The organism is Enterococcus sp. HMSC061C05 (assembly GCF_001814765.1).
Taxonomy (GTDB): domain Bacteria; phylum Bacillota; class Bacilli; order Lactobacillales; family Enterococcaceae; genus Enterococcus_B; species Enterococcus_B lactis.
Genome location: NZ_KV817729.1, coordinates 1 through 57,671, shown reverse-complemented (window position 1 = coordinate 57,671; position 57,671 = coordinate 1). Strand labels below are relative to the sequence as shown.

Below are 57,671 nucleotides of genomic sequence, written 5' to 3'. Positions count from 1 at the left end.
CCTCTGTTGAGAATTGGATAAACGAAGTACCTGAATCTTTTCGCTTTGTAGTCAAAGTCTATCAAGGGATCAGCGGTCAAGGAGATTGGAATCCTTATTATCAGACCGAAGAAGAGATGATTACGCATTTTTTAGATGTCATGTCGCCAATGGTAGAAGCTGGAAAGCTTTTTTGCTTTTTAATTCAATTCCCCTCTTCATTCAAATGTACAAAAGAAAATGTCCAATACTTGCGCAAACTTAGAAAGTGGTTTGAGAGTTATCCTGTTGCCGTAGAATTGCGGGATTATTCTTGGTACAGCGATGAATTCCTTGAACGTACGAGAAACTTTATGTCTCGAGCCGCTTTTTCTTTAGCCATCATCGATGAGCCGCAGCTGCTGAATACAACGATCCCTTTTGATCCATTTGTAACCAATCCGAACTTTGCTCTCTTTCGATTCCATGGCAGGAATGCTCAGGGATGGCAAGCAAATGATAAAGATTGGCGCAAAAAAAGAACATTGTATCGTTATTCAGAAAAAGAACTACAAGAACTAGCACGTGAAGTCAAAGCAGTTGATTCTAAGACAAAAGAGATAGGTGTGATTTTTAATAACAATTCTGGTGGGGATGCGGCTGAAAATGCATTAGCACTGCAAAAAATATTAAATATCAAGCCGGATGGACTTAATCCAACTCAAATGGATCTGTTTTAAGGGCTTATTTTATTCATGAAAGGGGCGAAGTCTATGATCAAAGCTATTTTTTTTGATATTGACGGAACATTGGTCACCAATCGTTCAAAAGCATTGGAATCAACAAAACAAGCAATTGATTATGCTCGGAAAAACGGCATTTTATGCGGTGTAGCAACGGGTCGCAGCCCAATAAAGATCAAAGAAATCATTGATGAATTGGAATTAGATATGTATGTCGTGTATAATGGCCAACTGGTTTTTACTGCAGATCGAACGATTATCGACCACCCTTTTGAACAAAAAGTATTGGAACATATTGTTGAATTTGCAGATGAGAACCATCGACAAATCGTTTTTGGTGCGAGAAATCGGCTAGATGGATCAACGACGATGCTATTAGGACAATCGATTTTTATCAAGCGGCTAGTCAGCTTTTTACCGCGTAAATTCCCGGTACGTCTGATGAAAAAAATCCTCCAGCTTTTTAGCCCTCACCGGCAAAAGGACCGTTATGAAACATTAGAGATATTAAAAGAACCAATTTACCAATGTATACTGCTTAGTCCGGAGTCAGAACAGAAAAAGTTAGAACATCTATTTCCTGAGTGTACCTTCCAACGTTCAAATACGTATACTGTAGATATTATCCCAAAAGGTGGTTCAAAATTGCTAGGCATCCAAGCTTTCGCAAATGCCGTCGGAATCGAGATGGAAGAAATCATGGCATTCGGCGACCATTACAATGATATCGAGATGCTGAAAGGTGTAGGAATTGGAGTGGCCATGGGAAATGCTCAGAACGAAGTAAAACATGCCGCAGATTTTGTGACCCAATCAAATGAAGAAGATGGCATATACGAAGGACTGAAACACTTTGGTCTGATTTATTAGTCAATGAAAGAAGGAAAACATTAGTATGGAATCAGAGACACCTTTTCAAAAAGTAGAAGCATTTCACAAAATTTTTGATCCAAGAAGACCAGAAATCCCCACAGCTTTTACTGCGATGGAGGCTCATACACGTGCTGCATTCAAAATAGAAGAACTTGTTGAATTTGTTGCAGCTACCTCACCAAGTAAAGAACAACTACATGAAGCTGTTACTCTGCTACACGAAGCATTAGATAAAGCAGAAGAAAAAATACTTGATAAAACAGAGTGGGGAAGTGATCCACTGATTGAACAAGTAGATGCACTGACAGATATCCTTTACTTTACTTATGGTTCTTTTTCATTATTGGGAATAGCGCCTGATCGAATATTTGATATCGTCCATCAGGCAAATATGGGAAAATTGTTTCCAGATGGAAAACCTCATTATGATCCTGTAACAAATAAAGTATTGAAACCTGAGAACTGGCAGATGGAGTACGCGCCAGAGCCTAAAATCGCGGCAGAAATCCAACGACAGATTCAAGAAGCTCTTGCTGGGAAAAGCTCTGCTGATAGGAGTGCACGCACAAACGAAAGAGAGTGATCAGTACTTCACTATTTTTGTTATCTTTATACGATGAAAAACAAAAGATTTTCGTTTAAGTTAGTGAATGCATGAAAATAGTATGCTATAATCTAGAATAGATGTCTTTTGCACGAGAGACGTATTATTTGGATTTATGCCAAGCAGAACGCCATCTGTTGCATAAAAAGATGCATACTGAAAACGGAGGAACCATAAATGGGAAATAATGTTATCATCGGAATCGTCATTGCAATCATTATAGTCGCCATTGTCGTCTTTTTGGTTAGTTACTTGATGAAGAAAAAAAACCAAGATCGATTGGATGCCTTAGAAAAACGCAAGGAAGAATTATTTGACTTGCCAGTGATTGAAGAAGTCGATGATGTAAAAAAAATGCATCTGGTTGGGCAAAGCCAAAATACCTTTCGTGAATGGAGTCAAAAGTGGAATGACATATCTACTTCCTCATTCGCTGAATTAGAAAGTCAAATTTTTGAAGTGGAAAACCTCAATGAAAGTTTTCGGTTCTTAAAAGGAAAAAAAGCAGTTGTTGAAGCAGAAGCAACAATGGACCAAATGGAGAAACAAGTAACGGAAATCCGTGAAGGTCTGAAGGAATTGCGAGAAACAGAAGAACGCAACTCATTAGCTGTCCAGCAGGCGCTTGATGTCTATGAAGAACTGAAAGAAAAAGTCAGAGAAGACGAGCATGAATATGGACCAGCTCTTTTTGAATTGCAAAAACAGATTAAGATGATCGAAAAAGAATTTACGCAATTCGTGACTTTAAATACTTCCGGCGATCCTGTAGAGGCCCGCGAGGTTTTAGATAAAGCAGAAAAACATACGTATGAAGTGGAAGCTCTGATGAAAAAAATTCCACCACTGTATGAAGATCTCCATACGACTTTCCCTGAACAACTTGAAGAAATCAGTGATACTTATGAGAAATTAATGGAAGAACAATATGTATTCCCTGAAGAAGATCTTGCTGAAGATATCACAAAAGTAAGTCGAAGAATTGAAAATTCATTAGCCAATCTTGAAAAAACAGAAGTTGAAACGGTCGAATTCGAAAACCGAGAAACAGCTGATTTGATTGATTCGCTATATGACATCTTAGAACGGGAAATGGAAGCTCAGAGATATGTAAAAACTAACCAATCAACGATTGCAGAGTATATCAAACATACAACGAAGAATAACCGTCAATTATTGATTGAGTTGGATCACACCGCTCAAAGCTATACATTGAATCACAATGAAATTGGTCGTGTACGAGGTTTCCAAACTGAAGTGGAAGAAATGGAACGTCAAAATGAACAGATGATTCCACAGATTCGCCAACATGAAATCCCTTATTCAGAAGTGCGTACGTTCTATAAAACAGTCTTCAAGGTCTTAGAAGATATCGAAACGCAACAAGTAGAGATCGACGACTCATTACATGAATTGAGAAAAGGCGAAAAAGAAGCGCAAGAAAAGATCGATACATTCGAATTTAAATTGCGTAGTTTGAAACGTTTTGTAGAAAAACAACGTTTGCCTGGCTTGCCGAATGATTACCTAGAATTCTTTTTTGTTGCTACTGATCGTATTGAAGAACTAAGTGTTGTCTTGAATAAAATTCGAGTAAACATGGAGGAAGTCAACCGTTTAGTTGCTCTATGCGAAGAAGATCTAGAATTATTAGATAAGAAGACACATGATCTAGTAGATGCAGCAGCACTAACGGAGCAAATGCTCCAATATGCAAACCGTTATCGTCATACACACGAAGAAGTGCGAGAAGCAATTGATAAAAGTTACTATTTATTCAATAAAGAATATCATTATCAAGAAGCATTAGACGAAATTGGTACAGCATTAGAGCGAGTAGAACCAGGTGCTTTCAAACGTATCGAAGATTTTTATTTTAATCATCCAGACTTAGTATAAAGCAAAAAAGCAGCAATCATGCAAGAACAAGACAACCATCCGTCTTGTTCTTGTCTTTTTTTATGTCTATCCGAAGGACGAAACAAGTGAAAATTCCACCTGCTCTTGAAAGCACCTTGGACAACCGTTATAATAGAAAAGAATTTCAAAAAAGAGGGGTTTCTTATGATATATTTTGATAACAGTGCAACGACCCCAATCTTTCCGCAAAGCTTAGATGCATATGTAAAAACCAGTCAGCGGATTATTGGGAATCCATCAAGTCTTCATGATTTGGGCAATCAAGCTAATCGGTTGTTGCAGCAAGCAAGAAAGCAGATCGCTGATTTGATCCATGCAGAACCAGAAGAAATCTTTTTTACTTCAGGAGGAACAGAAGGAGATAATTGGGTATTAAAAGGAACGATGATCGAAAAAAGAGAGTATGGGAATCATATGATCATTTCAGGAATCGAACATCCGGCAGTCAGTGAGACGGCCGAACAATTAAAAGAATTAGGAATCGAAGTAAGTATCGCCCCAGTAGATAAACGCGGATTTGTACGTGTTGACGAATTGAAAAAATTAATAAGAAAAGAGACAGTTTTGGTCTCTGTTATGGCTGTGAATAATGAAGTAGGATCGATTCAGCCCATCCAAGAAATCAGTGATCTTTTGGATGATTTCCCTAAAATTCATTTCCATGTAGATGCTGTTCAGGCAATCGGAAAAGTACCATTCTCGCAATGGTTGACAGGGAGAGTGGATTTTGCAACATTTTCAGCCCATAAATTCCATGGCCCACGGGGAACTGGTTTCATTTATTGGAAAAAGGGTCGTCGTTTAGCACCATTACTGACAGGTGGAGGACAGGAAAGAAATCAGCGAAGTGGGACAGAAAATGTTCCAGGTATTGTGGCTATGGCTAAAGCTTTACGTTTATCATTAGAGATAAAGGAACAAAAACCTGAGCAGACACAACGCTTAAAAGAAGCTTTGATCCATGCGCTGAAGTCGTATGATAAAGTGACGATCTTTTCAGAAGGAACCGACTATGCGCCGCATATTTTATGTTTTGCTCTAAAAGGAATTCGTGGTGAAGTTCTCGTCCATGCTTTAGAGGAAAAACAAATATTTGTTTCTACTACTAGTGCCTGCTCCTCACGTAAACATATGGCAAGCAGTACATTGCATGCGATGCATGTACCAAATGATTTGGCTACATCTGCTATTCGAATCAGCCTAGATGAAAATAATTCATTAGCAGAAGTGGAGCAATTTATGATTATTTTCAAGCAGCTTTATAAGAAATTTTCTGCAATCAATTAAAAGAGGAGTGTTCTTGTGAAATACAGTGAAATTATGGTCCGTTATGGAGAGCTTTCGACAAAAGGAAAGAATCGAAAAAGCTTTATCATGCAACTAGCACAAAATGTCAGACAAGCTTTGAAAGAATTTCCAGAAATCAAAATCCATGCTGATCGCGACCGGATGCATCTTTTGTTGAATGGTGCAGACAGTCAGCTAGTTATTCCAAAACTAGCAAAAATATTTGGGATCCAAAATTTTTCTCCGAGTATTCGGGTAGAAAAAGATGTCGAAGTTTTGAAACAAGCTGTTCAAGACATCATGAAAGAAATTTATACAGGGAAAGAAACATTTAAAATTATCGCTAAAAGAAGCGATCACCAATTTGAATTGACAAGTAATGAATTGAATCAAACATTAGGCAATGCTGTTTTTGATATTTTCCCTCATATCCAAGTTCAAATGCGTCAGCCCGATATTCCATTACGTGTAGAGATTCGTCGTGACGGCGCTTATCTGTCGTATGAAACGATCAAAGGAGCTGGCGGGTTGCCTGTAGGAACAAGCGGAAAAGGAATGCTCATGCTTTCTGGCGGGATTGATTCTCCTGTTGCAGGATATTTTGCAATGAAGCGGGGAGTGGAAATCGAAGCTGTTCATTTTGCTAGTCCGCCGTATACAAGTGAACAAGCACTGCAAAAAGCAAAAGACTTAACAGCGAAACTAGCACCTTATGTAGGAACAATTCATTTTATTGAAGTGCCATTTACCGAGATTCAAGAAGAAATCAAAAAATCAGTGCCACAAGGATATTGGATGACGATCACTCGTCGAATGATGTTGCGGTTGACCGATGAAATTCGCCGTATTCGTCATGGTCTAGTTATTTTGAATGGCGAATCATTAGGTCAAGTGGCTTCACAAACCTTGCAAAGTATGGTGGCTATCAATGAAGTAACGAATACGCCAATCATTCGGCCTGTAGCGACAATGGATAAACTTGAAATCATTGAAGTAGCAGAACAGATCGATACATTTAATCTTTCTATCCAGCCTTTTGAAGACTGCTGTACGATTTTTGCTCCTCCACAGCCAAAAACACGCCCTCAACTGGAAAAGGTCCATCAATATGAAGAGCGTTTAGCAATAGATGAAATGATCCAACGAGCACTAGCTGGCTTGAAGATGGAAGAGATACAAGCAGAATCTTCTAATGAAAAAACTGAAGAATTTTCAGAATTGCTATAGGTTGTGAAATCAGTGTTTTTACCTGAGTATTAGAGAAACAAAACGGAAAAATAGCTCCATATATTTTACCGTTTTTGAACTAATGTCGAAGATTAGCTGATAAATGATAAAAAAGAGAATTTTCCATGAAATAGCGACCCAAATAGTTAATTTTTGGGTCGTTTTATTTGTCTCACACCCTTTTCCTTCCTACCTGTAACCTTGCTCCCGGGTTAGAAACATGTTACACTAAATATGTGAAATTATTAACAAGGAGCGTCGTTATGCGAGAAAAAACAGATACACTGCCAAAAGCAACTGCGAAAAGGTTACCTTTATATTTACGCTATTTAAAGATGCTGGATGACTCAGGTATAAGTAGAATCAAATCAAATGAGTTCAGCGAAATCACCCAAATTCCTTCTGCAACGATCCGCAGAGACTTCTCGCAATTAGGCGAGCTAGGCAGAAGCGGATATGGCTATGATGTCCCTTTCCTTATCGATGTATTCAATAATATCCTTAATACTAAAGAAGAAAAACGAATCGCATTAGTCGGATACGGAAATCTTGGCAAAGCATTGAAACACAACAATTTTAGAAGAAATGAAAATCTAAATATCGTGTGCGTCTTTGATAATGATCCAGCACTGATCAATCAAGTAATTGATGGAGAGATGATCTATCCGATTGATCGTTTCGCGGAGATAGCCAAAGCAAAAAATGTGACAGTAGCAATCTCTACGGTACCAAGTAAATATTCACAATCTGCTATTGATGAAATTGTCAAAGGGAATGTAACCGCTATCCTTAACTTTGCACCTGACCGAGTAACTGTCCCAGCTTATGTCAATGTTCAATACATTGATTTGACAACCGAGTTACAGACGCTTATTTACTTTGATGAGAATTACTCAGAAGTTTTTTCTTAGGAAAATTTGAGTAGGCTTATTGATCTTGCGAGGATCCATTGTAATTCTTTCAAAAATTTTTTAATACTAAATGAAGTGGTTTTTTCACGACCACTTGTTGACTAAAAAAAAAAACCATTGTAGAATGAAGCATAACGCTGAACAAGAGGAGTAACTGGCACATTCATTCTTAGAGAGAGAACTATCTGCTGAAAGGTTCTCAATGACAACCAGTGAAGGTAGCTTGGGAGTTTCTGTCTTGAATGGAGTAGAGATAGACGAGTCGTGATCGTTAACTCACTGGAGAGGCAATAATGATTGATTATTGCAATTTAGGTGGTACCGCGTAAATCATACGTCCTAAAATACGAAAGTATTTTAGGACGTTTTTTAGTTTAAAGGAGGAAAACAGCATGACGGAAGAAAATAACCTATCAACAAAATATAACCCGCAAGAAGTTGAAGCTGGACGTTATCAGCATTGGTTAGAACAAGATTTGTTTAAACCGAGCGGAGATAAAAAAGCAAAACCTTATTCAATCGTGATCCCACCCCCAAATGTTACTGGAAAACTTCATTTAGGGCATGCTTGGGATACGACCTTGCAAGATATGCTGATTCGTCAAAAGAGAATGCAAGGATACGATACTTTATGGTTGCCTGGTATGGACCATGCAGGAATCGCGACACAAGCAAAGGTAGAAGCAAAGCTTAGAGAGCAAGGAATTTCTCGCTATGATCTAGGTCGTGAAAAGTTCATCGATCAAGTGTGGGAATGGAAAGAAGAGTATGCAAACCATATCCGTGAACAGTGGGCTAAAATGGGCTTATCTTTAGATTACAGCAGAGAACGTTTTACATTAGATGACGGATTATCTGAAGCAGTACGTAAAGTTTTTGTTACCTTATATGAAAAAGGGTTGATCTATCGCGGTGAATACATCATCAATTGGGACCCTCAAGCACGAACAGCTCTATCTGATATCGAAGTTATTCATAAAGACATCGAAGGCGCCTTTTACCATATGAGCTATGAACTGGCAGATGGATCAGGCGTAGTAGAAATTGCGACGACCCGGCCAGAAACGATGTTGGGAGATACGGCGATTGCTGTTCACCCAGAAGACGAGCGTTATCAAGCGCTAATCGGCAAAAAAGTGATTCTACCTTTAGTCAATAAAGAAATCCCAATCATTGCAGATGAATATGTAGATATGGAGTTTGGGACAGGTGTAGTAAAAATCACTCCAGCACATGATCCAAACGACTTTGAGGTAGGTAATCGTCATGATCTCCCACGAGTGAATGTGATGGATGATGATGGCACGATGAATGAACTAGCAGGAAAATATGCTGGAATGGATCGTTTCGCTGCTCGTAAAGCAATCGTGCAAGATCTAAAAGAAATCGGCCGATTGATCAAAATCGATACAATGGTCCATAGTGTGGGACATTCCGAGCGGACAGGTGTCGTTGTCGAACCTCGATTGTCTACTCAATGGTTTGTAAAAATGGCGCCGTTAGCAAAAAAAGCCATTGATAACCAAGAAACAGATCAAGCAGTGGAATTCTTCCCTCCAAGATTCAATCAAACATTTTTACGTTGGATGGAAAATGTCCATGACTGGGTAATTTCACGACAATTATGGTGGGGACATCAAATCCCTGCATGGTATCACAAAGAAACAGGTGAAATGTATGTAGGGATGGAAGCACCAGCTGATAGTGAAAACTGGGTCCAAGATCCGGATGTTTTAGACACTTGGTTTAGTTCAGCATTGTGGCCTTTTTCAACGATGGGCTGGCCAGACACGGAAAGCGAAGATTATAAGCGGTACTTCCCTACTAGCACCTTAGTAACTGGTTATGACATCATTTTCTTCTGGGTAAGCCGAATGATCTTCCAAAGTTTGGAATTTACTGGCGAACGACCATTTGAGAATGTCTTGATCCATGGATTGATTCGTGACGAACAAGGGCGGAAGATGAGTAAATCATTAGGTAATGGGATCGATCCGATGGAAGTAATCGAAAAGTATGGAGCAGATGCTCTTCGTTGGTTCTTATCGAATGGTTCTGCACCAGGGCAAGATGTTCGCTTCAGCTATGAAAAAATGGATGCTTCATGGAACTTTATCAATAAAATCTGGAATGCTTCACGTTTCGTTATCATGAATATCGAAGGTATGACCGTAGAAGAGATCGATTTATCTGGAGAAAAATCAGTGGCTGACCGTTGGATTCTTACACGTTTGAACGAAACAGTCGCACGTGTAACTGAATTATTTGATCGTTTTGAATTTGGTGAAGCCGGTAGACAACTGTATAACTTTATCTGGGATGATTTTTGTGACTGGTATATCGAAATGAGCAAAGAAGTACTTTATGGAGATGATGCTGTTTCAAAACAAACAACACGTAGTATCCTAGTCCATACCTTGGATCAGATTTTGCGTTTGTTGCATCCAATCATGCCATTCGTCACAGAAGAAATATGGGAACATATTCCTCATCAAGGAAATTCTCTAGTAGTAGCAGAATATCCTGTGGTACGTCCAGAGTTTGACGATGAAACTGCTTCTAAAGGAATGGAAGTATTGAAGGAATTGATTCGAGCCGTTCGAAATATTCGTTCAGAAGTGAATACACCATTGTCTAAACCAATCACATTATTAATCAAAACAAACGATGCTAAAATCGATCAATTTTTAGTTGAAAATACAAGCTACATCGAACGCTTCTGCAACCCAGAAGAGTTGACGATATCAAGTGAGATCACTGCACCAGATCTAGCGATGTCAGCTGTTCTGACAGGTGCAGAAATCTTCTTGCCGTTAGCAGGATTAATCAATATCGAAGAGGAAATCAAACGATTAGAAAAAGAACTGGAAAAATGGACAAGCGAAGTGAAACGTGTCCAAGGAAAACTTTCTAATGAACGGTTTGTTTCTAATGCACCGGAAGAAGTAGTAGAGGCAGAACGTGCAAAAGAAAAAGATTATTTAGAGAAGCAAACGGCTGTCAAAGAACGAATCGAAAGTTTGCGTACTATTCAATAAAAGCGGGGAACACCACTTATTCCGAATAAGGGGACGTGACATGATTATTGTCGCATCCTCTTTTTTAGTCTACTCTGATTACTTAGAAAAAAGAGCGATTTATCATGTATCCGGAGCAGATTTTTCTCTCTATCGTCCTTTTATTTTTCTTATGTCTTCTATTTGTTATAATAAAAGAGAAATGGGGGAATTGTTGATGACGATTGAAGAAGCAATAGAATGGATCCATAGTCGATTACCATTTGGTTCACGTCCTGGTCTTGACCGAGTCGAAGCTTTATTAGAAGTGGTAGGTCATCCGGAGAGGAAAGTAAAAACGATCCATATCGCTGGAACAAACGGAAAAGGGTCTACTGTAGCCTATTTGAGAAGCCTATTAGAAGAAGCTGGTCTGATAGTTGGAACGTTTACTTCACCTTATATCGAAACGTTCAATGAACGGATTGCAATCAATGGCAAAAGTATCCCAGACAATGACTTGATCCAGCTTGTAAAAAAATATCAGCCGCTGATCAAACAACTTGATCAATTTGAAGCAGTAGCTGGTATCACTGAATTTGAGACATTAACAGCAATGTCATTTGATTATTTTTTGATGAAGAAAGTAGACGTAGCGATTATTGAAGTGGGCTTAGGTGGCTTATTGGATTCTACCAATGTAGCTGTACCGATGCTAACTGGAATAACAACGATTGGGCTTGATCATACCGAGATACTTGGAGAGACGATTGAAGAAATCGCTGCGCAAAAAGCAGGAATCATCAAACAAGGCGTTCCAGTTGTCACAGGAAACATCGGCCCAGAAGCTTTTAATGTCATCAAACAAACAGCTAAAGAAAAAAATGCGATGCTTTATGTATACGGGGAAAATTATAAAATAAACTATCTGCATCCTGATGAGACTTGGGGAGAAGTATTTGAATTCTTTAATGAAGCAGGGAAAATCCCTCAACTAACCACGCCGCTTTTAGGGCAACATCAAGCTGAAAATGCAGGAGTAGCCATCGAATTGTATTTTGTTTACTGTCAATTGGAAAAGCTGCCTTTTCGAGAAAAAGATGTTTTGAAGGGGTTGAAGAAATCTCGATGGCCAGGAAGAATGGAGCGTTTGAGTAACGAGCCATTAGTTGTTTTAGATGGTGCCCATAATACGCATGCAATGAACCGGCTTGTTGAGAATTTGAAAAAAGAATTCAAAGGATATCAAATCAACATTTTGTTTTCCGCCTTACGAACTAAAAATGTTAGAGAAATGCTAGAACGACTGCAACAAGTACCAAATGTCCATATTTATTTGACGACCTTTGAACATCCAAAAGCCATCGAATTAAGTGAAGTATCAGATTTAGCAAGTGAGAGAGTATCAATCGTTTCATTGTGGCAATTCGGATTAGCAGATATATTGGAAAAGATGACAAATGAAGATGTATTAGTTGTGACCGGTTCGCTTTATTTCATTTCAGAAGTTCGTCATTTATTAATACAATTAGGAGGAGACCATGAAGTATAATGCAGTGATTTTTGATATGGATGGTTTATTGTTTGACACAGAGTTAGTATATTACGAGGCTTCACAAGTAGTAGCAGATAGGATGGGTTTTCCTTATGATAAAGACCTGTATTTAAAATTCTTAGGTGTTTCCGATGAAGAAGTGTGGGCGAATTATCATATGATTTTTGCGGAATTCGGTAAAACAAGCGTACAAAAATTCATAGACGATTCATACCAGGAAACGCTTGAGCGCTTTTCAAAAGGAGCCGTACAAATGAAGCCCGGTGTGTTGGAACTCCTCTCTTTTTTAGAAGAACATCAGATTCCCAAAGTTGTCGCTTCTAGTAACCAACGAGCTGTCATTGAACTTTTATTGAAGAAGAACAATCTGTTTGAACGATTTGAGACGATTGTTTCCGCAGAGAATGTCCAACGAGCAAAACCAGATCCGGAAATTTTTTTATTAGCCAATCAGAAATTAGGTACAGCTAAGAAAGAAACATTGATTTTAGAAGATTCACAAAATGGTATTTTAGCAGCTTCTGCGGCTGAGATCCCTGTAGTCATGGTTCCAGATTTGCTTCCGCCTTCCCAAGAATTGATCAAAAAAACGGCTGGGGTCGTTTCTTCTTTGCATGAAATCCCTGCATTGATAAAATAAAAATCCATCTCTTTTCGTATCTTATTTTAGAAAAGATAGAAAGGAGATGTTTTTTTGGAAAAACGATTGATCAAAGAAGTACCAACTAGCTCTTTACCAAGGGAACGTATGGAAATTTATGGAGCTGAAGCTTTATCGGATCAGGAGCTTTTAGCAATTTTACTGCGTACTGGTCAGCACCCTCATAGTGTGATGTCGATTGCCGGCAATCTGTTAAAAACGTTTGGAGGATTGGCTTCTTTACGACAGGCTACTTTGCATGAGTTAGAAGAGATTCGAGGGATAGGACGTGTGAAAGCAATCGAAATCAAAGCCTTGATCGAGTTAGGCCGCCGCATTCAGACGGACCAAGAAAGAGCATCTCCCGCCATTCGTACTAGCTATGAACTGGCACAACAATTGATTCTGGAAATGAAAGATCACAAACAGGAACATTTGATTTGTATTTATTTGGACACGAAGAATCAAGTGATCTTAAAAAAGACAGTATTCATCGGTTCGCTGAATCAGTCAGTCGCTCATCCTAGAGAAATATTCCATTATGCCGTACGTTACTGCGCGGCAAGAATCGTTTTAGCACATAATCATCCTTCTGGTAATGTTATTCCATCACAACAGGATATGAATTTTACTAAAAGGATACAAAAGTGTGGAGAAATGATGGGCATCACTGTACTGGATCATTTGATCATCGGACGTAAACGATATTTTAGTTTGAGAGAAGAAGGATTAATGGAAGAGAAGTAAGTTGCTTTCTTGCAAAAAAAATGAAGCAAGTGTACAATTATATTGTAATTTTGTTTGGGAATAGAAGTTGAAACATCTGTTGCACCTCTATCGTACACGAGCAATGTTACAATTTAAATAAGTGCTTTTGGCACGAGGAGGATATTATTATGGAAAACGGAACAGTAAAATGGTTCAACGCTGAAAAAGGATTTGGATTTATCTCACGTGAAGATGGAAGCGACGTATTCGTACACTTCTCTGCTATCCAAGGTGACGGATTCAAAACATTAGAAGAAGGTCAAGCAGTGACTTTTGACGTTGAAGAATCAGACCGTGGCCCACAAGCTGCAAACGTTGTAAAAGCTTAATTTTATCTGTAAATCAAATTGATGGTAGGCATCAATTTTTACGAGAGAACAAAGCGAGTAACAAAAATACCTGCCACAAGAGGAAATTTCTCTTGTGGCAGGTATTTTTTGTATGAAAAAGTAAATAAATTTTAAGAGGTTGTGAAAAAGCTGCCCTGTATCAAGCAATAAGAACAGCCAAATAAAAACAACTTGTCCTGTTTTCCGTTCGGTTTCTCTTATACTCAGGTCAGGGCACTAATTTCACACCCTCTTACTTATTCTTCATCTGGTGTCATGACCATCGGTAAAATCATTGGATGTCTTTCTGTACGTTCGAATAAGAATGGCTGAAGTGCGCCAGTCATCGCTTCTTTCAATTTATATTCTGAACAGTCAGGTCCATTTAAACATTCTCTTAAAGCATGGAATAAGATTCGCTGAGCTTCATTGATCATTTCTCCTGATTCTCGCATGTAGACAAATCCACGAGAGAGAATATCTGGACCAGCCAAGATTTCTTTTTTCTTGATATCTACTGTTGCAACAGCTAATACAAGACCTTCTTCTGAAAGCAAGTGACGGTCACGTAAAACGACATTACCGATATCGCCGATCCCGCTACCATCGATATACACATCTCCAGCCACAAAATGCCCAGCAGGACGTGCAGAATCGCTAGTTAACGCTAAAACATCGCCATTTTCCATGATGAAGCAGTTTTCTGCAGGAACACCTACATCTTGTGCTAGAGAAGCATGGACTTTCAGCATGCGGAATTCTCCATGGACAGGGATAAAATATTTTGGTTTCATCAAGCGAAGCATCAATTTTTGTTCTTCTTGTCCACCGTGACCGGAAGTATGGATGTTATTGATTTTTCCATGGATTACTTCTGCGCCAGCTTCAGACAGCAAGTTGATCAAATGATTGACACTTGTTGTATTACCAGGGATAGGTGAACTTGAAAAGATCACTGTATCGTCTGGCTGGATTTGGATTTGACGGTGGGTACCATTTGCAATACGGCTCAAAGCGGCCATCGCTTCCCCTTGAGAACCTGTACATAGGATCATCGTTTCGTTAGCAGGCAAGCGATTGATTTCATGTGCATCTACAAATGTGCCGTCTGGAACTTTGATATATCCTAAACGTTGGCCATTGACAATGGCATTTTCCATGCTACGTCCGAAAACAGCGATTTTACGACCAGTCGCCACAGCGGCATCTGCTGCTTGCTGCAAACGGAAGATATTAGAAGCAAAGCTGGCAAAAATAATACGACCTTCGATTTTTGAAAAGATCTTCAAGATAGAATGACCAATCGTTTTTTCTGATTTAGTAAATGTTGGAATCTCAGCATTTGTACTATCAGATAAAAGGCACAAGACACCTTCTTCCCCGATACGAGCCATTTTATGCAAGTTTGCTGGTTCGCCGACGGGAGTGAAATCAAACTTGAAGTCTCCAGTCGCTACGATATTACCAGAAGGTGTTTTTACCACGATCCCTAATGCGTCTGGGATACTATGAGTCGTTCTGAAAAAGCTGACAGAAGTTTTTCTAAAACGAATAATCGTATCTTCATTGATTTCATGAAGCTCTGCCTCTCGAAGCAAGCCATGCTCATCTAATTTGTTCGTGATCAACGCTAATGCGAGAGGACCAGCATAGATAGGAATATTTGCTTGTTTTAGCAAGTAGGGTATTCCGCCGATGTGGTCTTCATGTCCGTGAGTAATCACTAGGGCTTTTACTTTGTGCAAGTTTTGTATGATGTAGCTGTAGTCGGGAATGACATAGTCAATTCCAAGTAGATCGTCTTCCGGGAACTTGATCCCGGCATCAATCAAAATGATTTCATCTTGGAATTGTACCCCATACGTATTTTTCCCGATTTCACCTAATCCACCAATAGCAAAGACGCCTGTCTCATTATTTTTGATGGAAAGTTTCATATTAAAACTCCACTAATGAGAAATCAGCATTTTCTTTTTCGTATTCTAGATGACTTCCTTCTAGAAGTTGAACGAATTCAATATTGTATGGGGTATTTTCTTCCACACGTTGGCGAGCGTCTACATCGCTTTTTGCCTCAATGTAAAGAGATTTTGTTTCTTCCCGTTTAGGGTTACGTACTTTTGTTTCTTGATAATAAACTTTATAGATCATTGTTTTGTCTCCTTTATCTGCGTAAAGCAGTGATTTAGCTAGTTGATTTTTTTAGACAACACAAAACGAGGGGACAAGCCACCTAGTTTTTCATATGCTTTGACTAGAATACTGGATTCGAGTCAAAGAGACAAGCCTCGTTTTTGCTCATCTGTTCGGATATTTTTTCAACCGTACCTTCTGTATAAAAAATATACAACAATTAATTGTTATTCTAGCATAAAACAGCAAATAAGTATAGAAATCAACTAGATTGAAAGAAAAAATCAACGTTTATCATTTTACTATAATCATAATGACTTTTTTATGAGAGAAGTGTTCTATTAATAGGTTCGTTGTGCTATCATTTTTAGTAATGAAAATGTAACAAAAGATTAAAAGGAGATGAGAAAGTGAAACTAATGTGGCATTATACCATGCGTTATAAGAAATTCTTGTTTTTCAATTTTATATGCGTATTCGGTTTTATTTTGATTGAATTAGGACTTCCTACGATTTTAGCGCGTATGATTGATGTAGGAATCCGCAATGGTGATTTTGATTATGTGAAACAGCAAGGGATATTTATGATCGTTATTACCGTAATCGGTATTATTTTGAATATCTTGTTAGGTTATTTTGGTTCGAGGATCACGACCAATATCGTAGCAGATATTCGAGATGACTTGTTCGAAAAGATCCAAAGCTATTCGCATCAGGAGTACGAAAATTTAGGCGTATCTTCCTTGATCACTCGTACAACAAATGATGCTTATCAGATCATGTTGTTCCTGCAAAATATTTTACGTATCGGTTTCATGGCGCCGATGATGTTCGTTGTCAGTTTGTACATGGTCATGCGTACAAGTGTGACACTCAGCTTGTATGTAGTAGGCGCATTGCCTTTGCTATTATTGGCGGTCGTAGCGATTGCTAAGGTGTCTGAGCCGTTATCTAAAAAACAACAAAAAAACTTAGATAAAATCAATAGTATCTTGCGTGAAAACCTTTCAGGATTGCGTGTGATTCGTGCATTCGTCAATGAAAAGTTTGAAGAAAAACGCTTTGCTGTAGTCAATGAGAATTATGCTGCTAGTTCGAAAAGCTTGTTCCGTTTGATGGCTGTTGCACAACCAGGTTTTTATTTCTTATTTAATATCGTGATGGTATTGATCATTTGGAGCGGGGCAGTGCAAATCGATGCTGGCGAACTTCGGGTAGGAGATTTGATTGCATTTATCGAGTATATATTCCATGCCTTATTCTCATTCATGTTATTTGCCAGTGTGTTCATGATGTATCCAAGAGCAGCCGTTTCAGCTGGACGTATCCAAGAGGCACTAGATGCCAAACCTTCGATTGTAGAAGATCCAAATGGTATATCGGATACGAAGACTAAAGGGTATATCGAATTTCAAAATGTAACATTTGCTTATCCAGGCCATTCGCAAGAGCCAGTGATTCGAAATGTCAGTTTTACAGCCTCTCCAGGAGAAACCGTTGCTTTTATTGGAAGTACCGGTAGCGGAAAATCTACGTTGATTCAATTGATTCCTCGCTTTTATGATGTGAGTGAAGGAAAGATCTTGGTCGATGGAGTAGACGTGAGAGATTATCGGTTAAGCAAGTTGCGAGACAAGATTGGGTTTATTCCGCAAAAAGCGCTGCTATTTACTGGAACGATTGCCGATAATTTGCGATACGGGAAAGAAGATGCCACACAAGAAGAAATGGAACGTGCAGCTGAGATTGCTCAAGCTTCAGAATTCATTTCTCGAAAACCAGATGGATTTGACGAACATTTATCAGAAGGTGGTTCCAATTTTTCAGGCGGACAAAAACAACGATTGGCAATAGCCAGAGCCATCATACGCCGTCCGGAAATCTATATTTTTGATGACAGCTTTTCTGCATTAGATTATCAAACGGATGCGAAGTTACGTGCTCGTCTGAAAAAAGAAACAACAGAGTCTACTGTATTGATCGTAGCACAACGTGTGGGAACGATTATGCATGCAGATAAGATCATCGTATTAAATGAAGGAGAAGTCGTCGGTATGGGGACACATCGGGAGTTGTTGGAAAAATGCCCGATTTATTATGATATTGCCGCTTCTCAATTATCAAAGGAGGAACTAGCATGAAAAAAACCTTTTCTTCCTTAAAACGTTTAGCTCGATATATCAGACCGTATCGTGGGACTTTTCTTCTAGTGATCCTATTTACAGTTCTGACAGTGGCTTTCAACGTGGCTTTGCCATATGTTACAGGACTTCCTACTACAGAAATCAGTCGTAATATTGCCAATGGCGAATCAATCAATTTTTCTTATATATTCAAATGTCTCATTTGGATCACAGTGGTCGGAATAGGGTATTGTATTTCGCAATTGCTTTCTGGGGTTTTGATGACAAATGTCGTTCAAAGTGCCATGCATGATTTGCGAAGAGACATAGAAGAAAAAATCAATCGTCTTCCGGTTTCATATTTCGATAAAAACCAGCAAGGAAATATTTTGTCTCGTGTGACGAATGATGTAGATGCAGTCAGCGGTGCTTTACAACAAGCTTTTATTGGTATCGTAAATGCGATATTGGGAATTACGTTGGCTGCAGCAATGATGTTTTATATCCAGCCGATGATGGCGCTGATCTCTATGATCATGATTCCAACATCGATCTGGATCTCCAAACGAGTGATCAATGCTTCGCAGAAATATTTTCAAAGCATGCAGAATTCGCTTGGTGAGCTAAACGGCTACGTTCAAGAAAATATGACAGGTTTCAGTGTATTGAAAGTATACGGACGCGAAAAAGAAACATTGGAAGGATTCAAAAAAGTAAATCACAGCTTGAAATACTTTGGATTCCGCGCAGCGTTCATTTCTGGGTTGATGATGCCATTAGTTCAACTAACTGCCTATGCTACTTATATTGGTATGGCTGTTCTAGGAAGTTTCTATGTTATTACTGGGGCGATTGTTGTTGGTCAACTTCAGGCATTCATCCAATATATTTGGCAAATCAGCCAGCCGATGGGGAATGTGACACAATTGTCTTCTGTTTTGCAAAGTGCATCAGCGGCAACAAAACGTGTATTCGAGATTTTAGATGAGCCAGAAGAAAAAGAAAACAAAGTAGATGTTTCACTGCCAGAAACGATTTTAGGAGATGTGACATTCGATCATGTCGATTTTGCGTATGATCCGAAGAAACCATTGATTCAAGATTTGAACTTTGAAGTGAAAGCAGGTCAAACCGTGGCTGTCGTCGGTCCAACCGGTGCCGGCAAGACGACCTTGATCAATCTATTGATGCGTTTTTACGACGTAGACAAAGGAGCTATCAGGATCGACGGGATTGATACCAAATCAATGAGCCGTAGTGATGTCCGTTCCCTGTTTGGTATGGTCTTACAAGATGCATGGCTCTATCAAGGAACGATTGCCGATAATATCCGTTTTGGAAAGCTTGATGCGACAGATTATGAAGTAGTAGATGCTGCAAAAACAGCAAACGTAGACCATTTTATCCGGACAATGCCAGATGGATATGAGATGGCCATCAATGCTGAGGGAGACAATGTGTCTTTAGGACAAAAACAGTTGCTGACGATTGCCCGAGCAGTGGTTTCAGATCCTAAAATTTTGATTTTGGATGAAGCGACAAGTTCAGTAGACACTCGTTTAGAAGCGTTGATTCAAAAAGCGATGGATCGCGTGATGGAGGGGCGGACAAGTTTTGTCATTGCTCACCGTTTATCGACGATACGCGATGCAGATCTGATTCTAGTGATGGACCAAGGTCAGATCATTGAAAAAGGAACACATGAGAGTTTGTTGGCACAAGGCGGATTTTATGAAAAACTGTATAACAGCCAATTTGCTGAGGAAGCAGGATAAATCATAGAAGGATAAAACAGTTTGAAACTTATTTTTTGTTCTCCTTTCTTGATAATGGTAAAGTAAGGTTATCAAAAAAAGTGAGGGCACGGAGATGGAACAGTTTTTAAATGAAAAAATCACTGAAGCCAAAAGAGAAATTGATCGTTTAACGCACGTCTGTCAGACAAAACCATTTGATTCAGCTGATTTTTTTGAAAATGAGTTTCAAATCGAACGCTTGGCAGCACAAATCGAAGTGTACGAATTAGTTTTGAAGAAAGTAATAGAAGAAAAGATAGAGGTACAATAAACAGGTAAAACGTCAGTTTACCAGATAGCGCAAATAAGCATCTGGACTGAGCAGGTTTTACCTGTTTTTTCTTATAAAATAAATATATGCTATGATACATTTATTCAATAGGATTAGTTTCTACAAAAAAACGAAAGGAGAAAATAGAGATGGAACGGTTTATAGCATCAAATGCTACAGTGATTGGTGACGTGACATTGTCAGAAGATGTGACGATCTGGTATCAAGCAGTTTTACGCGGGGACATTAATTGGATAAAAGTAGGACAAAGAACGAATATCCAAGATGGTACAATCGTCCATGTCGATCATGATGCACCTGTAGATATTGCGGAGAATGTGACGGTAGGACATCAGTGCATGCTACACGGCTGTACAATCGAAAAAGGGGCGCTGATCGGGATGGGAACCACGATATTGAATCATGCGGTTATTGGTGAGAATAGTTTGATTGGTGCTGGATCATTAGTAACAGAAGGAAAAGTTATTCCTCCTAATGTCTTGGCTTTTGGTCGTCCAGCTAAAGTGATCCGGCCTTTGACAAAAGAAGAAATCCAAAAAAACAAAGAAAACATCCAGCATTATGTCGAAATAGGTCGGATGCATGCGCAAGGAAAATTCAAGGAGCAAAGATAGGCAGTAGCATCCATAAAAATAAAAAAAGGATGGTCAGTTTGAGCTGGCCATCCTTTTTTTGGTTTAGATAAGAGAGCTTAAAAAGCTTCCTTTGAAACAGATTAATTTAATGAAGAACTGTTTTCCATGACTTCATCGATCAATCCATATGCTTTTGCTTGTTCAGCTGTCATATAGTTGTCACGGTCTGTATCTTTTTCAATCACTTCAAGCGGTTGGCCAGTGCGTTCAGCTAGAATTTTGTTTAAGCGTTCGCGTGTTTGTAAAATATGACGTGCCGCAATTTCGATTTCAGTTGCTTGACCTTGAGCGCCGCCAAGAGGTTGATGGATCATGATCTCAGCATTTGGTAAAGCAAATCGTTTCCCTTTTGTACCAGCTGTCAGCAAGAAGCTTCCCATTGAAGCAGCCATACCCATAACGATTGTTTGGACATCAGCTTTGACAAAGTTCATTGTATCGTAGATAGCCATACCTGCTGTAACTGAACCACCAGGAGAATTGATATAAAGATAGATATCTTTTTCAGAATCTTGAGCATCTAAGAAAAGCAATTGGGCGATGATCGAATTAGCAAGATCATCAGTTACTTGGCCGCTTAACATGATGATACGGTCTTTCAATAAACGTGAGTAGATATCGTAAGCTCTTTCGCCTCGTGATGATTGTTCAATGACTGTAGGAATTAAATTCATAATAGAGTTCCTCCTTGGTTTCGTTTAGAAATAGTGTACCATAATTTAGTTTCTAATACCTAAAAAGTAGTATACATTTTTGGTCAAAAAAGGTCAAATAAAAAACTTAGGCAAATTAGTCGCATAAACCTGCTTTATGGTATGATAAGCAGAGAAGCAAAACAAGGAGGAACAACAGATTGATAGTTGGTATTACCGGTCTTATCGGCGTGTTGACGGGTGCTGTAGTTGTCTATATCGGCATGATACTGCAAATGCGTCACTTAGAAAATAAAGAACAGCGTAGACGTGAATTGGAATTGAAAGTCAAAGAAATCGAGACGCTGAACCAATTAAATAAAAAGATCAACGAGATCTTGCAAAAACGGACGACGCTGATGGAAGAATATGTCAGCTTTGATGCATTCGATGATTGTTATATCACGATTGACGATTTTGCGTATCTCCAATCATTTTCAGCGCAGAATAGTTTTTATCTGCCAAATTATATTTTAGATGAGCTGTTTAAGAATATCTCCCATCGAAAAGTGATTTTATCTCCAGATGAAACAATGAAGATTGGTGGATATGCTTATAAAGGCGGACGCGTGATTTTAGAGAATTTTACGGATAGTTTGACTGAAATGATCAATGAAAAAAAAGCACAGTTGAAGACTATGACGCGCCAGCCGATTGGTTTCTTCTCGAAAGATGATGTTTGGAGCTGATATTTTGAAGTATTGCCGTTGCACATGAGAGCGTGGCAATGCTTTCTTTTTTTCTTAATGATACAATAGAACTGAACGGAGTGAAGAAAGATGTTACAAATCTATGCTCATCGCGGAAGCAGCGGTACCCACCCAGAAAATACCCTTCCTGCATTTGCAGAAGCTGTACGAGTAGGTGCAGATGGTATCGAATTAGATGTTCATCTAAGCAAAGATGGTTATTTGATCGTTATGCATGACGAAGAAGTGGATCGGACGACTAACGGTAAAGGGCTGATTCGAGAAAAAACATTGGAAGAACTCAAAAAATTGAATGCAGGAGGCAAATTCAGCAAAGAATTTCCAGCAGCTAAAGTCCCTGAATTGAAAGAAGTTTTAGGACTGCTTCTCCAAAAAAATTACCGAGGGATGCTGATGATCGAAATTAAAACTGATCAGTATGAATATCCCGGTATCGAAGAAAAATTGGCCGAAACATTAAAAAGCAGAGATTGGCCTTTTCAACATGCATATTGCAGCTTTCATTTGGCTTCTTTGGAAAAAATCGCGTTATTGGAACCAGAGATACAGTTGGACTTATTGATGAGTACTTCTGATAAAAAGATCCAACTAGCAGCAGAAACCCCTTATATAGAAGGAGTACATCCAAAAAATACTTGGTTGTTCGAACATCCAGGCCAAGCAGCTGATTTTCCAAAAGCAATTCGTGCATGGACGATCAACGATGAAGAAGAAATGGCCAAATGTCAAGAACTCAAAATAGATGGAATAATAACTGATTTTCCGGAGAAAGCTCTTCGGTGGAAACAAACAACGAAAAGTAGGTAAAATATGGAAAAAGTATTAGTGATCGTCGGTCCGACAGCAGTCGGTAAAACAGCGCTAAGTGTGGAACTCGCACAACTATTTGGTGGAGAGATCATCAGCGGTGATTCATTGCAAATCTATAAAAATCTGGATATCGGTACAGCAAAAATCAAAGAAGAAGAGATGAATGATGTTCCGCATCATTTGATTGATGTGATCGAACCTACTCAACATTACTCAGCCGCTGATTTTCAGCGTTCAGGTCGACAATTGATTACTGAGATTGCGAACCGAGAGCATCTACCTATCATAGCTGGTGGCACGGGTCTGTATATCCAATCTCTTCTATACGATTACCAGTTAGGGGCGACAGAAGAAGCGAATCCTGAGATTAGAAAAAAGTATGAAACGTTAACCGAGACAATTGGTTCCCAAGCGTTATGGAATCAGTTGAAAGAAAAAGACCCGGCAGCTGCTGAGAAAATCCACTGGAACAATCAACGCAAAGTGATAAGAGCTCTGGAAGTTTTGGAGACGACAGGGCATAGTATCACGGCACCTAAAGAAGAGCCAAAGCGATTATATGATTACCTCATGATTGGGTTAGATACGAAGCGTGATGTCCTGTATGATCGAATCAATCACAGAGTCGATTTGATGCTAGCAGAAGGCTTGGTAGCAGAAGCACGTAAGGTATATGAGCTTGGAGAAGTCCAAGCCAGTCAAGGGATTGGATATAAAGAATTTTTCCCTTATTTTGAAGGGAAAGAAACATTGGAAGAAGCAACAGAACAAGTCAAACTACATTCGAGAAGATACGCGAAACGTCAGTTAACGTGGTTTCGTAACCGTTTGGATGCACAGTGGTTTGATCTTATAAGTGAGCCAAATCAAAAAAGTCAGATTGAGCAAACAATCAAAAAATGGCTGGAGGCGGAATAAAATGGAAGAAAAAGTAATCATCGTAGGGGTAGAAACCGAAGCAAACCAGCGTTACTTTTCAGAGTCAATGGAAGAGCTAGTTCAGCTGACGAACACCGCATCAGGAGAAGTTGTATTCACAATTACACAGAAAAGACCACAAGTAGATCGGCAAACGATTATCGGGAAAGGGAAATTACAAGAATTAGTTCAACAAGCAGATGCGCATGAAGCGGATTTGATCATCTTTAATCATGAACTGACTCCGAGACAGAGTCAACTGATTACGGATGCTGTTGGCCTTCCGGTGATTGATCGAGTACAGCTGATCCTAGATATTTTTGCGATGCGTGCTCGTTCGAAAGAAGGAAAGCTGCAAGTTGAACTTGCTCAGTTAGAATATCTTCTGCCTCGTTTAGTGGGGCAAGGAAAAACATTGTCTCGTCTTGGTGGTGGGATTGGAACAAGAGGACCAGGGGAAACAAAGTTAGAAACAGACCGCCGACATATACGGAATAAAATTTTTGCTGTTAAGAAAGAATTGAAAGAAGTAGAAGCCCATCGAGAGCGCAACCGTCAAAAAAGAAAAAACAGTGAGATTTTTCAGATTGGTCTTATAGGCTACACGAATGCTGGAAAATCAACCATCTTGAATTTATTGACACAAGCGGATACTTATTCAAAAGATCAGTTGTTTGCAACGTTAGATCCATTGACTAAAAGATGGCGTTTTGCTGAAGGATTTGAGATTACAGTAACAGATACCGTCGGGTTCATCCAAGATCTGCCTACACAACTGATCGATGCTTTCCATTCTACACTAGAAGAAAGTCAGAATATGGATCTTTTGTTGCATGTAGTCGATGCCAGTTCTCCAGATCGCATTTTACAGGAGCAGACTGTACTAAAATTGATGGATGAATTGAATATGAAAGAAATGCCGATACTGACTGTTTACAATAAGGCAGACCAGATTGATCCAGCGATGTTTACGCCCACATTATTCCCTAATGTCTTGATTTCTGCTCAAACGAAAGAAGGGAAGACGGCATTGATCGAAGCAATCAAGCGTCAACTGATGGAACTGATGACACCTTATACACTGTCTGTGCCAAGCAATGAAGGACAGAAATTAAGTGAGTTGAGAAGACAAACGATGGTTTTGGACGAAGCCTACATGGAAGAATCAAACGAGTATGAAGTGAGAGGATTTGCAAAAAATGATTCGAAATGGTTAAGAAAAAGCAAATAAAATCTTGTTTTTTTACAATAAAAATCACTGGGAAAGAATAGCATAGTACAATAAAAGTAAAAGGTATCTGGTACGAAAATCAACTAGATACCTTTTTTTGCGTTCATATTTTTTGTTATTTTATAAAAAAATAGAGGTCTCATGTTAGAAAACCTAACATATGCAGTTGACAATATTTTTTTTAATTGGTACACTTTAGCCAACTTATAAAACGAAAGGGGACGTCTGATGGGAGAAAAGGAATTGCGCCGATCTATGTCCGTATTTCCAATTGGTACAGTTATGAAGCTGACTGATTTGTCTGCTCGGCAAATTCGCTACTATGAAGAACAAGATTTAGTTCATCCGGAACGAAGTGAAGGAAATCGCCGCATGTATTCGTTGAATGATATCGATATGCTGCTTGAGATCAAAGATTATCTTTCAGACGGGTTAAACATGGCTGGGATCAAACGTGTATACGAAATGGCACAGGCGAAAAAACAAGAAGCAAAAAGCAAGAAGCCGTTGACAGATCATGACGTTCGACAAATTTTTCGTGATGAGATTTTGGCGCAAGGTGGGTTAAGCAAAACAGGTCATTATCAGTCGCAAGGATTGCAAAGACAATTCTTTGACTGAATAAATTAAAAAAGGAAGAGGGATACCATGGTAAAGAAACAGATAACAGGTGAAGAGATCAAACGAATCATTGAGGAAGAAAACGTACGATTTTTACGATTGATGTTCACAGACATCTTAGGTACGATCAAAAATGTAGAAGTTCCAGTGAGCCAGATCGATAAAGTGTTAGAAAACAAAATGATGTTTGACGGTTCTTCGATTGAAGGATTTGTTCGAATTGAAGAAAGCGATATGTATTTGTATCCAGATCTCTCTACTTGGATGATCTTCCCATGGGAAAGTGCTCATGGAAAAGTTGCTCGTTTAATTTGTGATATCTATAATCCGGATGGAACACCATTTGCCGGCGATCCTCGCGGGAATTTGAAACGAGCATTGAAAGACATGCGCGACCTTGGTTTTACCTCTTTCAATTTAGGACCTGAACCAGAATTCTTCTTATTTAAATTAGACGAAGACGGTGGGATTACAACGACCTTGAATGATAAAGGTGGTTATTTTGATTTTGCACCAACAGATTTAGGTGAAAATTGCCGCCGTGACATCGTGTTGGAATTAGAAAGCTTAGGCTTTGAAGTGGAAGCTTCACATCATGAAGTAGCGCCAGGACAGCATGAAATTGACTTTAAATATGCAGATGTGGTAGATGCTTGTGATAATATCCAAACCTTCAAGCTCGTTGTCAAAACGATTGCACGCAAGCACGGACTTCACGCAACTTTCATGCCGAAACCGTTATTTGGAATCAATGGTTCTGGTATGCATTGCAATATGTCTTTGTTCAATGATGAAGGTAATGTCTTCTATGATAAAGACGGTGAATTGGAACTAAGTGAAACAGCGTATCATTTCTTAGGCGGGTTGCTGAAACATGCTCGTGCCTATACAGCCGTTTGCAATCCAACAGTCAATTCGTATAAACGTCTCGTTCCAGGTTATGAAGCGCCTGTTTATGTCGCGTGGAGCGGTCGTAATCGTTCGCCATTAGTACGTGTACCAGAATCTCGCGGATTGTCCACACGTTTGGAATTGCGTTCAGTTGATCCATCTGCAAACCCATACTTGGCAATGGCAGTGTTATTGCAAGCAGGACTAGACGGTATCCGTAATCAGATCACACCGCCAGCCGCTGTTGACCGTAACATTTATGTCATGGATGAGGAAGAAAGAGAAGCTGCACATATCCAAGATTTACCTTCAACTATCCATAATGCTATCAAGGAATTACGTAAGGATAATGTAATGATTGATGCATTAGGACAACATATCTTCTCAAATTTTGTTGAAGCAAAACGTCTCGAATGGGCAGCATTCAGACAAACTGTTTCCGAGTGGGAAAGAGAACAATATCTAGAACTTTATTAAAACAGGAATAACGTGAATTAGAGGTTGTGAAATCAGCGTTTTGACCTGAGTGTTAGAGAAACAAACGGCAAAATAGTTCCTCATATTTTGACGTTTGTTGAGCTAATGTCGAGGGTCAGCTGATTGAACACCGTTTATTTAGAAATAAGGGGGGCACGACGTTTGTCGCCCTCCTTATTTTTTTATCTATTGTTTCACTTGAAATTTTTCAGTAAGATTTCCTGATTTGCTTAAGTTTAACGTTAGCCATGTTTATCTCAAGCCTACTATGTGGGTTAAATTTTTTTGCACTCATAAAGGACTTAAGAAATAATTTCTCAAAGGATACCGAAAAAGAAAAATTGTAAGCGGATAGCCTTCATTTGAGTACTTGACTTTCCCTCAGTCAGCTTGTATTATACACCTTGGGCACCCTTTTAAAGGGTCAGAAGTTTACAGAAATTTCGGCTCCCTATTCTTATTGAAGAATAGGGAGCTTTGTTTATTTTCTGAGACTTTTCCTGCACATAAATTAAAAAGGAGTTTTTGAACTTATGACAAAATATATTTTTGTGACCGGCGGTGTCGTTTCATCAATCGGAAAAGGGATTGTTGCAGCTTCTTTAGGACGCTTATTGAAAAACCGCGGCTTAAAAGTAACTATCCAAAAATTTGATCCATACATCAATGTGGATCCAGGGACGATGAGCCCATATCAGCACGGAGAAGTATTCGTAACAGATGATGGTGCTGAAACAGATTTGGATCTGGGCCACTACGAACGTTTTATTGACATCAATTTGAACAAATACTCCAACGTGACGACAGGAAAAATCTATTCTGAAGTTTTGCGTAAAGAACGTAAGGGCGAATACTTGGGAGCAACAGTTCAAGTTATTCCTCATATTACAAATGAGATCAAAGAAAAAATCATGCGAGCAGCTAAAATGACTGATTCAGATGTGATCATTACAGAAGTAGGAGGAACAGTAGGGGATATAGAATCTTTGCCATTCCTTGAAGCACTTCGTCAAATGAAAGCAGATGTCGGTACAGATAATGTTATGTATATCCATACAACATTGATCCCTTACTTGAAAGCTGCTGGAGAAATGAAAACTAAACCAACACAGCACAGTGTAAAAGAGCTACGCGGTTTAGGTATCCAACCGAATATTTTGGTGGTACGTACAGAGCAACCTGTTTCTCAAAGCGTGAAAAACAAATTGGCACAATTTTGTGATGTCGAGCCAGAAGCAGTCATCGAGTCGCCAGATGTAGATACACTTTACTCCATCCCGTTAGTTTTACAAGCACAAGGAATGGATCAAATCGTTTGCGACCATTTGAAATTAGATACACCAGAAGCAGACATGACAGAATGGAAAGAATTAGAAGAACGTGTCTTGAACTTGAAGAAAAAAGTACGGATCGCACTTGTCGGTAAATACGTCGAGTTACCAGATGCATATATCTCAGTAGTTGAAGCATTGAAACATTCTGGATTCGCCTATAATTCAGATATCGAGATCGATTGGATCAAAGCACAAGAATTAACGAGAGAAAATGTAGAAGAACGTTTGAAAGATGCAGATGGAATCTTAGTTCCTGGCGGTTTCGGCGATCGCGGAGTAGAAGGGAAAATCGAAGCGATTCGTTATGCTCGCGAAAATGACGTTCCGTTTTTAGGGATTTGTCTTGGTATGCAGATGGCTTGTGTCGAATTTGCACGTAACGTCGTTGGGTTGGAAGATGCGGCATCAGCTGAAACGAATCCAGATACAGCAAACAACATTATTGATTTAATGGCTGACCAGGAAAACATCGAGAATTTGGGTGGAACTTTACGCCTTGGATTATACCCATGTAAAATCAAAAAAGGAACGAAGACGGCTGAAGCATATGATGGAGCTGATGTTGTGCAAGAACGCCACCGTCACCGCTATGAGTTCAACAACAAATATCGTCAAATGTTTGAAGAACAAGGGTTAGTCTTTTCAGGTGTCTCACCAGATAACCGTTTAGTAGAAATCGTAGAACTGCCAGAGAAGAAATTCTTTGTGGGATGCCAATTCCACCCAGAATTGATTTCTCGTCCAAATCGTCCGCAAAAATTAATCAAAGCATTTGTCGGAGCATCATTAGCAGATCATGAAACAAAATAATTTTTTAGCTTGATAGAAAGAGAAAAGCAGCAAGAGAAGGGGATAAGCAATTTTCTTGTCACTTTTCTCTTTTTCTGATTTGTTATTATTAATAGGAAAAAAGATAGGAAGTAAAAGACTTTTTTTGAGTAAAGAGCGATTAAGCATTTTATTTTTTGCAAAAAACTTCTTGAAAATTTTCATTTTCATTGATTTTAGTAGAAAACTACCGAAATGTTTGGTAAAATAGGGTCGTTGGTTAAGAATTGTCTTAACAAATTTAGTTTTACAAAACTTAGGAGGAATTTTATTATGCCAGTAGTATCAGGAGCTGAATTTTTAAAAGCTGCTCGTAAAGGCGGTTACGCTGTCGGCGGGTTCAACACAAACAACTTGGAATGGACTCAAGCAATTCTTGAAGCGGCTGAAGCAAAACAAGCACCAGTACTTATCCAAACATCAATGGGTGCAGCTAAATACATGGGTGGTTACAAAATCTGTAAAGATTTGATCACTGATTTAGTTGAAGCAATGAACATCACTGTTCCAGTTGCTATCCACTTAGACCATGGTGACTACGAAGCTGCTTTGGAATGTATCGAACTAGGCTATACTTCAGTAATGTTCGATGGTTCACATCTACCATTCGAAGAAAACTTGAAATTAGCTAAAGACGTTGTTGAAAAAGCACACGCAAAAGGCATCTCAGTTGAATGTGAAGTTGGTTCAATCGGCGGAGAAGAAGACGGAATCATCGGTAACGGCGAATTAGCTGACATCGAAGAATGCAAACAAATGGTTGCTACAGGTATCGACTACTTAGCTTGCGGTATCGGTAACATCCACGGTCAATATCCAGAAAACTGGAAAGGATTAGCATTTGACCACTTACAAGCAATTGCTGATGCTGTAGGTCCAGACATGCCTTTAGTATTACATGGCGGATCAGGTATTCCTCAAGATCAAATCGAAAAAGCTATCTCAATGGGTATCTCAAAAGTAAATGTTAACACTGAATTCCAATTATCATTTGCTGCAGCTACTCGTAAATATATCGAAGCTGGTAAAGATAAAGAAGGTAAAGGATTCGACCCTCGTAAATTATTAGCTCCAGGTAAAGCAGCAATCGTTGAAGATGCGAAAGCTCATATCGACTGGTTTGGTTCAGCTAACAAAGCGTAAGCATCCACATAACAGATACGATGTATAGGAATGGAGAACGACTTTTGAAGTCGTTCTCCATTCTTTTTTACTTAAAACGGCAGACCATGCTCGTTTCTTTTTTTTATCTATGATAAAATACAAGCATATCCATGAAAAAAGATTAATAAACAAGGTGGAAACAGATGAAAAAAATCGTAATCAAAGGAAACCAACCTTTAGCTGGTGAAGTAACGATCAGCGGTGCAAAAAATAGTGCAGTCGCATTGATTCCAGCTGCAATCTTAGCTGATTCCCCAGTGATTTTGGAAGGTGTGCCGGACATACAAGATGTTCATTCATTAATTGAAATATTAGAGATCATGGGCGCAACGGTCCATTTTTCCAACAACATATTAGAAATTGATCCGCGGGAAATCGTATCGGTTCCGATGCCGCACGGAAAAATCAATAGTTTGCGTGCGTCTTATTATTTTATGGGAACACTGCTTGGTAAATTTGGCGAAGCGGTAGTAGGCCTGCCTGGAGGCTGTTATTTAGGTCCTAGACCGATTGATTTACACGTCAAAGGATTTGAAGCTCTAGGTGCTGAAGTGACAAATGAACATGGTGCCATGTATTTACGGACAAAAAATGAAGAGTTGCATGGCAATCGGATTTTTATGGACGTGGTTTCAGTCGGAGCTACAATCAATGTGATGTTAGCTGCTGTAAAAGCAAAGGGACAGACAGTAATTGAAAACGCTGCACGAGAACCGGAAATCATCGACGTGGCAACTTTACTGAATAATATGGGGGCAAAAGTTCGAGGAGCGGGTACAGATGTGATCCGTATCGAAGGAGTCGAAGCATTACATGGCTGTCGTCATTTCATGATTCCTGACCGTATCGAAGCAGGAACCTATCTGGCATTAGCAGCTGCAGCAGGAAAAGGTATCAAAGTGAAAAATGTGATTTTTGAACATTTGGAAAGTTTTATAGCAAAATTGCAGGAAATTGGCGTCCATATGAAAATCAGCGAAGATGAAATCGAAGTTTACCCCTCAAAAGAATTAAAAGCCGCAAATATCATGACCTATCCTTATCCAGGATTTGCCACAGATCTGCAGCAACCACTCACTGCGTTGCTATTGATGACCGCAGGCACTTCAGAAATCATCGATACGATCTATGCGAAACGGGTGAATCACGTGCCTGAATTAGCTCGAATGGGCGCTGATATTACCGTGGAAGGAAATATGATCATCGTGAATGGTCCAAATAAACTTCACGGGACAGAAGTCGTGGCTTCCGATCTTCGGGCAGGTGCTTGTTTAGTGATTGCCGGACTATTAGCAGAAGGAACAACGACGATTTATAACGTAGATTATATCTTACGCGGTTATGATCATATTATCGAGAAACTAACAGCCTTAGGGGCATCAATCGAAATGATAGAGGAAGTGGGAGCTGAATGAGCGATTATTTGACAATGGCAGAACTAGAGAACAAAACGTTAAAAGAAGTTTATAGTTATGCCAAAGAATTTAAAATTCCTTATTACAGTAAGATGAACAAAAAGGAATTATCTCTAGCTGTGATTCGTGCACAAGCTGAGAAACAAGGATTTTATTATATGGAAGGGATATTAGATATCGTTGGTCAAGATGGTTACGGTTTTTTACGGCCAATCAATTATGGACCAAGTGCAGAAGATATCTATATTTCTGCCTCACAAATCAGACGATTCAGTTTGAGAAATGGGGACAAGGTGGCAGGAAAAGCCCGTCCACCTAAAGAATCGGAACGTTATTATGGTTTGATGCACGTGGAAAGCGTTAATGGAAAAGATCCGGAAGAAGCAAAAGAACGTCCGCATTTTCCAGCCTTAACACCTCTTTATCCGCAAAGACAGCTTCAATTGGAAACAACACCGCAAAGACTATCTACCCGAATGATCGATATCTTCTCTCCAATCGGTTTTGGTCAGCGTGGATTGATCGTCGCACCACCAAAAGCAGGAAAAACTTCTGTATTAAAAGAAATCGCAAATGGTATCACCGAAAACTATCCGGAAGTAGAATTGATCGTTCTACTGATTGATGAACGACCGGAAGAAGTAACGGACTTAGAACGAAGCGTGAAAGGCGACGTGGTATCTTCTACATTTGATCTGCAGCCGCAAAACCATACTCGAGTTTCTGAATTAGTATTGGAACGCGCAATGCGTTTAGTCGAAGATAAACGAGATGTCGTTATCTTGATGGATAGTATTACTAGACTTGCTCGGGCCTATAACTTAGTCGTTCCACCAAGCGGACGTACATTGAGTGGCGGGATTGACCCAGCCGCATTGTATAAACCTAAGAAGTTTTTCGGGGCGGCAAGAAACATCGAAGAAGGTGGCAGTTTGACGATTTTAGCGACCGCTTTAGTCGATACAGGAAGCCGCATGGATGACGTGATCTATGAAGAATTCAAAGGAACTGGAAATCTAGAATTACAACTTTCACGCGAGTTATCCGAACGTCGGATCTTCCCAGCCATCGATATCAAAAAATCAGGTACCCGAAAAGAAGAATTATTGATGCCAAGTGAAGAACTAGAAGAAATTTGGAAACTTCGAAAAAATATGACTGGAGATTCATTAGAATATACGGAACAACTGATCCGCTTTTTGCGTAAAACAAAAAACAATCAGCAATTTTTCAAAGAATTTCAAGATGTCTCCTTTGGTAAAAAAAATCCGACCAGAAATCTGAAAAGATAATTGCAACCTTGACTGAAACATGTTAAGATGTTAATGTTGTAAATCGACAAATCAACTCTGGTTCAGCAAATGGAGCAGGGCAAAGGAGCGAAAAAATCATGAAAGAAAACATCCATCCAGATTACCACCCAGTAGTATTCATGGATTCAACAACTGGTTTCAAATTCTTGTCAGGTTCAACAAAAACTTCACAAGAAACAGTTGAATGGGAAGACGGTAATACATACCCAGTCATCCGTGTCGAAGTAACTTCTGACTCACATCCATTCTACACTGGACGTCAAAAATTCACACAAGCAGACGGACGTGTGGACCGTTTCAACAAAAAATACGGTCTCAAAGACGCAAACGCTGCGGAATAATAAAAACGCTGATAACTCAACGTTTAGCAGACTATCCGATAGGGATAGTCTGTTTTTTTCGTTTTTGACCATAATGAATAGATGGATATCGTTACTCAAAAATGGGTGGGATACAGTAAATTTTTTCGAATTTTATTAAATCAAATTTAAATTCATTGATTAAACTATCCATCTCTAATAATTCTAGTCCTTGTAAAATTTTCATTATTCGTTTTCGTCCTTTGATGCTATCTCCTTCTATATGACAGATTAATGCCTTATAAAATTGAATGGATATCTGAGTATCTTTTGCAAACAATAATCTATGATGAGTAGCTTCAAATTTTTGTAAGTATTGTTTAGAAAAGTGAATATTTTTGCGTTCTAACATTAAAAGAAAAGCATTATTATAAAGACTGGATAATATCGGATGGAATATTTCAAAATCGTTGTATTTTTCAATTTTGCGTTCGATTTCTGTAAGCCTTTGGGAAATATAGTTTGTATCAAAAAGAAACAGTAATGAGCTAAAACTGATCATTTCAAATCTTCCCCACTCATTTACTTTTTCTAAATAATTGGCAAAGTGATCCAGGTGTTCTTTATCATTTTTATTCAGCTTACGTTTTTCTATGGGCAGAGTATACCAATCAAAAGTTTTTATGATTAAATAGTTGCGAATATCAACAATGTCTCGTGTAGTATTTGCTTTTTTTCGAATGATTTCTAAAGTATACTTCCGTGATCCTCTATTCTCTCTAGTAGCTTTAATAAAATCTTTTATCTTTTTATTTTTCTTTCGTATGCTATCAAATTCTAGATATAAGACAAATTCATCCATGGTTATATTCAATTTATCAAGAAATTCCAATAAAATAACAAAAGGTATGCTATTTTTTCCAGTTTCATATCTAGATAATGTATTTCTTGTTGTTATTTTGTGAGCTAAATTTTTTTGAGAGATACCTCTTTCTACACGCAATTTCTTAAGCAATTCCCCGCTATCCATATCACCGCTCCGTTCTTTTATAATTGTTATGCGCAAATTAATCACAAAATGAAAATAATACGTATTTTTAATCATAATAACATAGTAGATAAAATAAAAACACGGGAGGTGTGTATTTAATATTGAAAATCGGGGATAGGTTGTTATCTGGAGTGAACTGTTAATTGGCCCCTTGATTATTGGGAAAGAAACTTGTTCTTATGAGGACTATCAGGCACAATTACTTCCTATTGTGGTCGATTATCGAAGACAGCAGCTTATATAGGCGCAGGATTAATCAATCGTATAATTTATTTCCTAATACTAGATACGTTAGCATATATTGGTGAGGATGCACAATTACCAATCAATTCTGTGTTCAAAATGAATACTTATACTTTAGCATTAGAAACCTATAAAATTTATAAAGGAGTAGATTGTAATGAAAGTAGAAGCTAAAAATATATCTAAAAGTTACAAAAGAAAACCTGTACTTAATGATATCTCATTTACAATTAAGGACAATGAAATAATTGCTATTGTTGGACCAAATGGTATGGGAAAAACAACATTACTAGAAATAATGATGACGCTTAGAAATTTTGATAGTGGCAGTATGATTTTAATGAATGACATTGTGGAAAATAGAAATCTAAATAAAATTAGAAAAAAAATTGGTGTAATTCTTCAAGAGGGAGGAATGTACTCTTATCTGAAGACAGAAGAAATTTTAACATTATTTGCAAGTTTTTATAATATTGATAAACCTAGAATAGATGAAGTAATACAAATATTTGATTTAACTTCACATCTATCTATAAAATTTCAAGCCTTATCTGGGGGTTGGAAACAACGAGTACTGTTAGCAATTACTTTTTTACACAAACCAGAATTACTTTTTTTAGATGAGCCTACAACAGGGTTGGACCCAGCAGCTTCAGAGAATTTATGGAAAGCAATTAAAATTGCTAAAGGAGAAGGTGCAACTATCATTCTTTCTACGCACTCTATGGAAGAAGTAGATATGTACTCTGATAGGGTTATGGTTTTAAATAAAGGAAAAATCGCCAGTTATGATACTCCTGATTATATTAAACAACAATATAATGCAAAATTTTTCAAAGAGGCCTATTTTAAAATTCTAAAGGAGGTTTCTGCATGTTAACAGCATCATTTAGGAACTTAGTAAAATATGATTTTATTGTTTTTTTCAGAGAACCATTTTTTGCCTTGCCAATATTATTACTTCCTGGGATTTTCTTTTATGTATTTATGTCAATTTTTAAAATGCAGGCAGGCTCTGTGGAAGGCTTCGATATCTATATACCTACGTATGGGCTCCTTATTTCTTTTTTAGTCCTATTTTTTAATATGGGAATGCAGTTTGTGACCGAGAAAGAAAATGGCGTTCATAAACGACTGATACTTTCTTCTATCAATAAAAAGCACATTGTGTATGCTTATCTTATTAGAGGAATCACTTTATCTTTTATTGGTTTAGTAGAGATTTGTTTAATTGCTAAGTTAGCTTTTGATATGGAAATGACAAAATACTTCTTTTCTTTTTTACTAGGATATTTATTAATCATTTTTCTACTACTATTGATAAGCATATCTGTGCATGATTTATTTAAATCTACTAAGCAGGTACTACCATTTACAATTATTACATTCCAATATGTTCTATTTGGGTCGGGACTCATGTTTCCGGTTAGTTCTGCTCCTGAATTTTTAAAGGTTATTATCTACATTAATCCTTTTTATCATATGAATAAAATTTTGGTGAGTCTCTGGAAAGGTCATTTGAATAATATACCTTTATCAAGTATTGTATGTTTACTAGTTATCACGATAGGTTGTTTTTCTCTTGTTAGATACAATAGTTTAAAAAAAGAATCATAAATTCTCAATCATTCTTTATACGTAAACAACCGTGGATCTTTGTCAAGTCGGGCCGATAGGATTATCTGTGAAGATCCAAGTTAGTAAAAATTATTAGCTTTGATATTTTTTTGATAGCTAATTATCCCACTAATTAGAAAATCTGTAAGCACATATTGATGAAATCTGATTTGTTTAATGAAGAGTTTTTTCAAACAGGTATATTTAGTATGAATAATATTCTACCTGAGATAAAGACAGAAGTGTTAAAATCAAAGCTTGAAGGTTCTGATACTTTCTTATTATATGTAGGTAGACCGACTTGTATTCAATGCCAAGAAATCGAACCTACCCTTCGGAACATATTAAAAAGTGTAGAAATAAAAGCCAGCTACTATAGAACTGATATAGCTCGAAACGAAGATGAAAAGAGCTTAGAGGAAGTAGCTGAAAAGCTTGATTTAACTGTAGTACCCTCATTATTAATCATTTCTAAAGGTGTTTTAGTTGATAGATTAGATGGTGTTTACACTGAAAAAGCTATTTCTGAATTTTTAGAAAATAATAAAACTATTTTTGAGGAGGATGCATAGTTGTTTATCCCTATATATAGCATGATACTTCTAGGCTTATTTTTAGTATTTTGTCTTTACGCTCTGAAAATACTTCAAAAAAATAATGATGATACGCGACGACAAATAGCACAATTAAGAAAAGATATTGAGTTGATCTTGGAAAAAATTAGGGAAAATAATTAAAATGGTGGATTTACGTTACTTAGAGAATTATTCTAAGCGAGTGTTTTTGTTAGCGGTTTCGTTTGTCTCTGGATGCTTTATCAGTCCTAGCGAATTAAAATTAAGTAATTTCAATTTTCGTACATTGACAAATGAGTGCGAGAACAAATTTATTTTTAGCTTATCTACGGATAGTCAAACTATTGATAGGTTATCCAAAGCGTATGGACAAAAGTATCTAAACTTGGATTTTCTTGAAAATCAAGGGGAAACTTCATGGTGTGCAGCATACGCTACTACAAATAGCATTAGGGGTGTTAGGAGTGAAGTATAAAAAAATTTCTTCTCTTATTCTAGTAACAATATTATTATGTACGGCTTGTTCTTCTCCCGCTAGTCAACCGAAGAAAAAAGAACTAGAATTATCAAAGGAAGAATGGGAGCAGCTAACTTTTTTTTGTGGAGAATGGGTATATACGGGAGATGAATCAATGTGGACAATCAACATTGATAAACATTCAATAGACATTTCGTATGATAAACACCAGTTTAATGGTGCTTTCACAGGCATAAAAGTAAATGATGGGTTGACGATATATTGTGAAGATAATCAATGGGCCTACACATTGGATAAGAGAGATGATGAGCGTATATTCGTTATACGCAGTAAGCTAGATTCTGGAACGACTTCAAATGCGATGGGAATAGAGTTAACGAAAAAGCAAAGAAATTAGAATAATTATAAATGAGAGCAAATTTAAGAGTTTGCTATAAGACAAGTGATAAAAACACCTTATATTAACGAAATGAAGAGTGGGTATTTCGAAGTAAAATACCATTTACCTAAAATTAGAAGCTAAGCTTTCCTTTCAAGGAAGGCTTTTTGTTTTGTTATAGAATTGCGATTGTTTATGAGCTGAATCGTTCATTTTAATGACTTATACACGCGAATGATGGGTCTTTTTCCTCTGTTCATTCATAATATTGAACGATACAGCTAGCGATGCTATACTGACCTCAGTTCCAAGAAAACGTTAACATTTTTTGTGGGGGAGAGGTTTTATATGAGGTTTGATCAATTGATCGCAGAAGAACTGATTGTTTTCGATCCATCGATAGATTCAAAAGGATCATTATTTGAGCGAATAGGGGATGTGTTGGAAAAAACAAATAAGGTAAGAAATGTTCAAAAAGTCGTTAAGGCACTATTCAAACGAGAGGAGGAGATCTCCACAGGGATAGAAGATGGATTTGGGATTCCCCATGCAAAAAGCAAGTATGTGACAAAACCAGCGCTGTGTTTTTTTCATACAGCCAAATTAACGGACTATAGCGGGATAGACGGAATGCCAATTGAATATATTTTTGCCATCGTAGTTCCTGAAAAATCAGCAGATATGCATCTAGAGATTCTCAGCACACTCTCCAGACGATTGATGAATGCAGATTTTAGAAAGGGAATAAAAGAAGCCACTACGCCAGCAGATATCATCAGACAGATTAGTCAAGAATGAAAATAGTAGAGTCTTTGTCCGAGTAGCGATAGTAAAGAAAAAGGAGGAAAACAACCATGAAAATCGTTGGTGTAACTGCTTGTCCAACTGGAATTGCTCATACTTATATGTCGGCAGAAAAATTAGAAGTAACAGCAAGAAATCTAAACCATCAAGCAAAATTCGAAACACAAGGTGTAAAAACAGAAAATCAGTTATCTGAACAAGAAATCAAAGAGGCAGATGCAATCATTCTTGCAGTAGATAAAGAAATCGAATTGGACCGATTTGCCGGGAAAAAAGTAAAGCGTGTCTCTACAAGCCGAGCAATCAAAGAACCGCAAGTAGTGATAGACGAAGCATTGAGAAATATTGGCGTATTCGTTGTGTCTAATGAAAAAGAACAAGTTGCAAATGAGAAAAAGCCGACAATCTATAATCATTTCATGAATGGTGTGAATTACATGCTTCCATTTGTGATCGCAGGCGGAATCATCATCGCACTGAGTTTTGCCTTTGGGATTACAGCGGCTGATCCCAACTCAGCAGACTATAATGTGTTAGCAGCTGCATTTTCAAGGATCGGAGGAGATACAGCGTTTGCCATGATGGTTCCTGCGTTAGGCGCGGGGATTGCTACATCGATTGCTGGAAAAGCTGGTTTTGCCCCAGGAATTGTTGCCGGATTACTGGCCTCTACAGGTGGTTCAGGTTTTCTTGGCGGAATGATTGGCGGCGTGATAGCAGGGTATATCTGTGATTTTCTGGCAAATAAAATCAGCGTAAAAAAAGAATTTTCTGCTATTTATCAGCTGATTGTCGTTCCCCTTTTATCGATCTTAATAATTGGGCTGTTAATGGTATTTGTGATTGAACAACCAATCACATGGGTGTTGGATGCTTTGACAAATTGGCTGAATAGCTTGGGAAATACATCCGGGCTATTGTTCGGATTACTTATCGGTATCATGATGGCAGCTGATATGGGTGGGCCGATCAATAAATCGATTTCGACTTTCTCAATCGGTTTGATGTCAGCTGGGGTAAATGCACCGATTGCTGCCTGTATGGCTGCAGGAATGACGCCTCCCCTAGGTATTGCTTTAGCTACTTTATTATTCAAACATAAATTTACTAAAGAAGAACGGACTTCAGGTCAATCATGCTGGATTTTAGGCGCTTCGTATATTACAGAAGGTGCTATACCGTTTGCGGTATCTGACCCGATCCGCGTGATACCTAGTTTGATGACAGGTTCAGCAGTTGCTGCAGGGATTTCCATGGCAGCAGGAGTAACTTCAATGGCACCTCATGGAGGAATTTGGGTGATGCTAATTCCAAATGTCATGAACAATTTACCTATGTATGTCTTGGCAATTGCAGCAGGTACAGTCACTACAGCCTTTATGCTTGGACTATTGAAAAAAACAGTGAAAGAGAAAAAACAAGACAAGTGGACGAAAAATGAAAATCTAACAAATGAGGTGGAAGCGTAATGTTATATACAATGAAAGAGTTATTGAAAGTGGCTAAAGAGAATCAATTTGCAGTACCAGCCTTCAATATTTGCAGCTATGATATGATGAAAGCAATCATCGAAGAAGCAGAGAGATTAGAAGCACCAGTAATCTTAGAAATTCATCCTGATGAAATCGCCTATTTGAGTGATGAATTTGTTGCGGCAGTAAGAGCTTATGCTTATACAAGTAAGCTGCCGATTGTTATCCACTTGGATCATGGCGGTACGATAGAAGATGTCTTACGGGCGATTCGAAACGGCTATTCTTCCGTGATGATTGATGCGTCTTTGAAATCATTCGACGACAATGTACAGATTACGAAAAAAGTGGTTGCGTTAGCTCATGCGGTAAATGTCTCAGTGGAAGCTGAGCTTGGAACGATTGGGAATAATGGTTCTGCTGAAGGGGGTACTGAAACAATCATTTATACAGATCCTGATCAAGCGAAGATTTTTGTGAAAGAAACAGGAATCGATACACTTGCTGTAGCAATTGGAACAGCGCATGGCTTGTATCCGAAAAACAGAACTCCAAAATTAAATATCGACTTACTAAAAGAATTGAACCAACAAATCGATCTTCCATTTGTTTTGCATGGCGGTTCAGGTAATCCGGACGCAGAAGTCAGCGAAGCTGTAAAATACGGAGTTGCCAAAGTGAATTTGAGCTCTGATCTTAAAAGTGTCTTTTTCAATGCTTTGAGAGAAATATTGAGTGAACATCCATCGATGTACGAGCCGAATGCAATTTATCCAGCAGCTAATAAAAAGGTACAAGAAGTAGTCAAACATAAAATGGAAATTTTGAACACAGTAGGCAAGGCTAGTTTATACTAAAAATAAAAATGTGTAATCAAAAGGGTGTGACAATAGTCTTGTCATACCCTCTTTTGGATACATGATGTTCAGAAGTAGTTTTTTCGAAAAGTTTCTTCTTACTTCTTGAATCCAATCACTTCTGTCACAACCTCTTTTTTCCTGTTACTATATAAAGTAAATGGGGTGATTTTATGTTGAATGAAGTGGAGAATAGACAGCAGGAGATTGTGAATTATCTAAAAAACAATCAATTTGCAAGAGTCATCGATTTGATCGAGTTAGTAAATTATAGCGAAGCCACGATTAAACGTGACCTTGTTTTTCTGGAAAAAAGTGGATTGATCCGTAGAGTTCGCGGTGGCGCCATGCTTGTTGACAATCGAAAAATTGACGTGCCTTACCTGATGAAGATCACCAAATTAGAAGAAGAAACAGAAAAACGTAAGATTGCAGATACAGCTTCTTCTTTGATTCGAGATGATATGGTCTTGTTCTTGGATTCCAGTACAACCTCTTTACATTTAGTCCGAAACTTAGCAAGATTTGATGGTTTGCAGATTATTACGAATGGCATAGTCACAGCTGCTATGTTGAGTGAATACACAACGGCAAAAGTATCTGTACTGGGTGGGGCAATTGTTCCGAAACGAGCAACAATCAACGGTTCAAAAGCTTATAATGATGCATTGTCATATTATGCGGATTTAGCGGTAATCAGTTGTCGCGGGCTAGATTTCAGCCAAGGAGTAACAGAAACTCATGAAGGAGAGGCAATGGTCAAAAAAGCTTTTAGAAAACAAGCAGACCGGCTTGCCGTTTTAGTTACACAGCAAAAAATTGCACATAAATTCATGCATCAAGCCATTGCTTTTCATGAAATCGATTATCTGGTGACAAGTAACGAACTGGCAAAAGAACAGTATGAGAAAGTAAAGGAACACCATATCGAATGTCTGTATGGATGAATTATTGCGTGAATATTCTAAGGTGTTTTCCCATTTTTTCATTTTCTTAGATAGGACCTTATCTTTGCTCGCTTCTCTTAGCCGATGGTATAATAATGAAAAGGTTATCTTGTTAGATAATCTTACTTTTTTATCCAGGAGAAAGGAGTGCAGAAAATGAAACATGTGAAGGCGTTGGTAGTGAAGGCAATCATGATCTGGGCAATTCTGTGGGTCGTGCTGACCGGTTTATACGGTGTTAGCTTTATGGATTCAACGATTGTTGGAGTAATTATCGTAGTGATGATCTATGTGCTAGGGGATCTGTTGATCTTACGTAAAGTAGGGAACATCGCAGCGACGATCGCAGATGCTGGTTCAGCTGCAGTTATCTTGTGGCTCTATCTATACTTTATGAATGATACAGTCGATATTTGGATGAAAGTCTTGATTCCTGCTCTATTGATCGGTGTGGCAGAATGGTTCTTCCACAAGTGGTTGTTAAGTCAAGGAATCGTACCAGACGAACGAAAAATGGAATAAAGCATCAGTTGTTTTTATCAAAAAACCGCTCAGATCATTTTCAGATCTGAACGGTTTTTTTATCTATTCATCAAGATTAAATTTCATTTTTCAATGATTCAATCAATTCGCCCTCTGCTTCATGACTATGTTTTCGGCCATTAGCGAGATAGAGCGCTGTACATATCAATGGAATGACTCCGGCAATCACATACAATCCTCTAAATGAAGTAAGAGATTTTAGCATCCCCATCAAATAAGGACCAACCCCTAAGCCTAGGTCTAAACCAATAAAGTAGGTAGACAAAGCAATACTGATGCGGTGTTCTTTTACGATCTTCAAACAGACAGCTTGTCCATTTGACATGAACGTACCATAACCTAAGCCGACTAATGCTCCAGAAATAAGCAATGTCACACTATTTGTCGTTACACTCAGTAAAAATAATCCTGCTGTTAAGAATAAATAGCTAGGATACATCACGTATTGTTCTCCTTTGACATCGAAAATCCTTCCAGTCAATGGACGTGTAAATGTGATGACCAAAGCATATACGACGAAGAAAAATGACCCAGCAGCAACTAAGTGGATTACTTTTGTATAAGAAGATAAAAATGATAAAACACTTGAATAAGAAAGACCCATCAAAAAGGCGATTCCTGTAATGAAAAGTGCTTTCTTTTCAATAAAACTATTGATATTCCATGAACGAAGAGATGTTTTTTGTTCTTCAGATAATGGAATATTTTTTACAGGAAAGACAAGGCAGGCAATCGTAACAAAGAAGACCAGTACAATTGAAAACCAAATAATGAAACGAAAGTCAGTCATGTTCAGCAAAATCATTCCTAAAAATGGTCCAACAGCGGCAGCTAAACTAGTACTTAATCCGTAATAATTGATGCCTTCCCCTTTTTTAGATGCAGGGATATATGCAGTAACGATAGCATTTGTAGCTGTAGAAACTGTACCGTAACCAAATCCATTCAAGAATCGAACTAAATACAATGCCCCGATAGTTGGTGTATAAAGATAAGCTAATGTTGTCAGAAGATAGAAAATCGCGCCGCCTCTTAAGGTAAACTTCCGACCAAATAGTTCTAACTGTTTCCCCATGAATAAGCGTGCCAGCAATGTTCCGATGATATATATTCCAGAAGCAAAACCTGCTTGGCTCAAGCTGGCGTGTAATGTGTCTTGCGCAATGACTGCCATGATGACCATCAACAGATAATAAATCAGGTAGACAATAAAATTGATCAATGTGATTCCGATAAAATATTTATTAAATAATTTCTTTTCCATGTATGTTATACATTCCCCTTAAGCTGAATATGCTTTTAATTTTTGTATTTGGACTTCTACATCGTGATAATTGGATGGATAGCGATCAACAAGTTGGCGAATAAATAAATCCCGTGTAGACATAAACAGGTTTAAAAATTCTTCGCATTCGTTTGTTGGATTCTCATCCACTGCTTTGATCAATTCGATCGAGTTTTGATACGCATCATTTAAAAAGACTAAAGAAGCTTTCATGTCAAATCTTGTTTGATACGCTGTTTCTAATCGATTAATGATTGTGTTCATCCAGTAATTCATGTTTTTTCCCTCTATTCTTAAAAAATTTTACTTCTGCAGTATAACGAATAAAAAAAAGGAAAAAAATCGCATAAGTGATAGAAAAAGGTACTTAACAAATGTTAATATCATTAGTAAAATACCTTTGGACTTTAAAAAGTTTTAAAGTACTGTATGATCTTTTTAGATGAAAGTTTGGATGGGGGAGCATCATTGGATAGTAGAGTCTTAAAGGAATATTTGGATAAAAATGATTTTCCGATAATACGCAAAGGATATCATAAATATTTGACATTCGAAGGGATGGAAGATTCCCATACGTATATCTTGAAAGAGGGAACGGTAAAAGCAAGTGTTATTTCAAATGATGGGAGAGAATTTAACCTTCGCTATATCAAAGATCTTGAAATCGTCTCTCTTTTAAAAGACGAATATTCACAATTCATCGATTCGCCGTATAATATTCGAGTTGAATCAGAATATGCAGAGTTTTATCGAATCAATCGTGTGCGATTTTGGCAAAATATCAACCAAGACCCAAAGCTGCAACACTATGTAAAAGAGTATTACCGCTATCGCTTGCTTTATTCGATGAAAAAAATGCAACAAATGCTGTTAAATGGAAAACTGGGAGCTGTTTGTACGCAACTTTACGAATTATATGATTTATTCGGTGTGCGAACAGAAGAGGGGATGCTGATCGATTTTTCGATCACAAATGAAGAAATCGCCAAATTTTGTGGTATTTCAACTGCTAGCAGTGTGAACAGAATTTTAAAGCAGTTGAAAAAAGATGGTATTATCACAGTGAAAGATCATCATATCGTTATTTTGAATATGGACTTGTTAGAAGACAATATTATCTTTTGATGAACAAAGAGGTTGTGACAGAAGTGGTCAGCTTCAAGAAATAAGAAGGAATTTCCGAAAATTGTTACTCAAATTTTTTGACAAATTTCGGCTTATTTCCGAAGAAGCTACTTCTGGAACACCGTGAATAAGAGGTTGTGAAATCAGCGTGTTGAGCTAATACCGAGGGTCAGCTGATTGAACACCGTTTACCAAGAGGTTGTAAAAAAGCTGTTCTGCATCAAGTAATAAGAACAGCCAAGTAAAAACAGCTCCTAATGTTTTTAACTTGGCTGGACTTATTACCGCGGATGCAAGCTTTTGAACACCGTTTATTCGCAACAAAAGGGCTGTGACAAAAATCGTGTCACAGCCCTTTTTGCGAACATTCATTTAGCTATTTTTAGAAACTTCTTCCGCCACCGCCAAAAGTCCCGCCACCGCTAGAGTGGGTAGTACTTCCGCCACCGCCGCTTCCAGGAGGTGGGCTTTTGGGGATTCTTCTTGTCGTGACAAAAGAATTTGTCAGACGATCGGTTTTTTCAGTTAATTTGATACTGGATTTTTCTCGGAACGGATATTTGTAGATGCCTGATTTCAATTGATAACGCGAAACAGTCACAAAATAAAAGACAAGACTAAGGATAAGAGCCAAAACAACAGCAATGATGATTTCCACTGTCGTCAAAACTTTATAGCGTGTGATTTTGCCAGTTTCTTCATCTACACGATAATGTCCTCCTGGAACTCCGTCTTCCACATATGTGGCTGATTTAGACAAGTACGCTTTTGCAGCATCGTAGTAGGCAGCATTCGTCATCTGATCATAAACATCATCTAAGATCGAATCGATTCTACTGTCAGTCAAATAATCGATCATATTACCAGAAGTCGAAATGTAGATTTCACGCTGTCCCATATCCAATAGCAAAACTGAGCCATTTTGATCATTTCCGACTGCCTTTCTTAAGTAATTATCGGCAAAGTCTCTTGGTTCTTCTGAATTAGAAGTAGTTGTGACGATCAAGACTCGTCCTTTGATTTTTTCATTCAGCTTTTCTGCCTGTTGTTCCAAAGATTGGATTTGATCTGTAGTGAACAACCCAGCCTCGTCATTTACCGTCGCTGTATCCGCATGAGTAGCCACTGGCCAACTAACACTTACTAGCAAAAGAAAGAACAAAAAGAATTTTTTCATCATATCAAGTAACCTCCGATCAGAAAGAGGATCGCTAATCCAACGAAAATCCCAAGAGCAGTCAGTCCTAATTTTTTCTGGCTAATCGGCAGGACACCGCTGACTTTTCCTGTTTGTCCATTCATTGCATAGTAGTAGACTTTTTTACTTGAGTCATTGCTTCGATAAGTAACGAGCCATACCGGCAACAATACGTAATTATTTACTTCATTTGTGATTGAAGCAGAGGTTCGGACTCCTGTCAATGTTGTATACCCATTGGCAGTATCTTTTAACAGCTTCTCTGAATAGTCTTTTAATTCAGATTGGATTTGCGATTTGATTGCCTCGTATTCGATATCTCTTTTTTCTGCTTGGAACCCGGCTAAATACTGGCTTTTAAAATCAATTGCTTTATCTAACGGGAAAGGTTGCACACCTTCGACCATCTTTTGTTGCGTATTTTTTGATAAGGCATTTTTTACTAGTTCTTTAAAAGAAAGCTTTCCTGCTCTTGAAACAGCAAATTGCTTCGTTTCTGTGTATTCGATGTCACCTATTCGCCAAATGCGGATAACGGTGCCATTTGCCTGCATTGTGCCATCTACTTCAGCATCTGTAGCCCAATAAGGGAAATATACACCCGTCAGCTTATCGATTTGGTCTTTATTGAAAAAAGCTTTTGGAACAAACCATTTTTTCTTGGTCCAAGCGAGAAATCTATTGATTGCTTCTTCTTTCTCGACAGCAAAAGGAAGTACTTTGTTTGGCAAGAATTCTCCGCTTAAACGTCCCGATAGTACGACGGGATTATGGCAGTAGTAACAATAAGTCGCAGCAGTGGTCGCATCGGTCACAATCTCTGCACCACAGTTGGGACAAAGGAAAAGATCCATCGCTACAGTATTACCTGCAGCTTCGTCCGCTGTATCTGAAAAACCGCCTGCCTCGTCAAACGCTTTGCGCTCGGCTTCACTCATGTCGGTAAGCTGTTCTTGGGCTGTAAAAGTAAAATCTTCTGTAGGCGAAGGTTCTTCTTTGTTCTCTTCGCCAGCCATACGCGCTTCTTTTTGCTTCTGCTCATATTGGCTGACTTCTTCTTCGGTATAGATATTCAGGCAGTATTCGCAATGAAATTTTTGGTCTTTAGGATCAAAAGTCAACGGACCGCCGCAATTAGGACATTTATGTGTCAGAACATCCATCAGCTGCACACCTTTCTCAATAAATTAATCAACGGGGATTCCTTTAAACGGTTTGCCGCAGTTTGGACAGAATTTAGGGATACCGTTGGAAAGATCCACAATTTCGTTACATTCGCTGCAACGCATCTGTAGCTTAGGCTGAGCGTTTTCTACTGGTTTGGCAGCGCCACAGTTGGAACAGAATTTTCCGGAATTTTCTGTCCCACAGACTGGACACGTCCAAGTATCTGCATTCCCTTGTGCGGCTTGTTGATTTTGTTTTTCAGCTTGTTGCTTGATTTGTTCTTGGTTGTTTTGAGCCGCTTGGGAAAGGTAAGAGCCATTTGCATTCATTCCCATACCTACGCCCATAAAGCCAGTCATTGCTCCGGCTTCATTTTTTCCGGCTGCTTCCATTCCACGGGCAATGGAACCTTGCACGTATCCTTCACGCACACTAGGATCACCTAGCATCGCCCCTTCGTTACGCATATTGATTAGTTTCACAGAATCATCTGTGTAAGAAATGCTGGCCACAGCGACAGAGACGATCTCCATCCCTCGCAACTCGCGCCAAGAATCATCCAGTGCAGTATCCATGTATTTGCTTAACTCCAGACTCTTAGATGGTACATAAGAAATCCGTTGTCCATCCGCAGACATCTGATTGATTGCTGATTGCAATGCTGTTAGGAATTCAGCTAAGTATTGCTCGTTGATATCATTGATTTCTACTTGTGTTTTGTTTTTAGGAATTGCGTTTGTATAAAATAAAATCGGGTCAACGACATGAATAGAATAAGTACCATGTGCCCGTAAGAATAATTCTGCGTTATAGAAATTATCAAAGTAGTTCAATGGCGCACTCGTACCGAATTTGATTCCCTTTATTTCTTGGAGGTTGATATAAAAAACTTGTTGTTTCTGCGGTGTAACGCCACCAAATTTAAATCGGTCAAATGTTTCAGCAATTGCTTCTTTCAGTGTTCCGTTGAACATGGAAGGAGCTGCGTCGTTTTTAATGGTGTAATACCCTTCCTCAGCGGTATAATCAATGATTTTTCCACCATCGACTAAAAGCATCATCATGTTTGGATAGACATGGACGACTGTTCCGTCTGTCAAAACATCTTCTGTTCCTTTACGATTGGAGCCACGTTTGTCATCTTTGCGAACTTTGACACCTTTCGTCATAACCGTTGTATCACTCATATTGTCTGGTTCGATGACTTCTAGCCATTGATCTGCCAGACCGCCGCCGACCATACTTGTTGCTGCTTTGATAAGACCCATAAAAAATTCCTCCTCTGATTCAGCTAATGCCAAACAATTATTGTTTATTTATTATACCATAGGAAGAAGTGAAACTTCTCGGACTAGAGACGGAATTGAAATGGAAACTTGCGTATTGATTAAATACCTGAAAAAGCCGAGAAGGATAGTAGTTTTTTTTCCCAATATCACGTATAATAAGAGATAGTGAATTTTTTAAAAAAGGGGGATCCTTATGGCATATCAAGCACTTTATCGAGTCTGGCGTTCGCAGCGTTTCGAAGACATCGTTGGACAAAAAGCTGTGACACAGACACTAAAAAATGCTATTGTTTCCCACAAAACCTCACATGCCTATTTGTTTACAGGACCCAGAGGAACCGGAAAGACAAGTGCAGCAAAGATTTTCGCAAAAGCAATCAACTGTCCGAACAGTAAAGACGGTGAACCATGCAACGAATGCGAAATGTGTCGATCAATCACTGCTGGTACGCAAGAAGATGTGATCGAAATCGATGCTGCCAGCAATAATGGAGTCGAAGAAATCCGATTTATCCGTGATCGGGCAAATTATGCGCCTACAAAGGCAGCGTACAAAGTGTACATTATTGATGAGGTACATATGCTTTCAACAGGAGCTTTCAATGCCTTGTTGAAAACATTGGAAGAGCCAAAAGAAAGTGTCATATTCATCTTAGCAACGACCGAACCTCACAAAATACCAGCTACGATCATTTCACGAACCCAACGATTTGATTTTAAACGGATCAATACGGCAGATATTGTCGAACATCTTGAATTTATCTTAAAAGAATCGACTATCAGCTATGAACCAGCTGCATTGAATGTGATTGCCCGTTCCGCAGAAGGCGGGATGCGGGATGCATTGAGTATTCTCGATCAGGCAATCTCATTTAGTGAAGGAACGATTACTTTAGATGATGCCATGCAAGTAACAGGCAGCTTGACAGACGAAATGATGGACAGCTACTTGAGTGCTTGCGTGAAAAAAGAAGTACCAGAAGCATTGGAAGCGTTGAATCAAATTCTCGCAGCTGGCAAAGAATCACGTCGCTTTCTAGAGGACATGTTACAATACTGCCGTGATCTGCTGATGTATCAGCAAGCGCCCAATCTAGTTGAGGAACAATCAAGTACGATCAGAAGTACATTTACAGAATTGGCACAAACTGTTTCAGCGGATCAGCTATTTTCAATGATAAAGATTTTGAGCGATACACAAAATGAAATCCGATTTACTAATAGTGCCGCTATTTATTTGGAAGTCGCTACAGTCAAACTCGCACAGCTACCGTCTGCTTCTGTTCCTTCAGCAAAAATGGCATCAGCAGATGATCAGATCGTAAAACAGCTGCAACAAGAGATCAAGGAACTGAGAAACGAAATCAAAGAACTTCGCAGTAACACAGGAACTGCAACTACAAAAGTACAGCCAGTACAGCAAACGAATCATAAAAAACAAACAAATACGTATCGTGTACCGACGGAACGAGTATATAAAGTTCTGCGGGAAGCGACAAGACAGCATCTGAACCAAGTAAAAGAAGTATGGGAAGATTTGCTGATGAGCCTCTCTGTCACTCAGCGGGCAATGCTTAAAGCAAGTGAACCAGTTGCAGCTGGCCCTACAGGATTAGTGATTGCATTTGATTATGAGATTGTTTGTCAAAGAGCAGCAAACGACGAAGAACTGCAGCTTTCGGTACACAATAATTTAAGCCGAATGATCAAAGACTATGCGCCTGATCCGGTTTATATCACAAGAGAAAGTTGGCCAGAACTTCGAAAAAATTATTTGACGCAAGCACAAGAAGAGGGAACAGAAAATTCTTTTGCTTCTGAAGAATCAGAAGGAGAAATCGAATTACTCCCTCAAGAACAGGAAGTACCAGAAGAAACACTTGTAGTAAAAGCAGAGGAACTTTTTGGTTCCGAAGCTGTTACAGTAGTAGATGATTAAGAAAAAAGGAGTAGATAATTATGATGCGTGGAATGGGCAATATGCAAGGCATGATGAAACAAGTACAAAAAATGCAAAAAGAAATGGCGGAAGCACAAGACCTGCTAAATAAAACAGAATTTACAGGTAAAGCCACTAATGAATTGGTCAAAGCCGTATTTACAGGTGATCGCCGCATGAAGGATATCCAAATCAATGAAGAAGTCGTTGATCCTGATGATATTGAGATGCTTCAAGATCTTGTCGTAATGGCAGTCAATGACGCAATCACACAAATTGATGTGGAAACTGAGAAAAAATTAGGGAAATACGCAAAAGGGTTACCAGGATTTTAGTTTTAAACTGAAGGAGTAATGAATATGCAATATCCAGAACCAATTGCGAAACTGATCGACAGCTATATGAAACTTCCAGGAATCGGCCAGAAAACAGCGACAAGACTCGCGTTTTATACAATCGATATGAAAGATGAAGTAGTGAATGAATTTGCTAAATCTTTGTTAAGTGTAAAACGAGATTTACACTTTTGCAGTATCTGCGGAAACATCACAGAAGAAGATCCTTGCGAAATATGTAGAAACCCTTCACGTGATCGCAGCATTATCCTAGTGGTCGAAGAGCCGAAAGATGTAATGGCGATGGAAAAAATGCGGGAATATCACGGACTTTATCATGTACTCCATGGTGTGTTATCACCGATGGAAGGGACAGGTCCAGAAGATATCAATATTTCTTCGCTGCTGCAGCGGCTGCATGATGCAGATGTAAAAGAAGTGATCATCGCAACAAATGCGACAACAGAAGGAGAAGCAACAGCAATGTATCTCTCACGTCTAATTAAACCAGCCGGTATCAAAGTAACACGTTTAGCACATGGGTTGTCTGTAGGCTCTGATATCGAGTACGCAGATGAAGTCACGCTATTGAAAGCTGTCGAAGGAAGACGCGAGTTATAAATTTCTAATTAAATGTTTTTTCAGATACAATATAGAAGCAGCATAAGAGATGGGGGCAACAATGTGAACGGACTATTTATTACAATCGAGGGGCCTGATGGTGCAGGAAAAACCAGCATCTTGAATGAACTTTTCCCTCTTTTGAAAGAAGTAGCAAAAACAGAAATCATTCAAACAAGAGAACCGGGAGGCATCCCGATTGCTGAAGAGATTCGAGCGGTGATCCTGGATCCAAAAAATGATCGGATGGATGAACGCACGGAAGCACTACTTTATGCGGCGGCAAGAAGACAGCATCTAGTCGAAAAGGTCTTGCCTGCTCTGGCAAAAGGGAAAATCGTTTTATGCGACAGATTTGTCGACAGTTCTCTTGCTTATCAAGGTGCAGGCCGACGCATCGGCGTTACCGAGATTGCTCGGTTGAATGAGTTTGCTACAGAAGGTACTACGCCAGATTTTACCCTTTATCTTGACGTAGATTCAGACACCGGATTAAGAAGAATCAAGAAAAACAGACAAAACCAAATCGACCGTTTAGATTCGGAAGGTTTGGAATTCCACCAGCGTGTACGACATGCTTACTTAAAGCTGGCAGAAGAGAATCCGGAAAGAATCCACAAAGTTGATGCAAGAAAAAGCTTTGAAGAAGTGCTGCAAACAAGTTATCATACAATTATTGAACAATATCCGCAATTTTTTGAAAACTAGGAAGGTGAACGTTTATGAAAATTATTTTAGCGATTATCCAAGACAAAGACAGCAACCGTTTATCAAATGAATTGATTGATGCAAATATCCGTGCCACAAAATTATCATCGACAGGCGGCTTCCTTAAGGCTGGAAACAGCACGTTTATCGTGGGTATTGAAGATGATCGAGTAGAAGAAGCATTGGAAATCATCAAAAAAACGTGTGAATCAAGAAAACAATTTGTATCTACACCTGTTACATTGGATATCTCGATGGATGGGGGCGTCCCTTATCCAGTAGAAGTAGAAGTAGGCGGTGCAACAGTCTTCGTCTTACCTGTTGAAGGATTCCATCAATTTTAGGAGGAGCTGAGCTATGAATCAAGAAATAAACTTGGCTCAAATGCAACCGATCGTGTATCAGCAGCTTCAACGGAGTTTTGAGCATGGGCGTCTCGCTCATGCTTATCTTTTTGAAGGAGAAAAAGGAACAGGAAAACATGAAGTAGGTGTGTGGCTCGCACAGCACCTGTTCTGTACCCAAATGGAAGACAATCAGCCTTGCGGAAAATGCAACAATTGTCAGCGGATCGAAAAGAAAGAACATCCAGATGTTCTGGTTATCGAACCGGACGGACAAACAATCAAAGTTGACCAGATCAGACGTTTGCAGACGGAATTCAGTCGCAGCGGATATGAATCAAGAAAAAAGGTTTTTTTGATTAAAGAAGCTGAAAAAATGAATAGCAGTGCGGCAAACAGTCTGTTGAAATTTTTGGAAGAACCACCGGGAGATTTTTTAGCGGTATTAGAGACAGATGCAGTAGGAAGGATTCTCCCTACTATTCAATCCCGTTGTCAAGTGCTGCATTTTCAAGAACTTTCAAAAGAAGCATTGATCCATCGATTGCAAGAAGAGCAGATTCCATTAGAAAAATCAAAACTTTTGGCTTTCTTAACAAACAGTTTAGGAAAAGCAGTTGAAATCTCTCAAGATGAATGGTTTAATGATGCTAAGGACTTGATTTATCAATGGTTCGTTTACTTGCAAAAGCAAGACACTCAAGCCTTTATCTATGTCCAAAAAAAATTAGTGAAATCATTTAAAGAAAAAACACAGCAGTTTACAGGATTATCTGTCCTGATGTTTTATTATCAGGAAGCACAGCGTCAAGCAGTAGCGAAAGGCGAATATGGCAAAGTGAAACAGATAAACCAGATAATTGAACGAATATTGATCGCAGAGCAGAAACTACGTAGCAATGTCGGTTTTCAAGCTGTTGCGGAACAGTTCGTTTTGCAGACGATTTTTTAGCTTGCCGCAGAGGACGAGAATCAAGGAGGATGGAAATGGTAGAAGTAGTAGGTGTCCGATATAGAGATGCAGGTCATATCTATTATTTTGCACCAGGAGACTCTGAATATATTTATAATGACAAGGTATTAGTCGAATCTCAGCAATCCTTACATATTGCTACTGTTGTCCTTCCTAAAAAAGAGATTGATCCCAATGACCTTCCTGAAGCTATTCGTCCAATCTTGCATAAAGCATCAAATGCTGAACTAGAAAAAGACAAAAAAAATAAAGAAGATGCGCGTGATGCATTGCAAATCGCAAAAGAAAAAGTGCAGTTGCGTGAGCTGGAAATGAAAATAATCAAAGCTGAATATACATTTGATCGAAACAAACTGATTTTTTCTTTTACGGCGGACGGGCGAATCGACTTTAGAGAATTGGTAAAGGATCTAGCCGCTGTATTTCGTACTCGTATTGAGCTTCGACAAATTGGTGTACGCGATGAAGCGAAGATAATAGGCGGAATTGGTCCATGTGGGCGTCCATTATGCTGTTCTTCTTTTTTAGGCGATTTCGTGCCCGTATCGATCAAAATGGCAAAAGATCAAAGCTTATCTTTGAACCCAACAAAAATTTCCGGTTTATGCGGACGCTTGATGTGCTGTCTACAATATGAGAGCGAAGAATACGAGACAGCAAAAAAAGAACTCCCTGACTTTGGAAAAGTAATTGTTACACCTGATGGTAAAGGGAAAGTCGTAGGGTTGAATCTGCTTAGCCGTATCGTTAGTATTCGGCTGACTGGACGGGAAAATCCTGTCGAATATGAATGGGATGAATTGAAAGAATTTATCCAAGTAGGTGAGATAAATGGATAAGAGATCATTATACGACGGATTGAATCAGTTAGAATCAGAGTTGAGAAATACATTAACAGAACTTGTTGAAATGAAGCATGCTTTGCATGAAATCGTAGAAAAAAATACGACTTTGGAGATGGAAAATCAACGCTTGCGAGAACATCTTCGGGAATTGAACCAAGTTGCACAAGCTCCAGCTGAAAATGTGAAGCAAGAACTTTCCAAGTCTCGTATGAATCTTGAAAAAATTTATGAAGAAGGCTTCCATGTCTGCTACGATTTATATGGATCAAGACGGGACAATGACGAGCCTTGTGCGTTTTGTCTAGAAGTGATCTATCGCGAAAGCGGTCGATGATCAATAACAAGAGGAGACTGGAGCGGAGAAAGACTGCTCCAGTTTTTTTATTAAGGAGATTGTGACAGATGTATAATCAAAAAAGTTTCAAAGGAAATCCAGTATACGGGAATTTATATCTTGTACCGACGCCAATCGGAAATCTAGAAGATATGAGCTACAGAAGTGTTCGTATGCTACAAGAAGCAGACCTTATCGCAAGCGAAGATACGCGTAATACACAAAAATTATTGAATCACTTCGAGATTCATACACCCCAAAAAAGTTTACATGAACATAATTATAAAGAACGTGTCCCTCAATTGATTGCTTTGTTAAAAGAAGGAAAAACGATTGCTCAAGTCAGTGACGCAGGAATGCCTTCCATCAGCGATCCTGGACATGAGCTAGTTTTAGCCTGCATAAAAGAAGGGATTTCTGTGATCTCTATCCCAGGACCTACAGCTGGGATGACGGCTTTGATTGCTTCAGGGCTAGTGCCTCAACCATTTTTATTTTATGGCTTCCTTCCACGCAAGAAAAAAGAACAGAAAGAAACATTGGAAAAGCTAAAAGAACAAACAGCTACGCTGATTTTCTATGAGTCACCTTATCGGATCACAGCTACGTTGACGAATTTCTTAGACATTTTTGGTAATCGCCAAGTCGTTTTGTGTCGAGAATTGACAAAGATCCATGAAGAATACCTTAGAGGAAGTACAGAAGAACTACTTGCATATATCGAAGAACATCCAGTAAAGGGGGAATGTTGTCTGCTTGTAGAAGGAAATTTGTTTGAAACGACAGGGACAGAAGTGGATGAAGAGCAGGGATCCTTAAAAGAACAAGTAGAAGCAAAGATTGCATCAGGCGAAAAGCCAAATGCTGCTATCAAAGCAGTAGCGCTTAAAAATGGACTGAAAAAACAAGAAGTTTACCGTCAATATCACGAATTAGACTGAAATAGTATAAGTAGTATACAATGAAGCGGCAATGTGGAAAACAGCTACTAACTTCTCAAACCTCTTGAACGCGAACGAATGTTCCTGTATAATGGCTAAGAGGTGAGGATGATGGAGCTGCAATTTCCTTTACATAATGATACATCAAGAAAAATCATTCATATCGATATGGATGCTTTTTTCGCTTCTGTTGAAGAACGAGATCATCCTGAGTTTCGTGGGCATCCATTAGTAATTGCTAGACATCCCAGTGACACTGGTGGGCGTGGAGTAGTGACTACGGCAAATTATGAAGCAAGAAAATTCGGAATTCATTCAGCAATGAGTGCACAAAAAGCGTATGAACTTTGCCCGCAAGCCATCTTTAAGCCTGGCGACCATCATAAATACAGCGAGATTTCCAAACAAGTACGGGAAGTATTCTATCATTATACAGACATTGTGGAACCAGTTAGTATCGATGAAGCGTATCTTGATGTGACCGAAAATAAAATCAATTGCAAGTCAGCCATCAAAATCGCCCGAATGATCCAGGCAGATATTTGGGAAAGAGTCCAGCTAACATGTTCTGCGGGAGTAAGTTACAATAAGTTTTTGGCCAAATTAGCATCAGACTATCAAAAACCTAGAGGGATCACAGTAGTTGCACCTCAAGATGCTGTGCCATTTTTAAAAGCTTTGCCAATTGAAAAATTTCATGGAGTAGGGAAGAAAACTGTACCTAGAATGCATGAGTTAGGGATTTATACAGGAAAAGACCTATATGAATGCACAGAAATGATGTTGATTCGAAATTTTGGAAAAATGGGCTATTCTCTTTATCGTAAAGTGAGAGGAATCCATGATTCTCCAGTAAATGTTACAAGAGAGCGAAAATCTGTGGGAAAAGAGCATACGTATGGACAGCCATTGCAAACGGAGGAAGCCGTGCTGGCTCAGTTGCGCCAACTAGCTGAAAAAGTAGAAGAAGCACTGAGAAGAGTCCAAAAACATGGGAAAACAGTGGTTTTGAAGGTCAGGTACACGGATTATTCTACTGTGACCAAAAGAGTGACATTGCCAGAATACATCTATAAAAAAGAAGCGCTCTTTTATCAAGCAAGTCTTATATGGGAGGAAATCTTGGGAGTAGAAAAAGGGATCCGATTGTTAGGAATCACCTTGACGAATCTTGACCCGATGACCTATGAAAATATCGTCCTTCCGTTATGGGGAAATCAAGAAATATAAAAACAGCTTTGAGAGTTGAAAATGGAAATCCGTTTTCTCTCTCAAAGCTGTTTTTATATCAAGTCTTGTTTTTTGATTTGTTCATAGGTTTCTGTTGCATCCGTACATTTTTCCCAAATCATAACTTGGTTGGATTCTAAAGATTTTTGGACATCAATGATTCGCTGGTTGCTGCTTCCGCGAAATTGTAGTTTTAGGTCACGTTTGCTCAATTCAAAGCGTCCGTCAACAAGGATATCGATTTGCGAAAGGAGTTCTAATTTATCTTCTGAATCTTGTAACAATTCATCAAAGGTATAGCCTGTCCATGACCAGATATCTTTTGTCGTACCGAACTCTTTTCGGATACGTCGTACGACTTGCAAACAAACATCTGTATTCAAAAAAGGCTCGCCGCCCAATAAAGTCAGTCCTTGTACGTAATCGTTGCGCAAGTCAGCGATGATTTGTTCTTCTAATTCAGGTGTGAATGGTTTGCCATATCGAAAATTTTGCGCCGCTTTGTTGAAGCAACCTTCGCAGGCGAATAAGCAGCCACTAACGTAAAGACTGTTACGGACACCTTCACCATCGACAAAATTAAACGGTTTGTAGTCAGCAATATAGTTTTGACTGTAGTCTTTTGCTAACCATTCTTTTGGTTTTGGATTTCTCATAAAAAAACTTCTTTCATTTAAGGTTCAAAGATATAGCTATTGAAGATAAAATCTACTCGACCACATAAATAAGAACAAACTGACCTAAATCCATTGTTCAAGAAAGCTTGTTCTTATTTTGATAGAGAGCGTTCAAAGGTACAAAGCATCGAAAGAGAGTGGTGAAAAAAGATTTGTCACAGCGCCTTATTCTGAATAAACGGTGTTCAAAAGCTTGCATCT

58 protein-coding genes and 1 other annotated feature (1 of these 59 running past the window's edge) are annotated in these 57,671 nt (G+C 38.6%); of the genes, 47 read left to right on the top strand and 11 right to left on the bottom strand.

The genetic code is table 11. The annotated features are described in order from the left end of the window. From HMPREF2988_RS03415 to HMPREF2988_RS03360, 12 genes are all read left to right on the top strand, one after another. On the top strand, positions 1 to 698 hold the 3' portion of the coding sequence (locus tag HMPREF2988_RS03415; protein ID WP_070769989.1) for a DUF72 domain-containing protein. It extends 136 nt beyond the left edge of the window; 698 of the gene's 834 nt are visible here — the last part of the coding sequence; its start codon lies beyond the left edge, outside the window; it ends in the stop codon at positions 696 to 698. Between the two features lie 33 nt (positions 699 to 731). Next, positions 732 to 1,571 carry a Cof-type HAD-IIB family hydrolase gene (locus tag HMPREF2988_RS03410; RefSeq protein WP_025477280.1) on the top strand — a complete coding sequence of 280 codons (840 nt, stop codon included), beginning with the start codon at positions 732 to 734 and terminating at the stop codon, positions 1,569 to 1,571. Between the two features lie 25 nt (positions 1,572 to 1,596). Then, on the top strand, positions 1,597 to 2,157 hold the full coding sequence (locus tag HMPREF2988_RS03405; protein ID WP_002328980.1) for a pyrophosphohydrolase domain-containing protein: 561 nt from the start codon (positions 1,597 to 1,599) through the stop codon (positions 2,155 to 2,157). Between the two features lie 198 nt (positions 2,158 to 2,355). Next, on the top strand, positions 2,356 to 4,077 hold the full coding sequence (locus HMPREF2988_RS03400; RefSeq protein WP_070769988.1) for a septation ring formation regulator EzrA: 1,722 nt from the start codon (positions 2,356 to 2,358) through the stop codon (positions 4,075 to 4,077). 165 nt (positions 4,078 to 4,242) lie between these two features. Beyond that, positions 4,243 to 5,385 (top strand): cysteine desulfurase family protein, encoded by a 1,143-nt coding sequence (locus tag HMPREF2988_RS03395; RefSeq protein ID WP_002315458.1) that lies wholly within the window; start codon positions 4,243 to 4,245, stop codon positions 5,383 to 5,385. Between the two features lie 15 nt (positions 5,386 to 5,400). Continuing rightward, entirely contained in the window at positions 5,401 to 6,612 is a 1,212-nt protein-coding gene (thiI, locus tag HMPREF2988_RS03390) for a tRNA uracil 4-sulfurtransferase ThiI (protein ID WP_002310213.1), read from the top strand. 263 nt (positions 6,613 to 6,875) lie between these two features. Continuing rightward, positions 6,876 to 7,523, top strand: coding sequence for a redox-sensing transcriptional repressor Rex (locus tag HMPREF2988_RS03385; RefSeq protein ID WP_024635635.1), 648 nt, complete (start codon positions 6,876 to 6,878; stop codon positions 7,521 to 7,523). Between the two features lie 128 nt (positions 7,524 to 7,651). Continuing rightward, positions 7,652 to 7,868 (top strand) — a binding site (T-box leader). A 47-nt stretch (positions 7,869 to 7,915) separates the two neighbouring features. Then, positions 7,916 to 10,561 carry a valine--tRNA ligase gene (locus HMPREF2988_RS03380; RefSeq protein ID WP_002315456.1) on the top strand — a complete coding sequence of 882 codons (2,646 nt, stop codon included), beginning with the start codon at positions 7,916 to 7,918 and terminating at the stop codon, positions 10,559 to 10,561. A 196-nt stretch (positions 10,562 to 10,757) separates the two neighbouring features. Then, a complete protein-coding gene (locus HMPREF2988_RS03375; RefSeq protein WP_070769992.1) occupies positions 10,758 to 12,071 on the top strand; it encodes a bifunctional folylpolyglutamate synthase/dihydrofolate synthase in 1,314 nt (437 codons plus the stop codon). After that, positions 12,061 to 12,714: an HAD family hydrolase gene (locus HMPREF2988_RS03370; protein ID WP_002315454.1), complete on the top strand. Its 654-nt coding sequence runs from the start codon at positions 12,061 to 12,063 to the stop codon at positions 12,712 to 12,714. The genes HMPREF2988_RS03375 and HMPREF2988_RS03370 overlap by 11 nt, the downstream gene beginning before the upstream one ends. A gap of 54 nt (positions 12,715 to 12,768) precedes the next feature. Then, entirely contained in the window at positions 12,769 to 13,461 is a 693-nt protein-coding gene (gene radC, locus HMPREF2988_RS03365; protein WP_002315453.1) for a RadC family protein, read from the top strand. A gap of 149 nt (positions 13,462 to 13,610) precedes the next feature. Continuing rightward, positions 13,611 to 13,811 (top strand): cold-shock protein, encoded by a 201-nt coding sequence (locus tag HMPREF2988_RS03360; RefSeq protein ID WP_002294067.1) that lies wholly within the window; start codon positions 13,611 to 13,613, stop codon positions 13,809 to 13,811. A gap of 257 nt (positions 13,812 to 14,068) precedes the next feature. Here HMPREF2988_RS03360 and rnjA read toward each other — a convergent pair whose 3' ends face one another. Together rnjA and HMPREF2988_RS03350 are read right to left on the bottom strand one after the other, a co-directional pair. Continuing rightward, positions 14,069 to 15,748 carry a ribonuclease J1 gene (gene rnjA, locus HMPREF2988_RS03355; protein ID WP_002310218.1) on the bottom strand — a complete coding sequence of 560 codons (1,680 nt, stop codon included), beginning with the start codon at positions 15,746 to 15,748 and terminating at the stop codon, positions 14,069 to 14,071. 1 nt (position 15,749) lies between these two features. Further along, a complete protein-coding gene (locus HMPREF2988_RS03350; protein WP_002287947.1) occupies positions 15,750 to 15,962 on the bottom strand; it encodes a DNA-directed RNA polymerase subunit epsilon in 213 nt (70 codons plus the stop codon). Between the two features lie 392 nt (positions 15,963 to 16,354). Here HMPREF2988_RS03350 and efrA point away from each other — a divergent pair, with 392 nt between their 5' ends. The 4 genes from efrA to HMPREF2988_RS03330 all read left to right on the top strand — a co-directional run bounded on the left by efrA (position 16,355) and on the right by HMPREF2988_RS03330 (position 20,769). Beyond that, entirely contained in the window at positions 16,355 to 18,085 is a 1,731-nt protein-coding gene (gene efrA, locus HMPREF2988_RS03345; RefSeq protein ID WP_002328986.1) for a multidrug efflux ABC transporter subunit EfrA, read from the top strand. Continuing rightward, complete coding sequence (gene efrB, locus HMPREF2988_RS03340) at positions 18,082 to 19,842, top strand: multidrug efflux ABC transporter subunit EfrB (RefSeq protein WP_002335505.1); 1,761 nt, start codon at positions 18,082 to 18,084, stop codon at positions 19,840 to 19,842. Before efrA ends, efrB begins: the two co-directional genes overlap by 4 nt. Before the next feature lie 94 nt (positions 19,843 to 19,936). Further along, complete coding sequence (locus HMPREF2988_RS03335) at positions 19,937 to 20,134, top strand: hypothetical protein (RefSeq protein WP_002315450.1); 198 nt, start codon at positions 19,937 to 19,939, stop codon at positions 20,132 to 20,134. A 149-nt stretch (positions 20,135 to 20,283) separates the two neighbouring features. Next, positions 20,284 to 20,769, top strand: coding sequence for a gamma carbonic anhydrase family protein (locus tag HMPREF2988_RS03330; protein ID WP_070769987.1), 486 nt, complete (start codon positions 20,284 to 20,286; stop codon positions 20,767 to 20,769). A gap of 101 nt (positions 20,770 to 20,870) precedes the next feature. On the opposite strand, the gene clpP is transcribed toward HMPREF2988_RS03330, so the two are convergent. Next, positions 20,871 to 21,464 carry an ATP-dependent Clp endopeptidase proteolytic subunit ClpP gene (gene clpP / locus HMPREF2988_RS03325; protein ID WP_002289402.1) on the bottom strand — a complete coding sequence of 198 codons (594 nt, stop codon included), beginning with the start codon at positions 21,462 to 21,464 and terminating at the stop codon, positions 20,871 to 20,873. Between the two features lie 179 nt (positions 21,465 to 21,643). Here clpP and HMPREF2988_RS03320 point away from each other — a divergent pair, with 179 nt between their 5' ends. The 7 genes from HMPREF2988_RS03320 (at position 21,644) to HMPREF2988_RS03290 (ending at position 29,284) form a co-directional block, all read left to right on the top strand. After that, a complete protein-coding gene (locus HMPREF2988_RS03320; protein ID WP_002289403.1) occupies positions 21,644 to 22,171 on the top strand; it encodes a CAP domain-containing protein in 528 nt (175 codons plus the stop codon). A gap of 90 nt (positions 22,172 to 22,261) precedes the next feature. Then, positions 22,262 to 22,999: a glycerophosphodiester phosphodiesterase gene (locus tag HMPREF2988_RS03315; protein WP_070769986.1), complete on the top strand. Its 738-nt coding sequence runs from the start codon at positions 22,262 to 22,264 to the stop codon at positions 22,997 to 22,999. Between the two features lie 3 nt (positions 23,000 to 23,002). Continuing rightward, complete coding sequence (miaA, locus tag HMPREF2988_RS03310) at positions 23,003 to 23,920, top strand: tRNA (adenosine(37)-N6)-dimethylallyltransferase MiaA (RefSeq protein WP_070769985.1); 918 nt, start codon at positions 23,003 to 23,005, stop codon at positions 23,918 to 23,920. A gap of 1 nt (position 23,921) precedes the next feature. Beyond that, complete coding sequence (gene hflX / locus HMPREF2988_RS03305; protein WP_002290340.1) at positions 23,922 to 25,151, top strand: GTPase HflX; 1,230 nt, start codon at positions 23,922 to 23,924, stop codon at positions 25,149 to 25,151. 228 nt (positions 25,152 to 25,379) lie between these two features. Further along, positions 25,380 to 25,772 carry a MerR family transcriptional regulator gene (locus tag HMPREF2988_RS03300; RefSeq protein ID WP_002290339.1) on the top strand — a complete coding sequence of 131 codons (393 nt, stop codon included), beginning with the start codon at positions 25,380 to 25,382 and terminating at the stop codon, positions 25,770 to 25,772. Between the two features lie 27 nt (positions 25,773 to 25,799). Continuing rightward, positions 25,800 to 27,140: a type I glutamate--ammonia ligase gene (gene glnA, locus HMPREF2988_RS03295; RefSeq protein WP_002287001.1), complete on the top strand. Its 1,341-nt coding sequence runs from the start codon at positions 25,800 to 25,802 to the stop codon at positions 27,138 to 27,140. A gap of 533 nt (positions 27,141 to 27,673) precedes the next feature. Continuing rightward, positions 27,674 to 29,284 (top strand): CTP synthase, encoded by a 1,611-nt coding sequence (locus HMPREF2988_RS03290; protein WP_002310226.1) that lies wholly within the window; start codon positions 27,674 to 27,676, stop codon positions 29,282 to 29,284. Here the strand turns inward: HMPREF2988_RS03290 and HMPREF2988_RS13940 are convergent. Then, positions 29,261 to 29,473, bottom strand: coding sequence for a hypothetical protein (locus HMPREF2988_RS13940; RefSeq protein WP_080263695.1), 213 nt, complete (start codon positions 29,471 to 29,473; stop codon positions 29,261 to 29,263). The genes HMPREF2988_RS03290 and HMPREF2988_RS13940 overlap by 24 nt on opposite strands. Before the next feature lie 102 nt (positions 29,474 to 29,575). Between HMPREF2988_RS13940 and HMPREF2988_RS03285 the strand changes: the two genes are divergently transcribed. The 4 genes from HMPREF2988_RS03285 to HMPREF2988_RS03270 all read left to right on the top strand — a co-directional run bounded on the left by HMPREF2988_RS03285 (position 29,576) and on the right by HMPREF2988_RS03270 (position 33,535). Then, positions 29,576 to 30,445 carry a class II fructose-bisphosphate aldolase gene (locus HMPREF2988_RS03285; protein WP_002290335.1) on the top strand — a complete coding sequence of 290 codons (870 nt, stop codon included), beginning with the start codon at positions 29,576 to 29,578 and terminating at the stop codon, positions 30,443 to 30,445. Between the two features lie 164 nt (positions 30,446 to 30,609). After that, on the top strand, positions 30,610 to 31,881 hold the full coding sequence (locus HMPREF2988_RS03280) for a UDP-N-acetylglucosamine 1-carboxyvinyltransferase (RefSeq protein WP_070769984.1): 1,272 nt from the start codon (positions 30,610 to 30,612) through the stop codon (positions 31,879 to 31,881). Continuing rightward, entirely contained in the window at positions 31,878 to 33,173 is a 1,296-nt protein-coding gene (gene rho, locus HMPREF2988_RS03275) for a transcription termination factor Rho (protein WP_002290332.1), read from the top strand. Before HMPREF2988_RS03280 ends, rho begins: the two co-directional genes overlap by 4 nt. Before the next feature lie 98 nt (positions 33,174 to 33,271). Continuing rightward, entirely contained in the window at positions 33,272 to 33,535 is a 264-nt protein-coding gene (locus tag HMPREF2988_RS03270) for a type B 50S ribosomal protein L31 (protein WP_002290330.1), read from the top strand. Positions 33,536 to 33,626: 91 nt separating this feature from the next. On the opposite strand, the gene HMPREF2988_RS03265 is transcribed toward HMPREF2988_RS03270, so the two are convergent. Further along, entirely contained in the window at positions 33,627 to 34,523 is an 897-nt protein-coding gene (locus HMPREF2988_RS03265) for a helix-turn-helix domain-containing protein (protein ID WP_070769983.1), read from the bottom strand. A 421-nt stretch (positions 34,524 to 34,944) separates the two neighbouring features. Between HMPREF2988_RS03265 and HMPREF2988_RS03260 the strand changes: the two genes are divergently transcribed. From HMPREF2988_RS03260 to HMPREF2988_RS03215, 9 genes are all read left to right on the top strand, one after another. Next, positions 34,945 to 35,667 (top strand): ABC transporter ATP-binding protein, encoded by a 723-nt coding sequence (locus HMPREF2988_RS03260; protein ID WP_070769982.1) that lies wholly within the window; start codon positions 34,945 to 34,947, stop codon positions 35,665 to 35,667. Then, entirely contained in the window at positions 35,661 to 36,404 is a 744-nt protein-coding gene (locus HMPREF2988_RS03255; protein ID WP_070769981.1) for an ABC transporter permease, read from the top strand. Before HMPREF2988_RS03260 ends, HMPREF2988_RS03255 begins: the two co-directional genes overlap by 7 nt. A gap of 158 nt (positions 36,405 to 36,562) precedes the next feature. Next, positions 36,563 to 36,976 carry a thioredoxin family protein gene (locus HMPREF2988_RS03250; protein ID WP_257243292.1) on the top strand — a complete coding sequence of 138 codons (414 nt, stop codon included), beginning with the start codon at positions 36,563 to 36,565 and terminating at the stop codon, positions 36,974 to 36,976. A gap of 467 nt (positions 36,977 to 37,443) precedes the next feature. After that, the gene (locus HMPREF2988_RS13835) at positions 37,444 to 37,854 is read left to right on the top strand and encodes a hypothetical protein (protein WP_257243291.1); all 411 of its coding nucleotides are present in this window, start codon (positions 37,444 to 37,446) and stop codon (positions 37,852 to 37,854) included. Positions 37,855 to 38,184: 330 nt separating this feature from the next. Next, complete coding sequence (locus tag HMPREF2988_RS03235; RefSeq protein ID WP_002372778.1) at positions 38,185 to 38,634, top strand: PTS sugar transporter subunit IIA; 450 nt, start codon at positions 38,185 to 38,187, stop codon at positions 38,632 to 38,634. A gap of 56 nt (positions 38,635 to 38,690) precedes the next feature. Then, positions 38,691 to 40,109: a PTS fructose transporter subunit IIC gene (locus HMPREF2988_RS03230; protein WP_002328998.1), complete on the top strand. Its 1,419-nt coding sequence runs from the start codon at positions 38,691 to 38,693 to the stop codon at positions 40,107 to 40,109. Further along, complete coding sequence (locus HMPREF2988_RS03225) at positions 40,109 to 40,969, top strand: ketose-bisphosphate aldolase (RefSeq protein ID WP_070769979.1); 861 nt, start codon at positions 40,109 to 40,111, stop codon at positions 40,967 to 40,969. The genes HMPREF2988_RS03230 and HMPREF2988_RS03225 overlap by 1 nt, the downstream gene beginning before the upstream one ends. Positions 40,970 to 41,142: 173 nt before the next feature. Next, positions 41,143 to 41,916, top strand: coding sequence for a DeoR/GlpR family DNA-binding transcription regulator (locus HMPREF2988_RS03220; RefSeq protein WP_002372773.1), 774 nt, complete (start codon positions 41,143 to 41,145; stop codon positions 41,914 to 41,916). A gap of 156 nt (positions 41,917 to 42,072) precedes the next feature. Next, positions 42,073 to 42,438 carry a DUF2512 family protein gene (locus HMPREF2988_RS03215; RefSeq protein ID WP_002289228.1) on the top strand — a complete coding sequence of 122 codons (366 nt, stop codon included), beginning with the start codon at positions 42,073 to 42,075 and terminating at the stop codon, positions 42,436 to 42,438. Positions 42,439 to 42,514: 76 nt separating this feature from the next. Here the strand turns inward: HMPREF2988_RS03215 and HMPREF2988_RS03210 are convergent, their stop codons facing one another. Both HMPREF2988_RS03210 and HMPREF2988_RS03205 read right to left on the bottom strand, forming a co-directional pair. After that, positions 42,515 to 43,723 (bottom strand): MFS transporter, encoded by a 1,209-nt coding sequence (locus HMPREF2988_RS03210; RefSeq protein ID WP_002315436.1) that lies wholly within the window; start codon positions 43,721 to 43,723, stop codon positions 42,515 to 42,517. A gap of 18 nt (positions 43,724 to 43,741) precedes the next feature. Next, positions 43,742 to 44,020, bottom strand: a complete 279-nt coding sequence (locus HMPREF2988_RS03205; RefSeq protein ID WP_002289230.1) for a hypothetical protein — start codon at positions 44,018 to 44,020, stop codon at positions 43,742 to 43,744. 192 nt (positions 44,021 to 44,212) lie between these two features. Between HMPREF2988_RS03205 and HMPREF2988_RS03200 the strand changes: the two genes are divergently transcribed. Then, on the top strand, positions 44,213 to 44,869 hold the full coding sequence (locus HMPREF2988_RS03200) for a Crp/Fnr family transcriptional regulator (protein WP_002289231.1): 657 nt from the start codon (positions 44,213 to 44,215) through the stop codon (positions 44,867 to 44,869). A 382-nt stretch (positions 44,870 to 45,251) separates the two neighbouring features. On the opposite strand, the gene HMPREF2988_RS03190 is transcribed toward HMPREF2988_RS03200, so the two are convergent. From HMPREF2988_RS03190 to HMPREF2988_RS03180, 3 genes are read right to left on the bottom strand one after another with little or no spacing between them, the layout of a single operon-like run. After that, on the bottom strand, positions 45,252 to 46,049 hold the full coding sequence (locus tag HMPREF2988_RS03190; protein WP_002315434.1) for a TPM domain-containing protein: 798 nt from the start codon (positions 46,047 to 46,049) through the stop codon (positions 45,252 to 45,254). After that, on the bottom strand, positions 46,046 to 47,230 hold the full coding sequence (locus tag HMPREF2988_RS03185; protein ID WP_002315433.1) for a TFIIB-type zinc ribbon-containing protein: 1,185 nt from the start codon (positions 47,228 to 47,230) through the stop codon (positions 46,046 to 46,048). Before HMPREF2988_RS03185 ends, HMPREF2988_RS03190 begins: the two co-directional genes overlap by 4 nt. Positions 47,231 to 47,254: 24 nt before the next feature. After that, the gene (locus tag HMPREF2988_RS03180) at positions 47,255 to 48,502 is read right to left on the bottom strand and encodes an SPFH domain-containing protein (RefSeq protein WP_002315432.1); all 1,248 of its coding nucleotides are present in this window, start codon (positions 48,500 to 48,502) and stop codon (positions 47,255 to 47,257) included. Positions 48,503 to 48,716: 214 nt separating this feature from the next. Here HMPREF2988_RS03180 and dnaX point away from each other — a divergent pair, with 214 nt between their 5' ends. The 10 genes from dnaX to dinB all read left to right on the top strand — a co-directional run bounded on the left by dnaX (position 48,717) and on the right by dinB (position 56,793). Next, positions 48,717 to 50,462 carry a DNA polymerase III subunit gamma/tau gene (gene dnaX / locus HMPREF2988_RS03175; RefSeq protein WP_070769978.1) on the top strand — a complete coding sequence of 582 codons (1,746 nt, stop codon included), beginning with the start codon at positions 48,717 to 48,719 and terminating at the stop codon, positions 50,460 to 50,462. Positions 50,463 to 50,482: 20 nt separating this feature from the next. Beyond that, entirely contained in the window at positions 50,483 to 50,797 is a 315-nt protein-coding gene (locus tag HMPREF2988_RS03170; RefSeq protein ID WP_002315430.1) for a YbaB/EbfC family nucleoid-associated protein, read from the top strand. A gap of 24 nt (positions 50,798 to 50,821) precedes the next feature. Next, positions 50,822 to 51,418, top strand: coding sequence for a recombination mediator RecR (gene recR, locus HMPREF2988_RS03165; RefSeq protein ID WP_002292338.1), 597 nt, complete (start codon positions 50,822 to 50,824; stop codon positions 51,416 to 51,418). 63 nt (positions 51,419 to 51,481) lie between these two features. After that, a complete protein-coding gene (tmk, locus tag HMPREF2988_RS03160; RefSeq protein WP_002292339.1) occupies positions 51,482 to 52,126 on the top strand; it encodes a dTMP kinase in 645 nt (214 codons plus the stop codon). Between the two features lie 14 nt (positions 52,127 to 52,140). Further along, positions 52,141 to 52,470 carry a cyclic-di-AMP receptor gene (locus HMPREF2988_RS03155; RefSeq protein ID WP_002292340.1) on the top strand — a complete coding sequence of 110 codons (330 nt, stop codon included), beginning with the start codon at positions 52,141 to 52,143 and terminating at the stop codon, positions 52,468 to 52,470. A 13-nt stretch (positions 52,471 to 52,483) separates the two neighbouring features. Continuing rightward, entirely contained in the window at positions 52,484 to 53,422 is a 939-nt protein-coding gene (gene holB / locus HMPREF2988_RS03150; protein WP_002292342.1) for a DNA polymerase III subunit delta', read from the top strand. Between the two features lie 35 nt (positions 53,423 to 53,457). Continuing rightward, complete coding sequence (locus tag HMPREF2988_RS03145; RefSeq protein WP_070769977.1) at positions 53,458 to 54,282, top strand: PSP1 domain-containing protein; 825 nt, start codon at positions 53,458 to 53,460, stop codon at positions 54,280 to 54,282. Beyond that, a complete protein-coding gene (locus tag HMPREF2988_RS03140; protein WP_002288076.1) occupies positions 54,275 to 54,622 on the top strand; it encodes a DNA replication initiation control protein YabA in 348 nt (115 codons plus the stop codon). The genes HMPREF2988_RS03145 and HMPREF2988_RS03140 overlap by 8 nt, the downstream gene beginning before the upstream one ends. Positions 54,623 to 54,690: 68 nt before the next feature. Next, on the top strand, positions 54,691 to 55,563 hold the full coding sequence (gene rsmI, locus HMPREF2988_RS03135; RefSeq protein ID WP_002315428.1) for a 16S rRNA (cytidine(1402)-2'-O)-methyltransferase: 873 nt from the start codon (positions 54,691 to 54,693) through the stop codon (positions 55,561 to 55,563). Between the two features lie 108 nt (positions 55,564 to 55,671). Further along, on the top strand, positions 55,672 to 56,793 hold the full coding sequence (gene dinB, locus HMPREF2988_RS03130) for a DNA polymerase IV (RefSeq protein WP_002310241.1): 1,122 nt from the start codon (positions 55,672 to 55,674) through the stop codon (positions 56,791 to 56,793). A gap of 53 nt (positions 56,794 to 56,846) precedes the next feature. On the opposite strand, the gene nrdG is transcribed toward dinB, so the two are convergent. Then, positions 56,847 to 57,449, bottom strand: a complete 603-nt coding sequence (nrdG, locus tag HMPREF2988_RS03125; RefSeq protein WP_002292348.1) for an anaerobic ribonucleoside-triphosphate reductase activating protein — start codon at positions 57,447 to 57,449, stop codon at positions 56,847 to 56,849. Positions 57,450 to 57,671: the final 222 nt, after the last annotated feature.

Bases quoted from the DNA above. Each gene is read 5' to 3' on its own strand.
- HMPREF2988_RS03410 (WP_025477280.1), top strand. From the start codon at position 732: ATGATCAAAGCTATTTTTTTTGATATTGACGGAACATTGGTCACCAAT.
- HMPREF2988_RS03405 (WP_002328980.1), top strand. From the start codon at position 1,597: ATGGAATCAGAGACACCTTTTCAAAAAGTAGAAGCATTTCACAAAATT.
- HMPREF2988_RS03400 (WP_070769988.1), top strand. From the start codon at position 2,356: ATGGGAAATAATGTTATCATCGGAATCGTCATTGCAATCATTATAGTC.
- HMPREF2988_RS03395 (WP_002315458.1), top strand. From the start codon at position 4,243: ATGATATATTTTGATAACAGTGCAACGACCCCAATCTTTCCGCAAAGC.
- HMPREF2988_RS03385 (WP_024635635.1), top strand. From the start codon at position 6,876: ATGCGAGAAAAAACAGATACACTGCCAAAAGCAACTGCGAAAAGGTTA.
- HMPREF2988_RS03380 (WP_002315456.1), top strand. From the start codon at position 7,916: ATGACGGAAGAAAATAACCTATCAACAAAATATAACCCGCAAGAAGTT.
- HMPREF2988_RS03375 (WP_070769992.1), top strand. From the start codon at position 10,758: ATGACGATTGAAGAAGCAATAGAATGGATCCATAGTCGATTACCATTT.
- HMPREF2988_RS03370 (WP_002315454.1), top strand. From the start codon at position 12,061: ATGAAGTATAATGCAGTGATTTTTGATATGGATGGTTTATTGTTTGAC.
- HMPREF2988_RS03360 (WP_002294067.1), top strand. From the start codon at position 13,611: ATGGAAAACGGAACAGTAAAATGGTTCAACGCTGAAAAAGGATTTGGA.
- rnjA (WP_002310218.1), bottom strand. From the start codon at position 15,748: ATGAAACTTTCCATCAAAAATAATGAGACAGGCGTCTTTGCTATTGGT.
- HMPREF2988_RS03350 (WP_002287947.1), bottom strand. From the start codon at position 15,962: ATGATCTATAAAGTTTATTATCAAGAAACAAAAGTACGTAACCCTAAA.
- efrB (WP_002335505.1), top strand. From the start codon at position 18,082: ATGAAAAAAACCTTTTCTTCCTTAAAACGTTTAGCTCGATATATCAGA.
- HMPREF2988_RS03335 (WP_002315450.1), top strand. From the start codon at position 19,937: ATGGAACAGTTTTTAAATGAAAAAATCACTGAAGCCAAAAGAGAAATT.
- HMPREF2988_RS03330 (WP_070769987.1), top strand. From the start codon at position 20,284: ATGGAACGGTTTATAGCATCAAATGCTACAGTGATTGGTGACGTGACA.
- clpP (WP_002289402.1), bottom strand. From the start codon at position 21,464: ATGAATTTAATTCCTACAGTCATTGAACAATCATCACGAGGCGAAAGA.
- HMPREF2988_RS03315 (WP_070769986.1), top strand. From the start codon at position 22,262: ATGTTACAAATCTATGCTCATCGCGGAAGCAGCGGTACCCACCCAGAA.
- miaA (WP_070769985.1), top strand. From the start codon at position 23,003: ATGGAAAAAGTATTAGTGATCGTCGGTCCGACAGCAGTCGGTAAAACA.
- hflX (WP_002290340.1), top strand. From the start codon at position 23,922: ATGGAAGAAAAAGTAATCATCGTAGGGGTAGAAACCGAAGCAAACCAG.
- HMPREF2988_RS03300 (WP_002290339.1), top strand. From the start codon at position 25,380: ATGGGAGAAAAGGAATTGCGCCGATCTATGTCCGTATTTCCAATTGGT.
- glnA (WP_002287001.1), top strand. From the start codon at position 25,800: ATGGTAAAGAAACAGATAACAGGTGAAGAGATCAAACGAATCATTGAG.
- HMPREF2988_RS03290 (WP_002310226.1), top strand. From the start codon at position 27,674: ATGACAAAATATATTTTTGTGACCGGCGGTGTCGTTTCATCAATCGGA.
- HMPREF2988_RS13940 (WP_080263695.1), bottom strand. From the start codon at position 29,473: ATGAAAATGAAAATTTTCAAGAAGTTTTTTGCAAAAAATAAAATGCTT.
- HMPREF2988_RS03285 (WP_002290335.1), top strand. From the start codon at position 29,576: ATGCCAGTAGTATCAGGAGCTGAATTTTTAAAAGCTGCTCGTAAAGGC.
- HMPREF2988_RS03280 (WP_070769984.1), top strand. From the start codon at position 30,610: ATGAAAAAAATCGTAATCAAAGGAAACCAACCTTTAGCTGGTGAAGTA.
- rho (WP_002290332.1), top strand. From the start codon at position 31,878: ATGAGCGATTATTTGACAATGGCAGAACTAGAGAACAAAACGTTAAAA.
- HMPREF2988_RS03270 (WP_002290330.1), top strand. From the start codon at position 33,272: ATGAAAGAAAACATCCATCCAGATTACCACCCAGTAGTATTCATGGAT.
- HMPREF2988_RS03265 (WP_070769983.1), bottom strand. From the start codon at position 34,523: ATGGATAGCGGGGAATTGCTTAAGAAATTGCGTGTAGAAAGAGGTATC.
- HMPREF2988_RS03260 (WP_070769982.1), top strand. From the start codon at position 34,945: ATGAAAGTAGAAGCTAAAAATATATCTAAAAGTTACAAAAGAAAACCT.
- HMPREF2988_RS03255 (WP_070769981.1), top strand. From the start codon at position 35,661: ATGTTAACAGCATCATTTAGGAACTTAGTAAAATATGATTTTATTGTT.
- HMPREF2988_RS03250 (WP_257243292.1), top strand. From the start codon at position 36,563: ATGAAATCTGATTTGTTTAATGAAGAGTTTTTTCAAACAGGTATATTT.
- HMPREF2988_RS03235 (WP_002372778.1), top strand. From the start codon at position 38,185: ATGAGGTTTGATCAATTGATCGCAGAAGAACTGATTGTTTTCGATCCA.
- HMPREF2988_RS03230 (WP_002328998.1), top strand. From the start codon at position 38,691: ATGAAAATCGTTGGTGTAACTGCTTGTCCAACTGGAATTGCTCATACT.
- HMPREF2988_RS03225 (WP_070769979.1), top strand. From the start codon at position 40,109: ATGTTATATACAATGAAAGAGTTATTGAAAGTGGCTAAAGAGAATCAA.
- HMPREF2988_RS03220 (WP_002372773.1), top strand. From the start codon at position 41,143: ATGTTGAATGAAGTGGAGAATAGACAGCAGGAGATTGTGAATTATCTA.
- HMPREF2988_RS03215 (WP_002289228.1), top strand. From the start codon at position 42,073: ATGAAACATGTGAAGGCGTTGGTAGTGAAGGCAATCATGATCTGGGCA.
- HMPREF2988_RS03210 (WP_002315436.1), bottom strand. From the start codon at position 43,723: ATGGAAAAGAAATTATTTAATAAATATTTTATCGGAATCACATTGATC.
- HMPREF2988_RS03205 (WP_002289230.1), bottom strand. From the start codon at position 44,020: ATGAATTACTGGATGAACACAATCATTAATCGATTAGAAACAGCGTAT.
- HMPREF2988_RS03190 (WP_002315434.1), bottom strand. From the start codon at position 46,049: ATGATGAAAAAATTCTTTTTGTTCTTTCTTTTGCTAGTAAGTGTTAGT.
- HMPREF2988_RS03185 (WP_002315433.1), bottom strand. From the start codon at position 47,230: ATGGATGTTCTGACACATAAATGTCCTAATTGCGGCGGTCCGTTGACT.
- HMPREF2988_RS03180 (WP_002315432.1), bottom strand. From the start codon at position 48,502: ATGGGTCTTATCAAAGCAGCAACAAGTATGGTCGGCGGCGGTCTGGCA.
- dnaX (WP_070769978.1), top strand. From the start codon at position 48,717: ATGGCATATCAAGCACTTTATCGAGTCTGGCGTTCGCAGCGTTTCGAA.
- HMPREF2988_RS03170 (WP_002315430.1), top strand. From the start codon at position 50,483: ATGATGCGTGGAATGGGCAATATGCAAGGCATGATGAAACAAGTACAA.
- recR (WP_002292338.1), top strand. From the start codon at position 50,822: ATGCAATATCCAGAACCAATTGCGAAACTGATCGACAGCTATATGAAA.
- HMPREF2988_RS03155 (WP_002292340.1), top strand. From the start codon at position 52,141: ATGAAAATTATTTTAGCGATTATCCAAGACAAAGACAGCAACCGTTTA.
- holB (WP_002292342.1), top strand. From the start codon at position 52,484: ATGAATCAAGAAATAAACTTGGCTCAAATGCAACCGATCGTGTATCAG.
- HMPREF2988_RS03145 (WP_070769977.1), top strand. From the start codon at position 53,458: ATGGTAGAAGTAGTAGGTGTCCGATATAGAGATGCAGGTCATATCTAT.
- HMPREF2988_RS03140 (WP_002288076.1), top strand. From the start codon at position 54,275: ATGGATAAGAGATCATTATACGACGGATTGAATCAGTTAGAATCAGAG.
- rsmI (WP_002315428.1), top strand. From the start codon at position 54,691: ATGTATAATCAAAAAAGTTTCAAAGGAAATCCAGTATACGGGAATTTA.
- dinB (WP_002310241.1), top strand. From the start codon at position 55,672: ATGATGGAGCTGCAATTTCCTTTACATAATGATACATCAAGAAAAATC.
- nrdG (WP_002292348.1), bottom strand. From the start codon at position 57,449: ATGAGAAATCCAAAACCAAAAGAATGGTTAGCAAAAGACTACAGTCAA.